Genomic DNA, 57,383 nt, shown 5'->3' with positions numbered 1-57,383 from the left:
GGGTCGCGTACCAGGCCAGTTCGTGATCCTCCGCGTCACCGAGGACGAACTCGGCGTCGGCGTCGCCGAGATCGGCGGCGTCCACGATCCCGACCGCTCGCTCGATCGCCGACTCCGCCTCCGCCAGGTCGACGTGCACCGACGCCACCGACGACAACGCGAGCGGCGCCCCCAACCTCACGACGGCGTCGTCCAGGTCCGACCGCACCTTCACCTCGTCGACGTCGGCGGCGATCACCGCGCGTCGAAAGCGCACCTGCGCGGTCGCGCCTGGCTCGACGTCGCCGACCTCGCCTGCGAGCAGACGCAGCGAGGCGCGCGCCGCCTCGCTCATCGCGACTTCGGCGAGTTCCTCGTCGTCGCCGGACGCATACGCCTCCCGCAACGCGGGAGTCACCGCGAACGCGGTCCGGCTCACCGGGTCCAACTCCTCCTCGGCGACCAGCCGCTGAAGCATCGCGATCGTCGCGGGCACGTAGACCCTCATGTACTCCCCTTACCGGCAGGCTTCCAACAACTCGTCGAGCGCTTCGTACAACAGACCGGTGATGACGTCGACATCGGACATCGCATCCCGGTCACCGTTCAAACCGTAGTAGACGTGACCGTCGTACGACGTCAGGCCGATGCTCAACGCCTGGTTCCGGATCAGCGGGGAGACCGGGTACGTCTCGAGCAGCTGCGCCGAGCCCAGGCACAACGGCGCCTGCGGCCCCGGAGCGTTCGTGATCATCACGTTGAACATCCGCTGCGAGAGCCCTGCCGCCAACCTCAGCCCGACGGCGTGCAGCGTCGGCGGAGCCGTCCCCGACACCTGCACCAGCGTCTGCGCCGTCATCGTGCGGTTCTGCCTGCTGTGCGCCTCCGTCGCGTGCGCGATGTGGGACAGCCGGACCACCGGATTCGGCTCGCCCACGGGAAGGTCGATCAGCAGCGACGACGCCCGCCGGTCGAAGTTCTGGGGCACCGAACCGGGATCCTCCACCGCGTCCACGTCCGCCCCCACATCCGCGTTCGACATGTGTACCGCGATCGGCACCATCGCCCGCACCGTCGAGAACGCGGTCACCGGCTCACCACGCGAGAGCAGCCAGTTGCGCAGCGCACCCGTCAACACCGTCAGAACCACATCGTTCACGGAGCAGTGGAATTTGGAACGCACGGTCCGATAGTCCTCGAGCGACGTCTTCGCGGTCGCGAACCGGCGGTTGCGGGAAATGGTGGCGTTCAACGGCGTCGAGGGGGCCGTCGTTGCCGCCGTCCGGACCAGTGCCGCGGCGTTGCCGAGCGCACTCGTCGCCGTCCCGACGACGTCCCCGACCAGATGCTTGATGGTGGCAACACCTTCCGCGGGCCTGGCGATCATCTCGGCCAGTGCACCCATCACCAACTCGGACTCCCGCGGTTCCCGGCCCGGCATCCACAACTCGTCCGGAACCTGACGCGGGTTGTCGCACTCGTCGAACAGCACCTGCCCGATCTCCAGTGCACGCAGGCCGTCGACCAGAGCCGAATGCGACTTGGTGAAGATCGCGACGCGATCGTCCGCCAACCCCTCGACCAGATACATCTCCCACAGCGGACGACTGCGGTCGAGCGGGCGCGACGTCAGGCGTGCGACGAGATCGTGCAGTTGCTCGTCCGAGCCCGGCTTCGGCAGGGCCGACCGCCGCACGTGATAGGTGATGTCGAAGTCGCGGTCGTCGACCCACACCGGCCGCGCCAATCCCAACACCACCTCGCGCACCCGCTGCCGATACCGCGGGACCAGCGAGAGCCTGCGCTCGACGTGCGTGAGCAGGTCCTCGTAGTCCAACCCACTGTCGGGGGCGCGCAGAATCGCGAGCGACCCGAGGTGCATCGGAGTGCTTCCCGCCTCCAGGAAGTAGAAGGACGCGTCCTGCGTCGTGAGCCTGCTGTCCACTGCCCGCCCCCGTCATTCCCCGTGCCCGCGTCGTGCGTTCCGGGTGGTCCCGGCGCTCCCGACGTCCTCGGCATCGAACAGTATCCGCAGTTCGCCGACGGTGGCGGTCACACCCACATGATGGACGCCAACCATCCCGACGGCGACCGCGCCACGCACATTCACACGAAGGTCGTCGACGAACACGCACTCCCCCGGCTCCACTCCGAGCAGGTGCGCGGAGTACCGGTAGACGCGGGGGTCCGGCTTGGCGAGGCCCACGTCGCCCGACAGGACGACCTCGTCCACCACCCGCCCACCACCGAGGTTCCGTAGCGATGCCGCGCCGGGACCACCCGGATCGTTGCTGAGCACGGCAGTCCGCACTCCCCGCGCCCGAAGTTCGGCGACGAGATCCGTCAGCGGCGCCGTGTCGGGCCCGTCGAGTACGCCACCGAAGTCGAGCAGGAGTCCGAGCACGATCCAACAGTACGGCGTCGCCGAGCCGTCGTCGGCGCGCAGCTCGGCGAACGCGGTCGCGAAGTCGATCATGCGAACGACATGCGAGCGAACGGAATTCGTGCGATCCTCGCTGCGGTCCCGGACTCTCCCCGGGCTCGACCGAATCCGCGTACCCGACGTTCGGGTACGACGGCACACCGCAGTCGCTGCGGACACATCCCGTCGAGCGCGCCATCGGCGCGAGGAGAGTCGAATGAAGCGTTACGTCACCGCCGCCCCGAACGGCGAGCCCCCGGTTTCTCCGGCTGCGACCCCCACACCGCCGCCCACCGAGACACCCCGGTGCAACGGCCGTCCCGACCTGCGGTCGGGACGACGACTGCCACACCGGACCCCGACACCACGGCACCACGCCGCCTCGTCGCATCCCGACCGCGAGACTGTCCCCACACACGCCACCGTCGACCCGGACTGCCGCCGCTTCACCGAATTCGTGCTCCGCTCGATCCTCGAGGTCCTCGATCGACGCAGGCACCCGTCGGGGCTGACCGGATTGCTCGCCCCGACTCCACTCAACCTCGTCTCCGCACTGACCCGCGCCGGCATGCCCGGCCGAAGCCTCGGCGCCGCCGGATTGCGCGGGGTCCACATCCGGCACACCGCGCCCGACAGCGCCGAGGTGTTCGGCACCTACGTCCGTGGTCCCCGGACGTTCGCGATCGCGGGCCGGGTCGAGCGGGCCAAGCCGGGTCCACGCTCGAACGCCGGGACGACCAGGACGACGACGACCACCCACCGGCGGAACACGGGTACGCCCGTCGCCGGATGGGTGGTCACGTCACTGCAGGTCGGCTGAGCGGAGCCACGCCGCTCTCGACGGCGGGTTCCGACCCGCCGATGGTCAGCGCTTCGGCCGCGACTTCCGGTTGTCGCGCTCGGCCTGCCTGCGCTCGCGGCGGGTCGGGCCGACGACACCGGTGCTGCCCGCCCCGTCACCGTTGCCGCCGGACGCCGAGGTTCGCGCCGCGACGGTTCCGTCCTCCGCGGGTCCGGAGTAGGTGAGCCGACCTTCCTCGCGCGACTCCAATCCCTTCGCGCGCAGGGCGGCAGGAGCTGCCGGCGCCGCGGGAGCAGCGGGCGCGGGCGGCTGGGCCTCGCGCGTCGCGTCGGCCGTGGCCTCCGGGGTCGCGGTGGGAGCAGTCGCCTGGGTGCGCGCGGCCGCGGCCGCATTCGTCCAGCCCGACTGGGTCTGCGCCGGAGCCGCCTCGACCTGCAGGTTGAACAGGAACCCGACCGACTCCTCCTTCAGGCCCTCGAGCATCGCGGTGAACATGTCGTAGCCCTCACGCTGGTACTCGACCAGCGGGTCGCGCTGCGCCATCGCCCGCAGGCCGATGCCCTCCTTGAGGTAGTCCATCTCGTAGAGGTGCTCGCGCCACTTCCGGTCGAGCACCGACAGCAGCACCCGCCGCTCGAGTTCGCGCATGCCGTTCTCGCCCGCGATCGCGTCGATCTCTGCCTCACGCCTCGCGTAGGCGGTTCGCACGTCGGCGAGCAGCGCCTCACGAAGATCGTCGCGGGACAGGTCGTCGCGGTCCCCGTCGGCGGTCTCGTGCGTGAGATCCCGGTGGTCGATCCCGACCGGGTACAGCGTCTTGAGTGCCGTCCACAGCTGGTCGAGATCCCAATCCTCGACGTACCCCTCAGCCGTCGCCCCGTCCACGTAGGCGGTGACGACGTCGGTGATCATCGTCTCGACCTGACCCTCCATGTCCTCGCCCGCGAGGATCTGACGGCGCTCGTCGTAGATGACCGTGCGCTGCTGGTTCATCACCTCGTCGTACTTGAGGACGTTCTTGCGGATCTCGTAGTTCTGCTGCTCGACCTGCGTCTGCGCGCTCTTGATTGCCTTCGAGACCATCTTCGCCTCGATCGGAACATCGTCGGGCAGGTTGAGCCGGGTCATGATCGACTCGAGCGCCGCGCCGTTGAATCGACGCATCAACTCGTCGCCGAGGGACAGGTAGAAGCGGGACTCGCCCGGATCGCCCTGGCGACCCGAACGGCCGCGCAGCTGGTTGTCGATACGGCGCGACTCGTGACGCTCGGTACCGAGGACGTACAGTCCGCCTGCCTCCCGCACCTGATCGGCATCCGCCTTGACCTGGGCCTGCACCTGTGCGAGCGCGTCGTCCCACGCCGCCTCGTACTCCTCCGGGGTCTCGACGGGGTCGAGACCCTGCTTGCGCAGCAGCACGTCGGCGATGATGTCGGGGTTGCCGCCGAGCACGACGTCGGTGCCACGACCGGCCATGTTCGTCGCCACGGTGACGGCGGCGGTCCGACCGGCTTCCGCGACGATCTGCGCTTCCTGCTCGTGGAACTTCGCGTTGAGCACGTTGTGCGCGATCCCGCGCTTGGTGAACTGCTTCGACAGGTACTCGGAACGTTCGACGCTGGTCGTACCGATGAGCACCGGCTGGCCATTGGCGTGCCGCTCGGCGACGTCGTCCACGACGGCGTCGAACTTGGCGGCCTCCGTCTTGTAGATCAGGTCGCCCTGGTCGACGCGGACCATCGGCCTGTTCGTCGGGATCGGGATGACACCGAGGTTGTAGGTCTGGTGCAGCTCGGCGGCCTCGGTCTCGGCGGTGCCGGTCATGCCGGAGAGCTTGTCGTAGAGCCGGAAGTAGTTCTGCAGCGTGATCGTCGCGAGGGTCTGGTTCTCGGCCTTGATCTCGACCTTCTCCTTGGCCTCGATCGCCTGGTGCATGCCCTCGTTGTAGCGGCGCCCGACCAGGATGCGGCCGGTGAACTCGTCGACGATGATGACCTCGCCGTCGCGGACGATGTAGTCCTTGTCCCGCTGGTACAGCTCCTTCGCCTTGATGGAGTTGTTGAGGTAGCTGACGAGCGGCGAGTTCGCGGCCTCGTACAGGTTCTCGATCCCGAGCTGGTCCTCGACGAACTCGACGCCCGCCTCGTGCACACCGACCGTGCGCTTCTTGATGTCGACCTCGTAGTGGACGTCCTTCTTCAGCAGCGGCGCGATGCGCGCGAACTCGCCGTACCACTTGCTGGACGCATCCGCCGGGCCCGAGATGATGAGCGGAGTACGCGCCTCGTCGATGAGGATCGAGTCGACCTCGTCGACGATCGCGAAGGAGTGTCCGCGCTGCACGAGATCGTCCAGCGTGTGCGTCATGTTGTCGCGCAGGTAGTCGAAGCCGAACTCGTTGTTGGTGCCGTAGGTGATGTCCGCGGCGTACGCGTCACGACGCTGGGCGGGGGTCATCCCCGACAGGATCACGCTGGTCTCGAGTCCGAGGAACCGGTGAACGCGGCCCATCCACTCCGAGTCACGCTTGGCGAGGTAGTCGTTGACGGTGACGACGTGGACGCCCTCGCCCGCGATGGCGTTGAGGTAGGCGGGCAACACGCAGGTCAGGGTCTTGCCCTCACCGGTCTTCATCTCGGCGACGTTGCCGAAGTGCAGGGCGGCACCGCCCATGATCTGCACGATGTAGTGCTTCTGCCCGAGCACTCGCGACGACGCTTCACGGGCGACCGCGAACGCCTCGGGGAGGATGTCGTCGAGAGTCTCGCCCTTCGCGTGACGGTCCTTGAACTCCGCTGTTTTGGCCCGAAGCTGCTGGTCGGACAGTGCCTCGTACGTGGGCGACAACGTATCGACGTGTTCGGCGATGTGCTTGAGCCGCTTGACCATGCGACCTTCACCAACACGGAGCAGCTTGGACAGTGACAACGACGGCACGGGTTTGAACGTCCTTGGGTCTCGGCGGGCAGGTCGGTACACGGTGGATCGGGCTGCCATCGCAGCGGGATCCGGTCGAGGGGTTTTCCCTCGACCGGATCCCATGTTAGGCGCTGCGGTCGCAGATCGAGTCGATCGACCGATCATTCTTGTCTGTTGCTCAGGTTCGTCGGCCTACTCCCCGGCTCGTTCGGGCGGTGTAGCCCGGGGTTCACCGAGAGCGCCCGGCGAACTCAGGCGAGCCGGATGAGCCCGTAGTCGAACGCGTGGCGGCGGTACACGACCGACGGCCGGTCCGTCTCCTTGTCGTGGAAGAGGAAGAAGTCGTGTCCGACGAGTTCCATCTCGTAGAGCGCGTCGTCGACCGCCATCGGCGCTGCGGAGTGCACCTTCGTCCGCACGACCCGGCCGGGACCTTCCGGCTGTTCGGAATCGAGGGAGATCTCGGGCGAGATACCGAGCGAGTCGTCCTCGGCGAGTGCGGCGGTTGCCTCGGCCACGGACACCGGCGTCTTGTCGCCGTAGTGGACGCGCCTGCGATCCTTCGTCCGACGCAGCCGCGACTCCAGTTTGGAGGTCACGCTCTCGAAGGCTGCATAGAAGCTGTCGGCGGCGGCTTCGGCGCGGACCACGGGGCCCTTGCCGCGCGCGGTGATCTCGACGCGCTGACAGTTCTTCGCCTGTCTGCGGTTGCGTTCGTGTTGGAGTTCGACGTCGAAGTGGTAGATCGTCGGGTCGAAGCGCTCGAGTCGAGCGAGCTTCTCGGATACGTAGACCCGGAAATGGTCCGGAATCTCGACACTGCGGCCCTTGACCACAATCTCGGAGCGTGGGGCTTCGGATTCCCCGGTGATTTCTGCAGCGTCCTGAACGAAAGCAGATGCTGTCGAAGGGGTCGTCACGCGTACCTCCCGAATACGGCCGAGTCAAATGTTTGACCTGCGGCGGAATGAGCTACGCCGGGAAGGGGACCGCCCGGCGTCAGGTTCGGAACTTTCACCTCCCACCCGTTTCGTCGGCTGTGTTGGCGACGCTAGTACGAGTTCGAGCCGAGTGCCAGCATTACCGGGGAACGAGTCATGCGGCGGTGATCACAACGACGCCGTCGACGCGGACACCGGCCCGAGAGAGCGCCCGCACCGACTCCGCGGCGGTCGCTCCGGTGGTGAGAACGTCGTCGACGAACAGCACGCATTCGGGCCGCCCGGTATCCCGCAGCGGCGGCACCCACACTCGCCCCGCCAGGTTCTCGACACGACTCCGCGCCGACAATCCCACCGAATCCCTCACCCCCGCAGCAAATTTCAGAACCGGTTCGACACGAACAGATTCCGGAGCCAACGCATGAGAGGCCGCGCCCGCCACCGCGAGCACCGGGTCGCCGCCGCGCGACCGTGCGGCCCGGGCCCGACTCGGGGCGGGCACGAGGACGAGATCGGCGAACTCCGGAGGGTCGATCTCTCCGTCCTCCCGCAACGCGCGAACCGCTGCCGCGACGGCGACTCCGAACGGAACCGCGAGGTCGCGTCTGCCCCTCTCCTTCGCCGCGACGACCGCCGACCGCAACGGGCCGTCGTGGGCGCCGAGAGCCCACACCGGAACCCTCGGATCCACTCGCGGTGTCACCGGCACGGGCCGCCCCGACAGCACGCCGGCACACCGCCTGCACCACAGGGCGCCCTGCGCGCCACACCCGCCGCACTCGCGCGGCAGAATCAGGTCCAGCAGTGCCCGCATAGGGGCAGTGTGCACCCCGGTACCGACACCTCGGCCGCAAGCGGTCAGCCGGGCAGCACCGGAATCGCCTTGACCCCGGTCAGGCCCGGCACCTCGCGCCAGTACCGGTCCCCGGCCGGATCGTTGCTGTTCAGTTGGAACACCGCCCGGGCGTCCGCGACGAACGTCATCGTCGCGGACGAGTCCACCGAGGTCACCGGCGGCGTCAGGTTCCGGCTGGGTAGCGCGTCCATGCGTGACCCGTCCATGGCGACCGTCACGACCGGGATGTCCGACGCGGCCCGCGACACCACCACGGCGTCGCCCGTCGACCAGTCGAGCGCGACCGCGGGACTGCCGAGGCCGACCGCGATCGGACTCGCCCCCGTCAGCTTGTAGGTCCCGTCGGGTTTCGGGACGAGCGTCACCACGTACACCTTGCCGTCGACGATCAACGCCGCTCGCACCCCGTCACGGGACAGGCGGAACTCGGTGATGGTCGAGCCGAGCCCGGCGATCTCGGCGGTGTCGACCGGTTGGGCGAGGGACTCCCCGGACGCCCCGCGAGACACCCGAACCACCTTCGACCCGTCGACGACCGTCCAGACCGCCGAATCCGCGTACGCCCACGACGGCCTCGTCAACGTCGCGCCCTCGATCACCGACGTGGCGAATCCGTCCACCTCACCGATCATCAGCGCTGCGGGCGGCTCCGAGGTTGGCCGGGTGGCGGCGTCGACCCCGGCCGCGACCAGACCGTCACGGGACAGCGCGATCGAACGCAGGCTGTTCCCGGTTCCGAAGTACCCCGGCAGCGCGTCGACGCCGCTGTCGGTGACGCGGACGAGCGCTCCGTCCCGCAACGCGTGCAGACCCACGGACGCGGAGTCGTTCGCGCCCGGATTCGACGACGACACGTCCGCCGTCGTCCACCCGTTGGGCATCCGGTCGTCGAGTGGCTTTCCGTCGCCCATCAGCACGTACGGGCCCGGGATCTCGGCGTTCGCCAGCGTCCACACCACCTGCGCGGCGAGCCGGTCCCGGCTGACGACATCCAGCGTCGAGGTGCCGTCGAACTCGATCCGCAGGCCGCCGAACCCGATGCCGACGCCTGCGCTGCGACCGTCGGTCTTGGTGATCGGCTCGCTCAGCGTCACCTCGTCGAGCTGATTGGTCACCGCGCCCTCGAGCGACGGCTGCGGTCCCGCGATCAGCATCTCGATCAGTCGGTCCGCCATCTCCTGCGGGCTGGTCGAGATCCATCGCAGGTCGGGAACCGTCGTCGATCCCGTCGGGTCGAGGAAGTACAGCGAGTTGCGCTGGTACGTCTTGAGGAACTGGGGCCGATCCAGGGTCACACCGGGTGGCAGTTCGTCGATCCGCCACTCACCGTCCGTCCGGGTCAGCCGGATGGTGGCCTCGTAGGTGCCCTCGACGGCTTCGTACACGCCTTCGGGATCGAGCTGGCCGACCTTGTTCGCACGGATCGTGTAGCTGGCGGTGTCCCCCGACCGCGACTCCGGCAGTACGTCGACCTTGTCGACGATCGAGATGCTCTCGGTGTCGTCCCATCCGTCGGATGCGGACTCGGTCATGAACTGACGCGCGGCAGCGTGCCCGTTGGTCGGGTCGGTACTGGCGCCGAAGAAATCTCGCAGCAACAGGTCGGGTTCGCGGCCCGGTGTCGGTGCGGGAACGGTCGGATTGACCGGTGCCCGGTCGATGGTGCCGATCGCCTGTGGAGTGGACGAATCGGGCAGGCTCGCGCACCCTGCGAGCACCGCCACCGCCGCCAGCAGGGCGGCGGCGAGTGCCGCGCGTCGCCGTGTCATGTCCGCCGCTCCCGCAACATCGGAACGCTCGCCGTTTCGTCGGGATCGAGCATCTCTCCACCCTCGACGTCGTCGCCGTCCGGCAGATGCGAGCCGTCCGGTTCCTTGCCCTGGACACGCTTGGTCGTGGGCGGGCGCAGCGGCAGCGGGCTGCTGGTCACCTTGTGACCGCGGACCAGTGGCAACGTCAACCGGAAGCACGCGCCGACGCCCGGCTCGCCCCAGGCCTCGAGCCTGCCGTCGTGGAGACGGGCGTCCTCGACGCTGATCGCCAACCCGAGACCGGTGCCGCCGGACCTGCGCACCCGCGACGGGTCGGACCGCCAGAACCGGTTGAACACCAATTTCTCCTCACCGGGACGCAGGCCGATGCCCTGGTCGCGGACGATGAATGCGGCAGCGTCGCTGTCGGCTCGCAGCCGCAACAACACGGGCTTGCCCTCGCCGTGGTCGATCGCGTTGGCCAGCAGGTTACGCAGGATCCGCTCGACCCGGCGCGGGTCGACGACCGCGAACACCGGCTCCTCCGGCAGATCGAGGACCAGCTCGGTGCTCGTCTCACGAGCGAGGTGACGAATCGTGGACACCGCGGCACGCGCACTCATCCGCAGGTCGAGCTTCTCGGCGGCGAGTTCGGCGACACCGGCGTCGTGCCTGCTGATCTCGAGGAGATCGTTCAGCAGGGACTCGAAACGGTCGAGCTCGGCGACCAGGAGTTCGGACGATCTCCGCAGCGCCGGATCGAGCTCGGCGCTCCCGTCGTGGATCAGGTCCGCCGCCATCCGCACCGTCGTCAGCGGTGTGCGCAGCTCGTGGCTGACGTCGGAGGTGAAGCGCTTCTGCAGGTTGCCGAACTCCTCGAGCTGGGCGATCTGTTTCGACAGCGACTCCGCCATGTCGTTGAACGACATGGCGAGGCGGGCCATGTCGTCCTCACCGCGAACGGGCATGCGTTCGCGCAGCTTCCCGTCCGCGAACCGTTCGGCGATGCGCGACGCGGAACGAATCGGCAGCACCACCTGACGCGCGACGATCAACGAGATCGCGGCGAGCAACACGAGCAGCACCGCACCGCCGATCAGCAGGGTGCTGCGCATCAGCGACAGGCTGCGGTCCTCCCCCGCGAGCGGGAACACGAGGTACAGCTCGAGGTTGGGAATGTCCGCGACCACGGGGCTGCCCACGAGCAGTGCCGGTCCGGAATACCCGTCCGGGTCGCTGACGGTGGAGAACTGGTAGCTGATCTGCCCGTTGTAGACGAAGTCGCGCAGGTTGCCCGGGATCTGATCGTCCGGGCCTGCGGACGGCTCACCGGCCGGATCCGGCGTCGCCGCGATCAACACCGTGTCGAAGGTCCCCGCCGCGCCCGACGCCGGACCCGAGTCCGAGTTGCGGTTCGTCAACGCGGCGCGAGCGCCCTCCAGCCGGGTGCTGATCGCGGCGGACTCGTCGGTTCCGGCCAGCTCGCTCTGCACCGTGCCGCGGGCACGATCCATCTCCTCGGTGGCCGCGGAGATCTTCGCCTCCAGCAGCCGGTCCGTGATCTGACTGGTCAGGACCACACCGAGGATGGTGATGACGATCAGCGACAGGCTGAGTGTCGAGACGACGACCCGCAGCTGCAGTGAACGTCGCCAGAGGTGCGCCAGAGCCCGGCTCGTGTTCCGGAATCTACGGAGCAGCGGCGTGAACGTGCCGTTGATCCGGCGCCTCATGCGATTTCGGGTCACGGCGGTCCGGCCTTGTAGCCGCCCCCCCTGACCGTGAGTACCACCTGCGGATTCTCCGGGTCACGTTCCACTTTCGCGCGCAGTCGCTGGACGTGCACGTTGACCAGGCGGGTGTCGGCGGCGTGCCGGTACCCCCACACCTGTTCGAGCAGGACTTCGCGGGTGAACACCTGGCGAGGCTTCCGTGCGAGCGCCACCAGCAGGTCGAACTCCAACGGGGTCAGGGCGATGAGCTGTCCGTCGCGTGTCACCTTGTGAGCGGGGACGTCGATGTCGATGTCCGCGATCGACAGCAGTTCCGCGGGCTCCTCCTCGGTGCGCCGCAGCCGCGCACGGACCCGCGCCACCAATTCCTTGGGTTTGAACGGCTTCATCACGTAGTCGTCGGCGCCGGATTCCAGGCCGAGCACCACGTCGACGGTGTCCGTCTTCGCGGTCAGCATCACGATCGGCACACCGGAGTCGGCGCGCAGCACGCGGCAGACGTCGATGCCGTTCATCCCCGGCAGCATCAGGTCGAGCAGGACCAGATCCGGACGGATCTCCCGCACCGCAGACAGGGCCTGCGTTCCATCGCCCACGACGTAGGGCTCGAAGCCCTCGCCGCGAAGGACGATGGTGAGCATCTCGGCGAGTGCCGTGTCGTCGTCGACAACCAGAATGCGTGGCTTCATGTCTCTATCGTGTCACTTCTGAGGGCCGTCGACGCTGATTGGTGACGTCGGCGGCGAGTTGTGCAGGGTCGACGTCGGGGCCGACCACCGTCCACGGCGAGATCCAGGCTCGTGCCGTCAGCCCGTCGTAGACCTCCCCGGTCCGGGTCTGGAGGTCGCCGTCGCGCTCGTAGGCGTCGCGTTGACGGTCCGCCTCGGTGCCCGCACGCCTGAGGGCCCGGTCCGCGGCCAGCGCGACCGGCACCTTCAGCAGAATCTGCAGGTCCGGCCGCGGCAGCCCGAAGCGACCGAACTCGAGGTCCTCGATCCACTCGACCTCCGGGCCCTGGGCGCTCTGGTGCTTGCGGGCGGCGGTGTAGGCGGCGTTCGAGGCGACGTAGCGGTCGAGCAGCACGATGTCGTGGGTGGCGATGAGTTCGCGGAGTTCGTCGGCGGCGTCCCGGCGGTCCAGTGCCCACAGCAACGCCATCGCGTTGACGCTCTCGGCGGTGTCCCCGTGGCTGCCGTGCAAGGCCTCGGCACCGAGGTCTGCGCAGGCGGAGACGCCGTATCGCGGGAAGGCCAGCGTGGCGACGGTCAGTCCGTCCGCCCGCCAGGCGGCGACGAGGGCGTTCGACAGCGTCCGCTTGCCGGCGCCGTCGAGTCCTTCCAGAGCGATCAGGGTTCCCACGGTCGCCCAGCCTAGCGGGCGGGCCGGAGCGACCGCGGGAACCACTCGATCAGTAGCGGTAGTGCTCGGGCTTGTACGGGCCCTCGACGTCGACGCCGATGTACTCGGCCTGGTCCTTGGTCAGCTTCGTGATCGAGCCGCCGAGCGCCTCGACGTGAATGCGCGCGACCTTCTCGTCCAGGTGCTTGGGCAGCCGGTACACCTCGTTGTCGTACTCGTCCGGCTTCGTCCACAGCTCGATCTGCGCGATGACCTGGTTGGCGAAGGAGTTCGACATCACGAACGACGGGTGCCCGGTGGCGTTGCCCAGGTTCAGCAGGCGACCCTCGGACAGCACGATGATCGAGTGGCCGTCGGCGAAGGTGAACTCGTCGACCTGCGGCTTGATGTTGACGCGGGTGACGTCCGCGGCCCGCTCGAGGCCGGCCATGTCGATCTCGTTGTCGAAGTGACCGATGTTGCCGAGGATCGCCTGGTGCTTCATCTGCTTCATGTGCTCGAAGGAGATGATGTCCTTGTTGCCGGTCGAGGTGATGACGATGTCGGCCTGACCGATGAACTCCTCGACGGTCTTGACGTCGAAGCCGTCCATCATCGCCTGCAGGGCGTTGATCGGGTCGATCTCGGTGACCGTGACACGAGCACCCTGGCCACGCAGCGCCTCGGCGCACCCCTTGCCGACGTCGCCGTAGCCGCAGACGAGGGCGGCCTTGCCACCGATGAGGACGTCGGTGCCGCGGTTGATGCCGTCGAGCAGGGAGTGCCGGGTGCCGTACTTGTTGTCGAACTTGCTCTTGGTGACCGAGTCGTTGACGTTGATCGCGGGGAACGTGAGCTCACCGGCAGCGGCGACCTGGTACAGGCGCAGGACGCCGGTGGTGGTCTCCTCGGTGACGCCCTGGACCGATCCGGCGACCGTGGTCCACTTCGACGCGTCTGCCTCGAGAGACTTGCGCAGCAGCGCCAGGAACACCTTGTACTCGTCCGAGTCGTGCTCGTCGTCCGTCGGCGGCACGACGCCCGCCTTCTCGAACTGTGCACCCTTGAGGACGAGCATGGTGGCGTCGCCGCCGTCGTCGAGGATCATGTTGGCGGGCTCGCCCGGCCAGGTGAGCATCTTCTCGGCAGCCCACCAGTACTCCTCGAGCGTCTCACCCTTCCAGGCGAAGACCGGGGTGCCCTTGGGCTCCTCGGGAGTGCCGTGCGGGCCGACGACGATTGCCGCGGCCGCATGGTCCTGCGTGGAGAAGATGTTGCACGACGCCCAGCGCACCTCGGCGCCGAGCGAGGTGAGGGTCTCGATCAGAACGGCGGTCTGGATCGTCATGTGCAGCGATCCGGAGATGCGGGCACCCTTGAGGGGCTGCACCTCGGCGTACTCGCGACGCAGCGCCATGAGTCCGGGCATCTCGTGCTCGGCGAGGCGGATCTCCTTGCGGCCGAACTCGGCGAGCGAAAGGTCCGCCACCTTGAAGTCGATCCCGTTGCGGGTCTCCGCGACGCACTTGTTCTCAGACACTGAGGTCGTCATCTGCCTCTCCTGGTAGCCGATATCTGCAGTAGAGGCTACCGGGAGCCGCACCCGACGAAATACCGGCTAATCGCCGGTCCCGGTGACCTCCTCGCCGAACGGGCCGATCAGCGCCGCCAGATCCTCGGCGACGTCGGCGTGCGCGGCGGGCGGCATCGAGATGTAGCTCAGGGCGAGGCGGACGATCCCCCGGCCGAGAATCCCGGCCTCGGCAGGTCCGGCCTGTATCCAACTGCGCCGAAACGTCTCCGACAGCTGTTCGGCGCCGCGCTCGAGGATCGGTGCGCTGTCCGTGGTGATCAGCCGCAGCAGGTCCGGCTTGGCCTCGCCGGTGAGCAGCGACTTCACCAGCGGATCGGCGGCGCTGAGGGTGAAGAAGTCGGTGAAGCCGTCGACGAGGGCTTTCCGTACCGAACCCGGATGCCGGTACACCGCGGCGCCCACGACCTCGACGAACCGGTCGACCAGCCGCAGCGCGTAGGCCTGGGCCAGCCCGGGGCGTGACTTGAACTCGTTGTAGACGGTCTGCCTGCTCACACCTGCCGCGGTGGCGACCTGCGACATGGTGACCTCGGACCAGTCCTTCTCGGTCACCAGGTCCCGCATCGCGTCGAGCACCGAATCCCGCAGGAGCGCACGTGAGGCCTGCGGATACGGGATTCGGGTCGAGGACGCCATGTCCGCGAGGGTGGCACCTGCCGGCCGGGCCGTCAACGACGACTCACCCCACCGTGACCGGGACCACGCTCAGTGCGGTGAGGTCGACGTCCGGGTCGTCGAGGACCGCCGGGTCGATCGTCGGCTGGTCGGCGATCAGGATCCGCGCCGCCCGAACGTCTTTCGGGCGGCCGATCGTGATCGCTCCGACCAGGCGGCCCGCCCTCCTGGTGAGGGCCGTGAAGTCGAGACCGTCGACGTCGCCGCGCACCACCAGTTCGTCGTCCGCCCGCGGCCACCCCGCCACCTGCAGGTTGACCCCGTACTGGGACGTCCAGCACCACGGCACCTCACGCCACACCTCGGCGACGCCCCCGGTGAGCTCGGCGAGCATCGCACGGGCCGCTGCCGCCCCCTGAGCCTGAGCGGTGTTCCAGTGTTCGGCGCGGAACCGTTCGCCGAGAACGGGATTGGGAGTGTTCGCGACGTCACCTGCGGCGAACACGCCCGGTTGGGAGGTCGCGAAGCGGTGGTCGACGACGACACCGTCGTCGACCACCAGTCCCATCCTTTCGGCGAGGGCGGTGTCGGGCGCGGAGCCGACCGCAACGAGGGCCGCGCCCGCCGACCAGTGCCTACCGTCCTCCGCGACGGCGCGAACGCCGCCTCGGCCGTCCGCAGCGAGCACGTCGAGCCGGACAGACGTGTGCAGTGCCACACCGTTGTCGCGGTGCAGCTTTTCGTAGCGCGCGCCGATCACGGGTGGGAGCATCCGGTGCAGTGGACGCTCCGCCGTCTCGAGCACCGTGACCTCGGCGCCGAGACCGCGGGCCGTGGACGCGACCTCGGACCCGATCAGCCCTGCCCCGACCACCAGAACCGTGTTGGTCCGCTCGATCGCCGCGCGAAGTACCGCCACGTCGCCCGCGGAGCGCAACGTGAACGCCGCATCCCCCGCGTCGTGCCCGATCGTGCGGGCACGACCCCCGGTCGCCAGCAGGAGGGCGTCGTAACCGAGCGTCTCCCCGGTGCCGAGTTCGACCACCCGACGGTCCGGGTCCACCGACTTCGCGGTAACCCCGGTGCGGACGTCGATCTCACGCTCGGCCCAGTAGCCGGCCGGGCGCAGCCAGGTCCGCTCCGCCGGAACGGACCCGGCGAGCAGTTCCTTCGACACAGCGGGGCGCCGGTACGGCACCGCCGGGTCGTCGCCGATCACCGTGACCGACCCCGTGAAGCCTTCGGTCCGCAGGGTCTCCGCGGCGGTGATGCCCGCGACACCGCTTCCGACGATCACCACCGCGCTCACGGTCGCGCGACCTCGACCATGTCGAAGTCCGCCTTGGCCGCGCCGCAGTCGGGGCAGCTCCAGCCGTCGGGGATGTCGTCCCAGCGGGTACCAGGGGCGATCCCGTCCTCGGGCCAGCCGAGTTCCTCGTCGTACTCGAATCCACACTGGGCGCAGCGGTAGAGCTTCATGACGCAATCTCCTCGAAGTCGATCTTCTCGCGGACCCCGCAGTCCGGGCAGCACCAGTCGTCGGGCACCGACCCCCATGCCGTGCCGGCCGGGAAGCCTTCGCGCGGAGCCCCTTTCGTCTCGTCGTAGACGTACTCACACACCGGGCATCGATACGCGGACATCACGCCACCCCGTACTTCGCATAGATGCGCTCGCGCTTGGCGGGCGCGACGTTGACCCGGGTGATGTCGCCGTCGTAGTGGTCGAGGACGCGGTGGTCCATGACGCGGCGCCAGACCGGCGGAAAGTACGCGAGCGAGATCATGCTGGCGTAGCCGCTCGGCAGGTTCGGCGCCCCGTCCATGCTGCGCAGGGTCTGATAACGCCGCGTCGGATTGGCGTGGTGGTCGCTGTGCCGCTGCAGGTGGTACAGGAAGATGTTGGTGCAGATGTGGTCGGAGTTCCAGCTGTGCACCGGGGCGCAGCGTTCGTAGCGGCCGCTCGCGGTCTTCTGGCGGAGCAGGCCGTAGTGCTCGAGGTAGTTGACGGTCTCCAGGAGCGAGAACCCGTACACCGCCTGAATCACCAGGAACGGCAACACCTCCCAGCCGAAGCCCGCGACGAGCGCCGCGTACAGCACGACCGACATGAGCCAGGCGTTGAGCACGTCGTTGTGGATGCTCCAGGTGCGCTTGCCGAGCCGCTCCATGCGGGTCTTCTCGAGTTCCCAGGACGAGATCAGGCTGCCCCAGACGCTGCGCGGCAGGAAGGTCCAGAAGTTCTCGCCGAACCGAGCGCTGGCCGGGTCCTCCGGGGTGGACACACGCACGTGGTGGCCGCGGTTGTGCTCGATGTAGAAGTGCCCGTAGAAGGTCTGGGCGAGGGTGATCTTCGACAGCCACCGCTCCAGGTCGTCCTTCTTGTGCCCCAGTTCGTGCGCGGTGTTGATGCCGATGCCGCCCATGACGCCGATGCTCAGCGCCAGCCCGATCTTCGAGACCAGGCTCAGGCCACCGTCGACTCCGAGCCACGCGAGGTTGTCGGCGGTCCAGAGGTAGCAGGCGAACACGAGGCTCGCGAGTTGGAACGGGATGTAGACGTACGTGCAGTACCGGTAGTAGCGGTCGTTCTCGAGCTGTTCCATCACCTCCTCCGGCGGGTTCTGCCCGTCCGGCCCGAAGAAGACGTCCAGGATCGGGAGCAGCACGTAGACGAGGATCGGGCCGATCCACCACAGCACCGGCGAGACCGCGCCCGCGCCCAGCTCGTTGAGTCCCCAGACCAGGCCCGTCGCCAGGAAGACCGCTGTCGGCGGGATCAGCCCGAGCAGCCACAGGTGCCTCTTCCTGTCCTGCCACTGCACGGCGGTCTGCCCGTCCGCCACTGCGTTGTACGTCTTCACCACTGGCCTCCCTACCCAAGAGTCGGTGTGAGTCACACCACTTGAGATTGGACAGTACGCCTATCAATGTCGTGTGTCTATACATATGACGTCATATGTAAACAGCGCTGGTGGGCGTGGGCACAGACGACGACGGCCCCCTGGCAGTGAGCCAGGGGGCCGTCGGTGACATCGAGGGTCGGGGACCGCCGGTGTCGCGGCGCTACTTGCCGCGATGTCTCGGTTCGTCGGGACCGCCGAGGTGATCGAGGGCTTCCGACGCGAGGCCCGGCTGCGGGCGCTGACGCTTCCCGACCAGTGAGTGCCTGCGGCCGTACGCGAAGTACACGACGACGCCGATCACCATCCACACCACGAACCGGATCCACGTCTCGACGGACAGGTTGAGCATCAGCCACAGGCACGCGAGGACGGCGAGGATCGGGATGAGCGGCACCCACGGCACCCGGAACCCGCGCTCGAGGTCGGGGCGGGTGCGGCGCAGCACGACCACGCCGACGCACACCAGCACGAACGCGAACAGGGTGCCGATGTTGACCATTTCCTCGAGGGTGCCCATCGGGAAGAACGCGGCGAGGGTTCCGGAGATGACACCGACGATCACGGTGATCCGGACCGGGGTGCCACGCTTGCCCGTGTGCGCCAACTGTCGCGGCAGCAGGCCGTCGCGCGACATCGCGAACGCGACACGGGTCTGGCCGAGCAGCATCACCATCACGACCGTCGTCAGGCCGGCGAGGGCACCGAAGTTGATCACCCACTGCGCCCAGGTGATGCCGTGGAACTCGAACGCGGTCGCCAGCGTCGCCCCCTCCCCGGAGAGCTCGGTGTAGTTCACCATTCCCGTCAGTACCAGCGTCACCGCCACGTACAGCACGGTCACGATCGCGAGCGACCCGAGGATGCCGCGGGGCAACGCCTTCTGCGGGTTCTTGGTCTCCTCCGCGGTTGTCGCGACGACGTCGAATCCGATGAACGCGAAGAACACCAGCGACGCCGCGGCGAGCAGGCCGTACCACCCGAACGTGCTGCCGCCCGCTCCGGTCAGGAACGAGAACAGCGACTGGTGGATGCCCTCCCCGGTATCACCCGGCTGGGACGGCGGAATGTACGGCGAGTAGTTCGATCCGGTGATGTAGAAGGCACCGACGACGATCACCAGCAGGACGACCGCGACCTTGATGCCCGTGATGACGGCGGACACCCGCGACGACAATTTCGTTCCGGTGGCGAGTACCACCGTCAGTGCAGCGATCAGCAGCACCGAACCCCAGTCGAAGTCGCGTCCGCCGATCTCCAGGACGGTCGACTCGACGCCGAGGACGTCCGCGAGGTAGAGCGACCATCCCTTCGCCACGACGGATGCTGCGAGCGCGAACTCGAGGATGAGGTCCCAGCCGATGATCCACGCGACGAACTCGCCGAACGTCGCATACGAGAACGTGTATGCGCTGCCCGCCACCGGCACCGTCGACGCGAACTCGGCGTAGCACAGCGCCGCGAGGCCGCAGGCGATGGCGGCGAGCACGAACGCCAGCGACACCGAAGGCCCGGCCACGTTGCCCGCGGTCCGGGCGGTGAGCGTGAAGATGCCCGCGCCGACGACGACCGCGACACCGAAGACGGTCAGATCCCACGCGGTCAGGTCCTTGCGGAGTTTGCTGTCCGGCTCGTCGGTGTCGGCGATCGACTGCTCGACCGACTTGACCCTCCACCGTCCGCTCCGATGCCCGGATGCTCCGCCCGGACCCTCGTGCTCTGCCATCGCAGTCCTCCTCGACTGGGGTTCCGGTCCGAGCCTATTGCCCGGTCGCGTTCCACCCACGAATTTCCTCAACCGGGCCAGGCGTCGATTCGGCAACGCCTCGCCCTACCGACCGGAAAGGGCCCGGCTCAGCCGACCGTCGCACTGAACACTTGCGCCTCGGATCGCGCGGTGACGGTCACCGGGGGATCCGAAGCCGCGATCCACGCCGACTCACCCCGCGCCAGTTCGAGGTACTCGTCGCCGCAGCGGAGGGTGACCGACCCGGCGGTGCACAGCAGGATGCGCGGCCCGGTGCGGCCGAGTACCGCGGTCGACGACTCCGGGGTCAGGTCGATGCGGGACAGCGCGAATTCGGGTGCGGGCGTGTCGTACACGTACACGGCCTGGTTGTCCGAGGACGGGGTCGCGACACGAGCGGGTCCGGTCAGGGGCTCGAAGTCGAGGACGCGCAGCAGCTCCGGCACGTCCACATGCTTGGGCGTCAGCCCACCGCGCAGCACGTTGTCGGAGTTGGCCATCACCTCGACGCCGAGACCGTGCAGGTACGCGTGCAGGTTTCCGGCAGCGAGGTAGAGCCCCTGACCCGGTTCGAGCGTGACACGGTTGAGCAGGATCGATGCGAGGACGCCCGCGTCACCGGGGTACGACTCGCCCAGCTCGAGCACGGTCCGTACCTCGGGCGCGAACTCGCGGGGCCCGGCAGACCCGGAGAGGTACCGGACGCACCCGTCGAGGATTCGCGGTAGCAGCGACGCCAGCGACGGCTGTGGCAGCGTGATCCACGTCGTGAACAATGCCCGCAGCCCGGACGAGTCGGGTTGGCCTTCGAGCAGCGAGATGAAGTGGTCGAGTTCGGGAACGTCCAGCGCGCGGAGCAGCGAGACGGTGCGATGCGGATCGCGGAACCCCGCGAGCGCCTCGAACCGTGTCAGTGCGACGACCAGCTCGGGCTTGTGGCTGTCGTCGCGGTAGTTCCGCACCGGCGCGTCCCGCGGTATCCCCGCGGCTTCCTCCCGCGAGTAGCCTTCCTTCGCCTGCGCAGCACTGGGGTGCGCCTGCAGGGACAGCGCTTCGTCCGCCGCGAGCAGTTTCAGCAGGAACGGAAGTCGGTCACCGAACCCTGCCCGTGCTCGCGGTCCGAGTTGACCCGCCGGATCGTCCGCGATGCGGTCGAGCAGAGACACCGTCCCGTCGCCGACCCGCAGGCGGGACGGGTTCGCCGGATGGGCACCGAGCCACAGCTCGGCCTCGGGATGGTCGGACGGGACCGGTCGACCGCACAGTTCGGCGATCGCGGTGCGCGAACCCCAGGCATACGTGCGGAGCGCGCCCTGCAGTGAATGCACCTACCGACCACCGATCAACCGCAGGTACGCGGCGGCCATCTCCAGTCGGACGGCAAGTACCGCCAACTGCTCCATCTCGGTGCGCTCCCCCTGAGCGGGACCGCTCACGGCCCGACCCGTCATCTCACTGTCCCCTGTTCCGAATCGGTCTACCGGTGCGAGTTCCTCGTCTGCCGCTGCCGTGACCAGCTCTGCGTCCGCAAGTGCTGCGAGCCGCCGCGATGTCGTGGTGCGCGACTGGGCCGTCGCGAGGACGAACACCCGCGCAGGCGTCACGGGGGCGGGACCGTCGAGCTCCTCGTCGTGGAAGATCGGGTCGTAGCCGGGCGACAGGTCCCCGGCCCCCGAGAGCAACGCCGCCGACGCCAGCACGTCCGACAGTCCCGCGGCGGCCGCCGACGTCCCCGCCCCGCACAACAGCATGTCGGTCGCGTGTCCGGCCAGCGCTGTCGTCGCCGCACTGTCCCCGGCGACCACCACACGCCGGTTCTGGAACCGAACCGCGAGGGACTTCGCCGGATTGTGGAACACCTCGGCGGACGGGTGGTTTCGCGTCGCCTCCCCGTCCAGGACGTCCGCGAGCCCCGCGAGATCGGGCAGGGCCTCGCCCCGGCCCGAGTCGAGGGATCCGAGCACCGCGAGTCCCGCCGCGAGGTAGCGCAGGAACCCGTTCCGGTCGGACGTGCGAACCCGCGGTGCGAGCACCGCGCCCCGTCCGGCTGCGGCCGCGCGCAGCGGGCCCTCGTCGGGTGCCACCACGACCAGTTCGGCACCGCGGCGAAGGGCGGAGTCCGCGGCCGCCAAGAGCCGCGGATCGCCTGCGTCGTCCCCGGCCACCACGACGACGTCGAGTGATCCCACCCACGGCGGCACCACAGGCGCGTGCACGATCGGAAGTCCGAAGTGCGGGCCGACCGACGCTTCGAGAACGGAGGCGGCACGGGCCGCGCGGCCACCCGAGGTCACGAGGACGACGCTGCGAGGACGCATGTCCCTGACGCGATCGATCAGGCCCTCGGCGACGGCCTCGGCGACCGACCTGACCTGTGCCCCACCGAGTGCTGCCGCACGCATCGCGCCCTCGGTGTCGGCGGCGGCGACGCTCACGGCGTCGTCGAGATCGAGAAGGGGTGATGGAGCCGTCATGGCAACCTGCCTTTCTCTCACTGACCGATGTCGAACCGTCCGGACACACAGTGCCCGATTCGACCATTCTCGCACCGCCGGGAGGGCGCGTGTGGTCGCCTCGTCACGCCCGTTCTTCGCGGTGCGTATCGATTGGGGTGTTCCGTACTCCGGCCACAGGCCTCGGGTCGGTCAGGCACGCACCACGGCGAGGATCTCGTCGACGAGCGCGTCGACCTGTCCGGGCGTCCGTGCTTCGACGTTGAGCCGCAGCAGGGGTTCGGTGTTCGACGCGCGGAGGTTGAACCAGGCACCGTCGCCCAGGTCCACCGTGACGCCGTCCAGACGATCGACGGACGCCGTGCGGTCGGCGAACGCGGTCAGCACCGCATCGGTCCGTTCCGTGGCATCCGCGACCGTCGAGTTGATCTCGCCCGACGCCGCGTACCGGTTGTAGCCGGCCATCATCTCGGACAGCGGCCGGTCCTGTTCGCCCAGTGCTGCGAGCACGTGCATCGCCGCGAGCATTCCGGAGTCGGCGCCCCAGAAGTCACGGAAGTAGTAGTGCGCGGAGTGTTCTCCGCCGAATACGGCACCGGTCTCCGCCATCTGCTGCTTGATGAACGAGTGCCCGACGCGCGTGCGGACGGGGGTGCCCCCGAGTTCGGTCACCAGTTCGGGCACGGCGTGCGAGGTGATCAGGTTGTGGATGACGGTGGCGCCCGGCTCCTTCGCCAACTCCCGTTCCGCGACGAGCGCCGTCACCGCGGAAGGCGAGACCGGGTTGCCCTTCTCGTCGACCACGAAGCAACGATCCGCGTCCCCGTCGAATGCCAGGCCGATGTCCGCGCCCGTCGTCCGAACGAAGTCCTGCAGATCGACCAGATTCTTCGGATCGAGCGGGTTCGCCTCGTGATTCGGGAAGGTGCCGTCGAGTTCGAAGTACAGCGGCTCGACCTTCAGCGGCAGGGGCCCGAACACCGCGGGCACGGTGTGCCCGCCCATGCCGTTGCCCGCGTCGACCGCGACGGTGAGCCCACGGATGCCGGAGAGGTCGACCAGTCCGGCGAGGAAGGTTGCGTAGTCGCCGAGGACGTCCTGCTCACTGACGGTTCCACGCGGTCCGTCGTGGCTCGGCACGCCGGAGATCACTTCCTGGGTGATGGTGCCGAGTCCGGTGTCCTGGCCGACCGGCTTGGCGCCGGCCCGGCAGAGCTTGATGCCGTTGTAGCGGGCCGGGTTGTGGCTGGCCGTGAACATGGCGCCGGGGCAGTCGAGCAGTCCCGACGCGAAGTACAACTGGTCCGTCGACGCCAGCCCGATCAGAACCACGTCCAGGCCCTGCGCGGTGACCCCGTCGGCGAAGGCGGCCGCGAGTTCCGGAGACGACGCCCGCATGTCGTGACCGATCACGATCCGCGATGCCTGCTGCGTGCCGTCCTGGCGCATGAGCCGGGCGAACGACCCGGCGACGTCCCGCACGAAGTCGCTGTCGAGTTGCTCACCGACGACGCCGCGGACGTCGTATGCCTTGATGACGGCATGGACGGATTCGGCGGTTCGTGCCACTACGGGTTCTCCTCGTTCGGTTGTGCAGTCGAGCGTCGCTGGTCGCCACCCGATTGCGGGCGTTCCGGGATCACCCTAGTGCCATCGGTGCGCGTCCCGCCCGTGCGTCGTTCGCGGGGGTAACCGACCCGGCGAGGTTCGCCGGGCGGCTCAGTTGCCGGGATCGGGCAGTACCCGCAGGTGACCACGTCGCCCGGTGCGGGTCGGGGTCGAGATCGGGGGCGTGATGCGATCCACCGTGGCCCCCTCGCCGCGTCCCGCCTCACGAACCGCTTCGGCGAGCGCCGTCAGGTCGTCCTCGTCCGGGGTGGAGCTGGAGAAGCCGCCCTCGTAGCGGACGAGCTCCCAGCCCTTCGGTGCCGTTATCCGGGAGGCGTGCACCTCGCACAGATCCCACGAATGCGGTTCGTCGACGGTGGCGAGCGGACCGACGACAGCCGTCGAGTCCGAGTAAACGTAGGTCAGCGTCGCAACGGCCGGGTTCTTACATCCGGGCCGGCAGCATCGACGCAGTCCTCTCACGAATGAGAGGGTAGCGCCCCGACCGGCCCCCGCCTACTCGGACACACCGGATCCGGACACCCGGCGCTCGGCGAGCACGCAACGAGTGCGCCGCGACGGGCGTCGGTAGCATCGCCACTCATGCACAGAGCCCGACACGGACGTCCACTGACCTCGCGTTCTGCGGCTCGTCGCGGTCGAGGGATCCGCGGGCCCGTCCTCCCACCCGGGGTACCGGCATGGCGGAGCAGAGCAGAACAGTTCGACATGCTCGTCCTCGAAGCGTTCGCGCCCATCGACACGCGCTGGCACGAACGGATCACGAAACTCGACATCGCGGTCGACGAGGTTCCCAAGATCAGGGCACTCGATCCCGATTCGGTGACCTGGCCGCCGGAAGTGGTTGCCGAGGGGCCGGTGCCCCTGTCCCGCCTGGTGCCCGCAGGGGTGGACCGGCGCGGCAACGCCACCCGTGCGCGGCTGGTGCTGTTCCGCCGGCCGCTCGAACTGCGCGCCAAGCATCCGGACGACCTCGTCGATCTCGTCCACGAGGTGTTGGTCCGGCAGGTGGCGACATACCTGGGCGTGGACCCCGAGACCATCGACCCCGACCTGTCAGACGAACAGGACGAGTGACGGGCCCGGAACCTTCAGTGTTCGACTGTCATTCGATCGACCGCCTGATACAGTGCCGGTCGATCGAATGACAGTCGGCCCGAAACACACACGCGCCGAACCTCTTCGAGATTCAGCGCGTCAGATGATGCCCCGCTTGAGACGGCGGCGCTCCCTTTCCGAGAGTCCACCCCAGATCCCGAATCGCTCGTCATTGGCGAGCGCATATTCGAGGCAATCGTCTCGAACCTCGCATCCGAGGCAGATCCTTTTCGCCTCTCGAGTCGACCCTCCCTTTTCGGGGAAGAACGCCTCGGGATCCGTCTGCGCACACAGCGCGCGGTCTTGCCACTGATCCTCAACGGCTTCGAACATTGCGTCGAAACCGCCTGTGATCAGGCTCAATACAGGGCGATCGCTGACGCTTTCACCCTCGGGCCTGCAGTCGCCCCCAACTGCTCCTGCCATGGAATCGGTCTGCGGTTCGTTGCCAAGCGCGCTCAATCGAATACTCGACTCTTCGTGCTGGATGGCCATCCGTTCCGCCTCCTCACCTTTGATAGCGCAGAACTACCTGACTTGTTGAAATTGCCTCCCCGACAATGTCATTCAGCGGCGCCCCAATAATTCCGCAAGGGAACACGTGTTCGAAAATGGCGGTACAGCATCCATTCTCGGATGGCGACCGCAAAATGACATACACGTGATTACACACGGACCACTGGGCAGGGTCAAGCCGGAAGAGCGAATATTTACCATCCCCGAATCCCATTTCGCCACTAGCACATGTTCCGGCCCGTCAACAGCGTGTCGCACGGCGCACTCCCCCCGACCGACACGACAGGGTGTGCCCGTCGCACCGGGCACCGCCTACCCTCTTGTCCTGTGAAGGTCACAGTTTTGGTCGGTGGTGTCGGTGGCGCGCGTTTCCTCCAGGGAGTGCGGAGCCTGCTCGCCCAGTCCGATTCGGCAGCGGAAGAGCACGAGATCACCGCGGTGGTCAACGTGGGCGACGACGTGTGGATGCACGGCCTGCGGATCTGCCCCGATCTCGACACGTGCATGTACACCCTCGGCGGCGGCATCGACCCCGAACGGGGATGGGGTCACGTCGGGGAAACCTGGAACGCCAAGGAGGAACTCGCCGCCTACGGTGCCAAACCGGATTGGTTCGGCCTCGGCGACCGGGACATCGCAACCCACCTCATCCGCACGCAGATGCTGCGCACCGGATACCCCCTGTCCGCCGTCACGGAAGCGTTGTGCAACCGGTGGCAACCGGGCGTTCGACTGCTCCCCGTCACTGATGACCGCAGCGAGACGCACGTCGTCGTGACCGACCCGGACGACGGCGAGCAGCGCGCCATCCACTTCCAGGAGTGGTGGGTGCGCCACCGCGCGCAGATCCCCACGCACAGCTTCGCCCACATCGGAGCGGACACGGCGAAGCCGGCGCCCGGAGTCGTCGAAGCGCTCGAGGAGGCCGACGTGGTCCTCCTCGCCCCGTCGAACCCGGTGGTGAGCATCGGCGCGATCCTCGCCGTCCCCGGCGTCCGCGGCGCACTGCGCACCGGCCGGGCGAAGGTGATCGGCCTCTCCCCCGTCATCGACGGAAAGCCATTGCGCGGCATGGCCGACGAATGCCTTGAGGTGATCGGTGTCGAGACGTCGGCCGAGGCCGTCGGCCGACACTACGGCGCGCGGTCGGCAACCGGGATCCTCGACGGCTGGCTCATTCACGACACGGACACCGCGGACGTGCCCGGCGTGACTGTGCGCGCCGTCCCACTGCTCATGACCGATCCGGACACCACCGCCGAAATGGCACGTGCAGCACTGGATCTCGCCGGAGTGACGCTGTGACCGAGGGCGCCGCACCGGAACACGCGGGCGACCACGGCGCGGGCGACGGAATCGAGATCCTGCCCGTTCCGGGGCTCCCCGAGTTCCGTCCCGGCGACGACCTCGCCGGAGCGCTCGCTTCCGCGGCACCGTGGCTTCGCAACGGCGACGTGCTGATCGTCACCAGCAAGATCGTCTCGAAGGTCGAGGGCCGAATCGTGCCCTCCCCCACCGACCCCGAAGCGAGGGACGCGGCACGCCGAGCGCTCGTCGACCAGGAGTCCGTCCGCGTGCTCGCACGCAAGGGCCGCACTCTCATCACCGAGAACCGGCTCGGGATCGTGCAGGCGGCCTCCGGCATCGACGGATCCAACGTGCATCCGGCCGAACTCGCCCTGCTCCCCGAGGATCCCGACGCGAGCGCGCGGAATCTGCGGGCACGGCTGCACGACCTGCTCGGGGTGACCGTCGCCGTGGTGGTGACGGACACGATGGGCCGGGCGTGGCGAAACGGACAGACCGACGCCGCGATCGGGTCCGCCGGCCTGCCGGTCCTCCACGGCTACGCCGGATCGGTCGACGCCCAGGGCAACGAACTGCTCGTGACGTCGGTCGCGGTCGCCGACGAACTCGCCGCCGCGGGCGATCTGGTCAAGGGCAAGACCGGCGGCATGCCGGTTGCCGTCGCACGGGGCGTCGCGCTCGCCGACGACGGCTCCAGCGCATCGGACCTGATCCGGCGAGGCGAGGAGGACCTGTTCTGGCTGGGCGCGAACGAGGCGATCGAGCGGGGACGCGGCGAAGCCCTGCTGCTCCGCCGGTCGATTCGCGCCTTTGCACCGGAACCCGTCGAGCCGCAGTCGATACGCGACTCGATCGCGGAGGCATTGACCGCCCCCGCACCGCACCACACCCGGCCGGTCCGGTTCGTGTGGGTGCGCACTCCCGAGGTGCGCAGCCGCCTGCTGACCGCGATGCGGGAGAAGTGGCGCGCCGACCTCACCGCCGACGGACTGGACGACGCCGCGATCACCGCACGCCTGGACCGCGGCAACATCCTGTTCGACGCACCGGAGGTGGTGATCCCGTTCTGCGTCCCCGACGGCGCACACACCTACCCGGACGCCGCGCGCACCTCGTCCGAGCAGACCATGTTCACCGTCGCCGCGGGAGCAGCGGTCCAGGGCCTGCTGGTCGCCCTGGCCACCAGGAGCGTCGGCAGCTGCTGGATCGGGTCGACGATCTTCGCACCGGACGTGGTGCGCGCCGAACTCGGCCGGGACGGCGACTGGCAGCCACTCGGAGCGGTGGCGATCGGCCATCCGACCGAGCCGCTGACGCCGCGTCCGCCGGTGACGCCCGGCGAACTGCTGGTGGAACTGTGACCGCACAGTCCCTGCACGCGTCCGCGCGGGTGGCGCTGACGGAGTGGCAGACGCCGAACGAGGCCGACGAGTCGTTGCGGCACACGATGCTCGCGTTCCTGGACGCGTCCCCGCTCGGGTGCCTGCGCGAGCACGAGCCGGGACACATCACCGCATCGTCGCTGGTGATCACCGAGGATGCCGGGCAGGTGCTGCTCACACTGCATCCCAAGGTGGGCAGGTGGATTCAGCTCGGCGGGCACTGCGAACCGTCCGACGACACCGTCGTCGACGCCGCACTGCGCGAAGCCACCGAGGAGTCGGGTATCGCCGGCCTGCGAATCGACCCGACATTGCTGTCCGCACACACCCACCCCATCACCTGTTCGCTGGGGAAGCCGACCCGCCATCTCGACCTGCGGTTCCTGGTGTGGGCGCCGGTCGGCGCCCAGCCCGTCCGCAGCGACGAGTCGGACGACCTGCGCTGGTGGCCCGTCGACGCCCTCCCCGACACCGCCGAGCGGGACACGATCGACCACCTGGTCGCCCTCGCTCGCCTGCGCTGAGGGCTCCGCCCCGGTTCCTGAATGGCCCATTCATTCAGTTGGACCGAATGAATGGGCCATTCAGGAAGAATCGAGGGCGGGCGGCCAGGTCAGCGTGGGGTCAGTCCGTGGCGGAGATCGGCGCGAGGACGGGCCTGCGTGCGGTGACGTCGTCGCCGGACGACCTGCCGGTCAGGCGTCGACCGAACCAGGGCAGCAGGAACTCGCGGCGCCACGTCGAGTTGATCTTCTTCTGTTCGGCGCGGCTGCGGATGGGCGCGGCGCCGAGGTCAGGCCCCGCGAGGTCGTGGGGCACCGTGAGCGCATCGAGTACCTCGACGGCCATCCGCTGGTGTCCGGCCGTGGACATGTGGAGGCGGTCCCAGTCCCACATCCGGTCGTCGTCGTAGCCGTCGAACCGCCAGAAGTCGACCAGGGTCGCGCCGTGGCGTTCGGCGACCTCACGGACCAGTTCGTTGTAGATGGCGGTGCGTCCCCGCAGGACCCTGAACACCGCGTCCCAGCCCGCGTCGTAGGCGGTCCAGATCGCGACGGTCGCGCCCGCGGCGGTGAGCTTTCCGACGGCGTCGTCGTAGCGGGCAACGAGCGCGTCGATGTCGACGGACGGGCGCATCAGGTCGTTGCCGCCCGCGTAGATCGTCACCAGGTCGGGCGACATCGCCAGCGCGGCGTCCAGCTGGTCGTCGAGGACCTGACCGAGCAGCTTCCCCCGAACCGCGAGGTTCGCGTACGCGAAAGCGTCGGTGCGAGTCGCGAGGTGCTCGGCGACGCGGTCGGCCCAGCCACGGAGCTGGTTCGGCCGCGACGGCGCCGGATCGCCCAGCCCTTCGGTGAACGAGTCGCCGAGGGCGACGTAGCGGTGAAAGACAGGGGCGATCGCACTCACGTCGATCGATCCTGCCAGCGTGCGCCCGGTCACAGCGGACCGGGCCACACTCCTACACGTCGGTGGAGAAGCGAACCCCACCGTCGGGCAACGTGACACCGGGCCACACGCGCGCCCCGCGCAGCAACTCGCAGCGGGCGCCGACATCCGCGCCGTCACCGATCACGGCGTCGCGCACCAGCGCACGCGGCCCGATCCTGGCGCCGAAACCGATGATCGAGCGTTCGACGGTGGCGCCTGCCTCGACGACCGCGCCGTCGAACACCACGGCACCGTCGAGCCGGGCACCGGCGCCGACCTCCGCGCCGCGTCCCACGACCGTCCCGCCGATGAGCACGGCGCCGGGCGCGACACCGGCGCCGGGGTGCACCAGCGACTCTCCGCGCTGCCCCTCGAGTGCGGGCGAGGGGGCGACGCCGCGCACCAGGTCGGAGGAGCCGCGCACGAAGTCCTCGGGCGTGCCCATGTCACGCCAGTAGGAGCTGTCGACGAACCCGAACACCCGCCGACCGTCCGCGAGGAGGCTGGGGAACACCTCGCGCTCCACCGACACCGGTCGACCTGTCGGGATCTTCTCGATGATCTCCCGCTTGAACACGTAGCACCCGGCGTTGATCTGGTCGGTCGGCGGATCCTGCGTCTTCTCCAGGAAGTCCAGGACGCGGCCGTCTTCGTCCGTGGTGACGCATCCGAACGCCCGCGGGTCGCTCACGCGAACGAGGTGCAGGGTGACATCGGCGGCGTGGGCGTCGTGGGAGGCGATGACGTCGCGGAGGTCGGTGCCGCCGAGGACGTCGCCGTTGAACACGATCACGTTGTCGGCGCGCAACTTCGGCAGCACGTTGCGGATGCCGCCACCGGTGCCGAGCGGCTCGGTCTCGGTGACGTATTCGATCTCGAGACCCATCTCGCTGCCGTCACCGAAGTGCTCCTCGAAGACCTCGGCCTTGAACGAGGTGCCGAGCACGACGTGGGTGATGCCCGCAGCCTTGATGCGCGCGAGCAGATGCGTCAGGAACGGCAGCCCCGCGGTCGGCAGCATCGGCTTGGGCGCCGAGAGGGTCAGCGGACGGAGCCGGGTTCCCTTGCCGCCCACCAGAATCACCGCATCAACCGGTTGGACATCCGGCGTCTGTGCGACGTCGTTCGTCACCGTCATGTCAGTTCCCTTCGTCGTTCGCTCGGCTTCGGGTTGCCGCCGCGACGGCCAGTTTCGATCGCACTGCGAGCCCGCCGCGCAACGCCCAACGCAGGGGTGCCTGCCACCAGTGCGGGTGCCGGTCGGCCTGGAACCGGTACGCGCTCGCGTGGTGCGCGGGGAGCATCAGTTCCGGGTGTCGTCCCGCCGCATGACCTTTCGCGTGGGTGACTTCCGATGTCGGAACGTAGACGTTGTGCCATCCGGCTCGCCCCAGCCGGTCGCCGAGGTCCACGTCCTCCATGTACATGAAGTAGCGGGAGTCGAATCCGTCGATCGAGTCGAACGCGGCGCGACGCACCAGCAAGCACGACCCCGACAGCCACCCGACGGAGCGCTCCGAGATCTGCTCGTCCTCCTGCCGGTACCGGGTGCTCCACGGATTCGACGGCCACACCGTGCCGAGCACGGCGTGCCCGGCGCCGGACACCAGCCCCGGCACGTGGCGCGCCGACGGGTAGACGGTGCCGTCCGGCTCACGCACCAGCGGACCGAGCGCACCCGCGCGCGGCCACCGCTGCGCCGCCTTCAGCAGTTCGTCGATCGATCCGGCTTCCCACCGGATGTCCGGGTTCGCGATGACGACGAACTCGGCGTCGGAATCGAGCTCCGCGACCGCGCGGTTGATGGCGCCGCCATAGCCGATGTTTCCGCCGGTGCGGAGCAGTCGGACGTTGTCGTTGGCGGCGGCCGCGGCCTCCGGCTCACCGTCTGTGGAACCGTTGTCCGCGAGGATGACCTGCGTCGACAGGTCGGTGGCGACCTCGAGGGTCTCGAGAAATTCCCGGAGATGTTTACCGGGCGAATACGTCACCGTCACCACGGCCAGCTGCGAACTCACTCGGCCAACCCTAGTCGGTCGTGGCGGGCGGCAGCGCCGCCAGGGCATCGGCGAGCGCGTCGGCCCACGGACGCAGCGGCGTCAGCCCGGCCCGCTCCCATGCCGCCGACGAGAGAACCGAGTAGGCGGGCCGCGGCGCCGGCCTCGGAAAGTCGGCCGTCGTGCACGGTCGGACCCGCTCCGGATCGGCACCGACGCCGGCGAACACCGCCCGCGCCAGTTCGAACCAGGTGGCCCGACCCGCGTTCGTGGCGTGCAGGACACCACGAACCTGCGGCCGCGTCGCGAGTTCGAGCAGTCCTGCCGCCAGGTCTCCGGCGAACGTCGGCGACCCGACCTGGTCGTCGACGACGGAGACGGTGTCACGCTCACGCTGCAGTCGCAGCATGGTCGCGACGAAATCGGAGCCGGTTCCGGTGTAGACCCAGGCGGTGCGCACCACGACGGCCGTCGGGTCGGCGGCGAGAACCGCACGCTCCCCCGCCAGTTTGGTGCGCCCGTACGCGGTGCGGGGTCCGGTCGCGTCGTCCACCTCGTAGGGCGTCGACGCGTCGCCCGGGAACACGTAGTCGGTGGATACGTGAACCAGTCGCGCGCCGACCCGTGCGGACGCCTCCGCGAGGATCCTCGGTCCGGTCGCGTTCACTGCCGCGGCGGCGTCCTCGTCCGTCTCGGCCGCGTCGACCGCCGTGTAGGCGGCGCAGTTCAGGACGACATCGCCCGGCCGTACCGCGTCCCGGACGGCGTCGGCGTCGGTGATGTCGAGGTCGGACGAGGTGAGCCCGCGAATCGACACGCCCGGGACGTCACGTCGCAGAAGATTGCCGCCGAGTTGCCCACCGGCACCCGTCACGAGGATGTTGGTCACAGCGAAAAGTCTGGCACGCCGGTTCGCGGTCCCCGGGACACCGGGTGTTCGTGAGTAGCCTTGACGGGTCGAGACACAGGACGGCCACGCGCGTCGGGGCCGGGACACAGCAGTCGATGAAGTGTGAGGGGCGAGGTTTGCCGGACAGCAGGCCACCGCGCAGACGCGCGGAGGGCGGGACGCGAGGCGCCGGATCGAGAGGATCCACGCCCGCCGGGTCGGCGCAGGTCGCCGCAGCCGGGTCGGCGCAAGTTGACGCCGCCGCCGGGACGTGGCGGACTCGCCCCGTCCAGATCGTGGTGGCCGCCGTCGCGGCGGTCGTCCTCATCGTGACGGGCATCGCCTGGCGAAGCGTCGACGCGCTCGAGTCGAACCTCGCGACCGCCCGGCTCGGGCTGGGCGGCATGAAGGACGGAGCCCTCGATCTGCTCCTCGTCGGTACCGACAGTCGCACCGACGCACACGGCAACCCGCTCAGTCAGCAGGAACTCGATTCGCTGCGGGCCGGTGAGGCCGAGGCCGACAACACCGACACCATCGTGCTGGTGCGCATCCCCAGCAACGGCGAATCCGCCACCGCTATCTCCATTCCCCGCGACTCCTACGTCGCGGTCCCCGGAATCGGGATGTCGAAGGTCAACGCGGCGTTCGGTGCGACGAAGCTCACCGAGAAGCAGAAACTGCTCGACGAGGGCGTCGACGACGCCACCGCGGACGAGGAGGCGACGCAGGCCGGCCGGGAGGCACTGATCTCGTCGGTCGCGAACCTGACCGGTGTCACCGTCGACCACTACGCGGAGATCGGGTTGCTCGGCTTCGTCCTGCTCACCGACGCGGTCGGCGGAGTCGACGTGTGCCTCAACGATGCCGTCGACGAGCCGCTGTCGGGAGCCAACTTCCCCGCAGGCGAGCAGACCCTGAGCGGCGCACAGGCCCTGTCGTTCGTGCGGCAACGGCACGGACTGCCGCGCGGCGACCTCGACCGGATCGTCCGTCAGCAGGTCTACATGGCCTCGCTCGTGCACGAGGTGCTCAGCGCCAAGACCCTCAGCAATCCGGGGAAGCTGGGACAGCTCAGTTCCGCGGTCCAGCGGTCGGTGGTGCTGGACGAGGACTGGGACGTCATCGGCTTCGCGAAGGAACTGCAGAATCTCGCCGGCGGGCAGGTCCAGTTCCAGACGATCCCGGTCGTCGACATCAACGCGATGACCGACTACGGCGAGTCCATCGTCCAGGTCGACCCCACCGCGGTGCGCTCCTTCGTGTCCGGCCTCGCAGGGAACGAACCCGAAGACTCCGAATCCGAATCCGAATCCGAGCCGACGGTGGATCCGTCGACGGTCACCGTCGACGTGGCGAACGACAGCGGTGTCGGTGGCCTCGCCAGCCGGGTGTCCGACGCGCTCGCCACGAAGGGGTACTCCCCCGGCACCGTCGGCAACAACACCGGCGACACGGTCTCGGTGAGCGAGGTCCACGCGGCCGATCCGAAGTCGGAGTCCGCGAAGTCGGTGGCCGCGGCGCTCGGCGACCTTCCGGTGGTGCAGGATTCCACCGTGGCCCGCGACACCGTGCTGGTGGTGCTGGCGGCCGGGTACGACGGTCCGGGAACGGACGCCGCGTCCGGCTACACGGAATCCGACATCCTCGACCTGGGGACCAGCCCGACGCCCGCCCCGGCGGGTCCGCCGATCGACGCGGGCCGCACCGGACCTCAGTGCGTCAACTGACTTTCGCCACGAAGGAGCACCGCAACACCATGGCAGCACCCAACCTCACGGTGGCCCTGCTCGACCCGATCATGAAGCGGGACCCGGCAGGCCCGCGCGTGACGTGGTACGACGACGCGTCGGGCGCCCGGATCGAACTGTCCGCGCTGACACTCGCGAACTGGGCGGCGAAGACCGCCAACCTCATCCGTGACGAGTTCGGACTGCTGCCGGGGTCGCGGGTGTCGGTGCTGCTGCCCGCACACTGGCAGACGGCAGCGGTTCTGCTCGGCTGCTGGTGGGCGGGGACGGAGGTGGTCCTCGAGCCGGACCCCGATGCCGATCTCGCACTCGTCACCGCCGACCGTCTGGACGAATCCGCCGATGCCCCGGAGGTGGCCGTCCTGTCCCTGGACGCGTTCGGGCGTCCGGTGGAGAACCTGCCGCTGGGCGTCACCGACTACGCGACCTCGGTGCGGGTACACGGGGACCAGTTCACTCCCGACGCCGCGCCCGCGGACTCGCCTGTCCTCGATGGTCGGACCGTCGCAGACGTCCTCGCCGCTGCGAGCGACTCGGCCGCACGCCAGGGCTTCACGGCGGAGGACCGTGTGCTGTCGACGACGGACTGGGCGACGACCGACGAACTGCTCGACGGACTGCTCGCGGTGCTGGTGGCGGGCTCGTCCCTGGTTCAGGTGACCAACCCGGACCAGGACGCGGACCGCACCGAGCGCCGGATCGCGTCGGAGAAGATCACCGCACACCGCTCCGCCTGAAGCTGTCGGCGCCGGCGTCGTCTGCCACGGTTGCCTCGCTGACGCCCGCAGCCGGCCCGCACTGCGTCGAGGGTCGCAGTGCGGGCCGGCTACGGGGAGCCCTCGAATGCACCGGCTCAGACGGCAAGCGCCTCCACCGGGGTCGCGCGGGCCGCGCTCCGGGCCGGCGCTGCCGCGGCGATGACTCCGGCCACGCCACCGACCAACACGATCAACGCCAACTGCAGCCATGGCACCGATCCCGGGTCGAGGCTGTCCAGCCCGAACACCGAGGCCGTCCCGGCGACGCCGAGGAACGACCCGAGCACCACCCCGAGTGCGGACGCGACGACCGCGACCAGCACCGCCTCACAGATGAGGACGGACCGCAGACCGGACCGGGTGACTCCGAGCGCCCGCAACAGACCCGATTCGCGTCTCCGTTCGATCACGGACAGCGCCATCGTGTTGCCGACGCCGATCAGCGCGATCAGCACCGCCACCGACAGCAGTCCGACCACCACCACGAGCAGGACGTCGAGAACGGAGTCGATCGCCGCACGCATCGACACCGCTCCACCCACCTCCGCGGTGGGAGCGAATTCCTCGGCCACCGAAGTGATCTCGCTCTGTGCCGCCACGAGATCGCGGTCCGACAGACCGTCGGCAAGCCGAATCCACAGCGACTGCGGAACTGCCGCGAGGGCGAGGGCGTCGACGCGGTCGACGAGCGCCGGCTGTCCCTCCTGACCCGTCACCACGGTCAGGGAGCGCCGAACACCCGCGTTCTCCACATCCAGCGTGTCCCCGGCCGCGGCGCCCAGCGCGTCCGCCTGTTCCGGCGACACCGAGATCTCTCCCGCCGCGGGCAGTGCCAACGGGATCCGCAGTGTCGCGGCGGTGTCGACCCGGTCGACGCCGAGGACGGCCAACCGGGTGCCGTCACCGGCGACCACGTCGGCGCCGAGCAGGGGCGCGGCCGCGGTCACGAGATCGATGTCCCGAATCCGCGGCTCGAGATTCGCGGGAAGTCCGCCTGCGGCATCGGCGTCGACGGAGACGTCGACGGGGAACTGCTCGTCCAGTGCTCGCGGAGCGGCCGCCCCCACGGTGGCGATGCCGACCACCATCGTCGCGGTCACCGTCACTCCCACCAGCAACGCCGTCGCGGTCGCGGTGGTTCGGCGTGGGTTGCGCAACGCATTGCCGACCGCCAACTCCCCCAGCGGCCCGACCAGACGCGCAGGCACCTTGCCCACTGCCGCCACCATCGGCGGCACGATGGTCCGGCCGAGGACGACGACACCCAGCGCCGTCACGATGCCACCGGCGCACGCGATCATCACCTGCTCGGCGTACACCCCGAAGCCCAGCACGCCTGCGCCCGCAACGAGTCCGGCGAGTCCTGCGATCAAACGCGCCCGCGACGTCGTCGCCGGTTCCGCGGCAGCCTCGACCGGCGCGAGCGCTGCCAGCGGTGACACGCGAGTGGCGGCGCGGGCGGGGGCCACCGCGGCCAGGTAGGTGACGACGATCCCGACCGTGAGGCCCGCCAGCACCGCTGTCGGAGTGACGGCGAGCGTGTCCAGCGGCACCGGAGCGTCGAATGCAGTCGCCGCCCTGGTCACCGCCCACGCCAGCCCGATTCCGGCGAGCACACCCGCGGCCGATGCCGCGACCCCGACGGCGACTGCCTCGATCCGGGTGCTGCGCCGAATCTGGCGGGCTGTCGCGCCGACGCAGCGCAGCAGCGCCAGTTCCCGTGTGCGCGCCGCGAGCAGAACCGCGAAGGTGTTCGCGATGACCAGACCCGCCACCACGACCGCGACGGCGGCGAAGGCCAGAAGCACGTTGCGGATGGTGTCGGTGTCGCCGAGGTACGACGCGGACGCCGCCTGGGCCTGTTCGGAACCGGTGCGCACGGCGACATCCGGTCCGAGCGCGGCGGCGACGCTGTCCCGCAGTTCGCGCGGATCGCCGTCGCCGGACGCCCGGATCTCGTGTGTCGCCACATCGCCGGACCACGCCTGGAGTTGGTCGGCGGTCGTGTACACCGCCACCCCACCGAGCCGCTGCGCGCTCCCGGCCAGGTCTATCTCGCCGACCACCGTCGCCGTACCGGTTCCCGCTTCCGTGCGCTCGTCTGCGCGAGCGCCGCGCACCGTCACCGCGACGGTGTCGCCCAGTGACAGTCCCGAATCCGACCCCACGGCGATCTCCCCCGACGCGGCCGGGAACCGGCCCTCGGCCAGCCGCTGCCACCGCAGGTCCGGCGCCTCCGCGAGCGAGGTGACGGTGCCGAAGAGCTTTCCGTGACCCGCCGCGGCGACCTTCACCGGAGCCTGCGCATCGACCGTCACGGCCCGTACGCCGGGGACCGCGGCAACGCGCTCCGCCGCCTCGGCGGCCTGCCCCGTGTCCGCGAGCCCGTCGACCACGACGGCGCTCGTCCGGTACTGCCCGGCGAGCGAATTCGTCACGCTCGCGGAGGTCGTCGACCCGAGTACCAGCGTCGCGACCACGAATGCCACCGCGATCAGGATGGCCGATGCGGAGGCGACATAGCGCGCTGCGTTGGCGCGGGCCTGCGCGAGCGTCAACCTCAGCATGCGCGCGCACCCAGGTCGCGCATCGTCTCGATCACGGAATCCGTTGTCGGCCGCTCGATCTCACCGGCGATCCTCCCGTCGGCGATCAGCACCACCCGGTCCGAATACGAGGCCGCCACCGGGTCGTGGGTGACCATCACCACCGTCTGTCCGTACTCCCGGACACTGGAACGGAGCAGCTCGAGAACCTCCGTACCCGAACGTGAATCGAGGTTTCCCGTCGGCTCGTCGGCGAAGATGACGTCGGGCCTGGGAAGCAGGGCCCGGGCGACCGCGACGCGCTGCTGCTGGCCGCCGGACAGCTCGTGCGGCAGGTGGCCGAGGCGTTCGGTGAGACCGAGTCGTCCGACGATCTCCGCCATCCACTCCGGATCCGGGTCCACTCCGCCCAGGCGCAACGGCAGCAGCATGTTCTCCTCCGCGGTGAGCACCGGCAGGAGATTGAAGGCCTGGAACACGAACCCGATTCGGCGCCGGCGCAATTCGGTCAGTTCCCGGTCGCTCAGCCCGGTCAGCTCGGTGTCCCCGAGGTACACCAGACCCGCCGTCGCCGTGTCGAGTCCGGCGAGGCAGTGCATCAGGGTGGACTTGCCCGACCCCGACGGGCCCATGATCGCGGTGAAGGCCGCGCCCATGAACTCGGTGTGCACACCGTCGAGGGCGCGCACGGCCGCCTCGCCCTCGCCGTAGCTCTTGCTCAGGCCGACGGCGCGGACCGCGGCGGTTCGTGTGATGGTGGGTGCATTCATGTCCTCGACGCTACGAACGACAACCCTCTCGGCGCGTCGCCGTGCGGACGGATCCTCGAGGCGTTCGCATCAGACCTGGGTAGGACGGGCACCTTTCCCTGGGTCTACCCGCCCAGCAGGTCCTCCGGCTGCACCAGCCCGGTCTGGTACGCGAACACCACCGCCTGCACCCGGTCCCTCGAGCCGGTCTTCGCCAGCACGCGGCCCACGTGGGTCTTCACGGTCGCCTCGGAGACGAAGAGCTTCTGCGCGATCTCGGTGTTGGACAATCCGTGCGCCATCGCCGCGAGCACCTCCACCTCACGTGGCGTCAGATCATCGGGCAGTTGCGGACGCTCGACCGTGGACGCGCCTGCCAGCATCGGACCCACGTGCTGGAGGAGCCGACGGGTCGACCTTGCGGCGATCACCGCATCCCCTCGGTACACGGTCCGCAGCGCGGCGAGCAGGTCCTCCGGCTGCGCGTCCTTGAGCAGGAAGCCACTGGCACCAGCGGAGATCGCGGCGACAACGTACTCGTCGTTGTCGAAGGTGGTGAGCACCACCACCTTCGGCGAGTGCTCCAGCGCGGTCAGTCGACGGGTGGCCTCGATGCCGTCCAGGTTCGGCATCTGCACGTCCATCAGGACCACGTCGACCGGCACCCTCGCCAGCTCACGCAGCGCCTGCTCGCCGTCCGAGGCCTCGACCTGGACGCTCATGTCGGGCTGGGAGTCGATCACCATCCTGAAGCCCGCTCGAACCAGCTGTTGATCGTCCACGATCGCGATCCGGATCGGACCCGTTGCGGCATCGGACATGTCATTCACCTCTCGAATATGGCAGCGCGGTGTGCACCCGGTAGCCGCCGCCCGGTGCGGGTCCGGCCTCGAAGCTGCCGCCGTACAGCTCGGCCCGTTCACGCATCCCGAGTACACCCTGCCCACCCGCGGAGGGCGCGACCAGGGCGCCGGACGCTCCCCTGCCGTCGTCGACGACCGTCAGTTCCAGCGCGGTGTCGGTCCAGCGCTCCGTGACCTCGACGCTGGCCGCGGGCCCCGCGTGCTTGAGCACGTTGGTCAGCGATTCCTGCACGATCCGGTACGCCGTCAGCTCGGCTCCCGTGGACAGCACGCGCCGCTCGCCGTCGGTGGTGAGCTGCACCCCGAGGCCCCCCTTGCGGACCTCCTCGATCAGGGTGTCGATATCGGAAACCCCTGGGGTCGAGGAATACTCGCGAGGCCGGTCCTCCCGCAGCACGGACAGCAGCGCACGCATGTCCGTCAGCGCCTGCCGCCCGGTCTGGGAGATGGTCTCCAGCGCCGTGACCGCCGCCGCGGGGTCGGCGGCCGCGCTGTAGCGACCACCGTCGGCCTGTGCGATCACGACGGTCAGCGAGTGCGCGACGATGTCGTGCATCTCCCGCGCGATCCGGGTGCGCTCGTTGATGGCGGCGATCTCCGCCTCCTGCGCGCGTTCGAGTTCGAGCAGCCGGGCCCGCTCGGTGAGTCCTTCAAGTTCTTGATTTCGCACCCGGCGAAGGTCACCGAACGCCCACACCGCGGTGATGTACACGATCAGGAACGCGATCAGGAACGCGTGCGCCTGCCATGTGGACTGCTCGCCGCCGAAGTACCGGAAGCCCGCCGCGGTCACGCCGAGGATGGCCGCAGCCAGGCCCCATCCGCTGGCCCACCGCGGTCCGTAGGCCGCGAGCGCGTACAGCGCGACCGGCACGCAGATGCCGGGCAGCACGAGATTGGTCTGGTCACTCGTGACGACCAGGTACGCCACCGAGAAGAGCGCGACCATCGCTGCGGAAGCGACCGGCCGGATGCGGCGCCAGGCCAGCGGCACCGTCAGTCCCAACGCGATCACCACGTCGACCCACCCGACGCCGACCGACGCCGCCACACCGACGAGCGCGAGGAACGCCGCAATGGTTCGGTCGATCCCGACGATGTGATCGGCGCTCCAGCGGTACCAGCGCTCGCTCAGTGGGAATCGGGGCATGGACCCAGCGTAAACACCTGTGGCCGGTGAGCTCGCTCACCGGCCACGAGGCGATTCACACGTCAGCTCACTTGAGCAGCGCGCGCGACATGACGACGCGCTGAATCTGGTTGGTGCCCTCGTAGATCTGGGTGATCTTGGCGTCGCGCATCATGCGCTCGACCGGGAAGTCGGTGGTGTAGCCGGCGCCGCCGAACAGCTGCACGGCGTCGGTGGTGACCTCCATCGCGACGTCCGAGGCGAAGCACTTGGCCGCAGCGGAGATGAAGCCGAGGTTCTTCTCGCCGCGCTCGGCGCGGGCGGCGGAGGTGTAGACCATCAGGCGAGCGGCCTCGACCTTCATCGCCATGTCGGCGAGCATGAACTGCACGGCCTGGAAGTCGGAGATCGACTTGCCGAACTGCTTGCGGTCCTTGGTGTAGGCCAGGGCCGCGTCGAGTGCACCCTGCGCGAGGCCGACGGCCTGGGCGCCGATGGTCGGGCGGGTGTGGTCGAGGGTCTGCAGCGCGGTCTTGAAGCCGGTGCCGGGCTCGCCGATGATGCGATCGCCGGGGATGCGGCAGTTCTCGAAGTACAGCTCGGCGGTGGGCGAACCCTTGATGCCGAGCTTCTTCTCCTTCGGGCCGACGACGAAGCCCTCGTCGTCCTTGTGGACCATGAAGGAGGAGATGCCGTTGGCGCCCTTGTCGGGGTCGGTGACGGCCATGACGGTGTACCAGCTGGACTTGCCGCCGTTGGTGATCCAGCACTTGGAGCCGTTGAGGATCCAGTCGTCACCGTCGGCCTTGGCCCGGGTGCGCATCGACGCGGCGTCGGAGCCCGCCTCACGCTCGGACAGCGCGTACGACGCCATCTCACCGTTCACGAGGTCCGGCAGGACCTTGGCCTTGAGCTCCTCGGAGCCGTTGAGGATCAGGCCCATCGTGCCGAGCTTGTTGACGGCGGGGATCAGCGAGGACGAGCCGCACACACGCGCCACTTCCTCGATCACGATGCAGGTGGCGACGGAGTCGGCGCCCTGGCCGTCGTAGGCCTCCGGGACGTGGATCGCGTTGAAGCCGGAGTTGACGAGGGCGTTGAGTGCCTCCTCGGGGAAGCGCGAGTTCTCGTCGACGTCCTTCGCGTACGGCGCGATCTCCTTCTCGGACAGCGCGCGGATTGCGGCCCGCAGTTCGTCGTGCTCCTCGGCGAGCTTGAACAGGTCGAAGTCCGGGTTTCCAGCCATCAGTCGCTCCTTGCGATGGGAAGTCGAGGGGCGCGCCGCGCCACCACTGTGCGGCACTCAGTGCCAATCTTCCGCAATCATAGCGCACCAAACCGCGCCACCTGAGGCTGGAAGTGTCACAGTACGGCACCGAGTGCCAAGAAGGTGGGTCAGTGTCCCCGCTCGAGACGGCGTTGCACCAGGTCCGCCACCCTGCTCGGAGCAGTACTCCGCGGAAAGACCGCGACAATGACATCGTCGTCGCGCGTGTCGTCCCGGAGTGACGGCGTCCCGCTCGGTCCGGACTCTGCGCCCCGTCGAATCTCGGCGAGCGCACTGCGCAGCTGCTGCGATGTGGTTTCGGCGCCGTCGCGCACCATCCTGCGAAGGAGGTAGTTGTGGGTGGCGATGACCGACGCGGCGAACTGCACCACGGCCAGGTCGGGGGCATCGGGGATGGCGCGTCGCAGGTACTCGACGAACAATCGTTCGTAGCGGTAGCTCATCACGATCTCGCGGTCCCGCAGCGCAGGGACTTCGTGGACCACCTCGTAACGCCGGGACGCCACGTCGTTCCACTCCGAGAATCGCTCGAAGACGATCATCGCCGCCTCGCAGACCGCGTTCCACGGGTCGGCGTGGTCATCGGAGAGGTGGCTCGACGCCTGCTCGAGCAGGATCTCGTGGTCGGCGAAGACCACGTCCTCCTTGGAACGGAACTGCCGGAAGAAGGTTCGCCGCGAAATACCCGCGGCCTCGGCGATCTCGTCCACGCTCGTCGCCAGGTAGCCCTGGGCAGAGAACAGCCGCAGCGCCTCGGACACCACGTGGAGCCGGAACCGGTCGGAATCGTCGAGCATGGAGATCAGGGTAGGCGCTGCGCGCCCGTGCGCGAGTTCGGTGGCTCCGGCCACCGAACTCGCGCAGGTGCCGTCTACGGCGCGACGGACGACCAGTCGGCGAAGCCGGTGGGGTCGTGACGGCCCATGCTGGCGTGCTCGAACAGACCTGCGCCGGGGATTCCGTTGCACGTCGCGGAAGCCGAGAAATCGCTGACGCCGAACGGAATTCGGCCCGCGATCGCGGGATCGGTGAGGTCGTAGACGGAGCGGTCCGACCAGTTGCGACCGCGCCACTGCCCGTGCGACCACTCGGGATCGCCGCCGTACCCGCCGCCGACGTGGAGTGCGATACCAGTGCGCGGAGTGACCTCGACTACGACGGGACTGCCGTCCGAGGCCGTCATGTTGATCGTCGCGGACAGCGTCTTCCTGGTACCGGACTCGTACTTGAATTCGACTCGCGGCCAACCGAGTTGTTCGATCCGGCCGTCGTCCCAGACACGGGTGGCGTCGTTGAGGGTGCGGAAACCGTCCGGGGTCTCCTGCATGATCACGATGATGGAGAACCCGTCGAACCGCAGCGGCACGTACAGCCACCAGAAGCCCTCCGACACCTGATCCACCAGTCGGCCGGCCGGGTCCGGGTCGCCGACGCCACGGATTCCCCACGATCGGTCGCGGCTGCCCATCCAGGTGTCGGGAGTGACGGCGATGTCGTCACCACCCAGGGACAGCACGCCCGACCAGGATCCGGTCTGCGCGAACCGCGACGCGTCGATCTGCGGCCGGAAGCCGTTCGTGAGCAGGTGCGGTTGTTCCTGGACCGCCGGGCAGGTGCCTTCCCAGGTGAGGTCGAAACCGAGGCCGTCCGCGTCGTCGCCTTCGCAGATCACCCGCAGCTTCTGCAGCGGTTCGATGACCTCGATCCGGTACCCGTCGCCCACCTTCAGGTCCATCGACCGTTCTTCCAGCGCGTCCGAGAAACGCACGGACCACTGCTTGTCGCCTCGGCGCGCGACGGCGAAGGCGTCGGTGACACCGAGGTTCGGGTAGACACCGAACCCGCTCACCAGGAAGACGCTGTCGTCGGAGTCGAGCGACCCCTGGTCCAATGCGTTGAAGTAGGACCGGTCGTAGAAGTTCTTGTCGCTGGTCACGACCCGCGACATCGAGAGGGGGGTCTGGTGAATCGGGTACTCGTCGAGCGGTGCGGGCATGGCGACACTCCAGGGCTGGTTCCGTTACAGGGTGATACGCAAACCTTCCTGCGAATCTAACCCCGTCCCCACCGCCGTCGCGGCCGAATCACCGCAAACGTCACGCCAACGAGTAAATGTCAGCCCATCAACGTGGCGCGCAGCGCCGCGTCCTTCTCGAGGACCATCGACTCGAGCCCGGCCTGGAAACGCTCCATCGCCTCGCGTATCGCCGGATCGGCCGATCCGATGATGCGCGCAGCGAGAAGACCGGCGTTGCGGGCACCGCCGATGGACACCGTCGCGACCGGCACACCCGCGGGCATCTGCACGATCGACAACAGCGAATCCATGCCGTCGAGGTACTTGAGCGGGACCGGAACACCGATCACGGGCAGCGGCGTCGCCGACGCGACCATGCCGGGAAGATGCGCGGCGCCGCCCGCACCCGCGATGATCACCTTGATTCCGCGACCTGCGGCATCCTTCGCGTAGTCCAGCATCCGCTGCGGAGTCCGATGCGCCGACACCACGCCGACCTCGAATCGGATACCGAACTCGGCGAGCGCCTCCGCGGCGGCCTCCATCGTCGGCCAGTCCGAGTCGCTGCCCATGATGAGGCCGACGAGGGGTCCCTGCTGCTGCGTCATCGCATCTCCTTCGAAGTGTTCACGGCGGACCGTCAGTTACCGGTGTGCGGATCCCAGCCGTCCGTCCACACCGCATGCGAGAGCCAGTGCGCCGCACGTTCCGCGCGCTCGCGGACCGCGGCGACGTACGCCGGGTCGTCGATGGACCCACCGACGGCGCCCATCACGTTCACGTGCCCGATCTTCCGGTCCTTGCGCTCACCCTTGCCGTACATGTGAACCTTCGCATCGGGCATCCGGGCGAAGAGGTGGTGCAGCCGCTCGTCCATGGTCATCGCAGGCGCCTCGGGCGCCCCGAGCACGTTCGCCATCACTGTGACGGGCGCGGTCGGGCTGGGATCACCCAGCGGATAGTCGAGCACCGCCCGCAGGTGCTGCTCGAACTGCGAGGTACGGGCACCGTCCTGCGTCCAGTGACCCGAGTTGTGGGGACGCATCGCCAGCTCGTTGACGACCAGGTCACCGTCGACGGTCTCGAACAGCTCGACGGCCATCGCACCCGTCGCACCGAGCGCCGACGAGATCCGCAGTGCCAACTCCTCGGCCTGCTCCGCGAGCGCGTCCGGCAGCTCCGGGGCAGGCGCGATCACCACCGCGCACTGACCGTCCCGCTGCACCGTCTCGACGACGGGCCACGTCGCTCCCTGCCCGAACGGCGACCGCGCGACCATCGCGGACAGCTCGCGTCGCATCGGGACCTTCTGCTCGACCATCAGCGCGACGCCCTTGTCGAGCTGTTCGGTGACGATCGCCTCGGCCTCGTCGGCATCCGACGGCATCCACACACCGCGGCCGTCGTAGCCGCCGCGGATCGCCTTGATCACGATGTTCCAGCCGTGCTCGCTCGCAAACTTCTCGACGTCACCCGCCCAGGTGACCTCGGCGAACGCGGGCACCGGAGCTCCGAGTTCGGTCAGCTTGCGACGCATCGCCAGCTTGTCCTGCGCGTAGACCAGCGCCTGCGGCGGCGGCTGCACGTTGACGCCCTCGGACACCAGCACGTCGAGGTGCTCGGTCGGGACGTGCTCGTGGTCGAAGGTCAGGGCAGCGGCGCCGACCGCGACCGCGCGCAAGGCGTCGAGGTCGGTGTGGCTGCCGAGGACGACGTTGGCGCTGACCTGCGCGGCCGGCTCGTCGGCACCACCCGAGAGCACCCGGAGGCACTGGCCGAGCTCGATCGCCGCCTGGTGCGTCATCCGCGCCAGCTGCCCACCGCCGATCATGGCGACCACAGGCAGGGCGGAACCGGCGTCTCGAGGACTCGTGGGGCGGGGCTGGGAACCGGAATCGACGCTCACGGATGTCCATGGTGTCACGACCCGCGACCAACCCGATGCGCAGGTGACCGGAGGGAACCCCGACGAGTGATGCCCGTCACCGAAATCCTGAGAGGAGTCTTCGTTCGGAGTGTCCGATAGTGGGTTCACGGGCCGGGGTTCGTAGAATCATCTTCCGTGTCATTCGTCGATCAGGCGCTCAACCGCGTGCCCACCCCGTTACGGGACGTCGTGCTGCGTCACCGCGAACTCGTCAAGTTCGCCATCGTCGGCGGCACAACCATGGTCTTCGACCTGGCCATCTTCTACAGCCTCAGCCTCACGATCCTCGAGGAGAAGCCGGTCATCGCGAAGGTGATCTCCGGCGTCATGGCGACGATCCTCAGCTACGTCCTGAACCGCGAGTGGTCGTTCAAGAACCGTGGCGGGCGCGAACGCCACCACGAGGCGATCCTGTTCTTCGTCATCAGCCTCATCGGCGTCGCCATCGCCGCCGCTCCCCTGTGGATCGCAAACAACATCTTCGACATCCGCACCGGCCGCGCGAGCGTGACCGCTGTCGTCATCATCGACTTCGTCCTCAACTACATCATCGGCAACCTGCTGCAGATGGCGTTCCGGTTCTGGGCGCTGCGCAGGTTCGCCTTCCCGGAGGAGATCACCCACGAGCAGGGTGCGGGGTTCGACCCGACCCCGGAGGAACTCGCCGGGCGCTGACCCCCAGTCGCCGACACCCGTGCTCAGCGCGGTTCGGTGACCGCGTCCGGATCTGCGCGGTACTCGGTCGGCAGGAAGACCGCGAACAGTGCCGGCCTGCGCCGTCGCAGGTCGAGCCTGCCACCGTCGGCCTCGACCAGGGCGCGCGCCAACGCCAGCCCGACACCGGTCGACCCGCCCGCCGAGAATCCCCGCTCGAAGATGTGCGGGGCGAGCTGATCGCTGACCCCGGCCCCCTCGTCGCCGACTTCGATGCACACGGTCGCCTCGCGGCGCGGACCGATTCCGGGCACGAGCCGCACCACGACGGAGCAGGTCCCCGCGCCGTGGATCAGGGCGTTGTCGATCAGAACCGCGACCGCTTCGCGCAGCCTCGACGGCGTCGCCGACGTCCGCACCGCGTCCTCCCCCCGCAGCACCAACCGGCGCCCCGCCTGCTCGTACTGGGGCTGCCAGTCCGCGACCACGGCGCCGAGTTCGGTCACCACGGACAGTGACCGTCGATCCCGTCCCTCGCTGCGGGAGGAGCGGACGAGTTCGTCGATGGCGACGGTGAGGCGGTCCACCTGCGCCATCGCCGCGGTGGCTTCGTCGACGACGGCGGGATCGGGATACACGGACAGTTCGTCGAGTCGCAGCCGAACCGCGGTGAGGCGGCTCCGCAGCTGGTGGGACACGTCCCCGACGAGGGCCCGCTCACGTTGCAGGCGACCCGAGATCTCGACGGTCGCGGAGTCGAGGACATCGGACACGCGGTCCAGTTCCGCAATGCCGTGCCTGCGGGCATCGGTTCGGAAATCGCCCTCGGCGAGGCGAGCGGCGCGGTCGGCGACGTCCTTCATCGGGTCCGCGAGCCTGCGCGCGGTCACCGACGCGACCGCGCTGCCCGCCGCCAGCGAGGCGAGCACGACCAGCGCGACCGCCCCGACGGCCTGCTGCTGCAGGGTCCGCATCGACGCCGACGGGGTCTCGAGCAGGAGCGACCCCGACCGTCCCATCGAGATCGCCTCGACGAGCGGGCGCTCGACCGTCTCGGCACCGATGTCGATGCGGGTGGTCGGGCTCTCCCTGGTCGGGTAGACGACTGACAGCCTCCCACCCTTGGGGACGGCGACCCGGAGCGAATCGACATTGAGTCCGTCCTCGATGACGCCGCTCTCCCCTTCCTGCGCGATGATCTCGGCGGACATGCGGTCCAAACGCGCCTGGAGGTCACTGCGGGTGAAGTCCTCGACCCACAGCCAGGCCGTGTAGGTGAGCGGCACACCGAGCAGAAGCCCGGTCAACAGGACGACTGCGATGATGGACAGCAGGATTCGGCGGCGCACGACTGTGTGGGATCAGGTGTTGAGTCGGAACCCGACGCCGCGGACCGTCACGATGCGCCGTTCCGCGATGGGGCCCTCGTCGCCGATCTTGCGACGCAACCAGGACATGTGCATGTCGAGTGTCTTGGAACCGCGCAGATCGACGTCGCCCCACACCTCCTGGAGGATCACGTCGCGGGACACCACCTCCCCTGCGTGGTCCATGAGCACCTTGAGCAGTTCGTACTCCTTGTTGGCGAGCGAGATCTCGGTGCCCCCGACCAGGACTCGGCGGGCGGCGGGTTCCAGCCGGATGTCGCCTGCCTCCACGGTGGAGTCCTCTCCGCCACCGCGACGACGCAGCAGCGCCCGCACGCGCGCCATCAGCTCGGCGAGCCGGAAGGGCTTGCCGACGTAGTCGTCGGCGCCTGCATCGAGACCGACGACGAAATCGACCTCGTCGGTGCGGGCGGTGAGCATCAGCACGGCGAGTTCGGACCCGTTGGCCCGCAGCTGCCTGCACACCTCGAGGCCGTCCATTCCGGGGAGCCCGAGGTCGAGGATCAGCAGGTCGAACGAGCCACCGAGCGCGAGTTCGAGGGTGGCGGGCCCCGCCTCCTCGACGGTCACGTCGTAGCCTTCGCGTCCCAGCGCGCGCGACAGCGGCGCAGCGATCGCGTCGTCGTCCTCGGCAAGCAGTACGGCAGTCACCAGTACACCCTACGGAGACACCTGAACAGATGCCGTGCAGGCCGCGCGATGCGCTGTCCGGACGCGACCGATCATCCCCGCCAGCCGCGCCGGGGCGACCCGGTGCCGTCGGTGTACCCGGGGCCTTCGCGGTGGTCGTCGTGATCGAGTTGCATGGCGTCGAACACCTGGTGGTAGAGAAGCGAATGCACGCGTTGTACGTCGGGGATGTCGTCGAACTCGAGCGGGTCGTCGGCGGCCGACGCGATGACGAGCGTCCCGGTCCGCATCATGCGGTCGATCAGGCCGTGCCGGAACTGCACGTTGCTGATCCGCCCGAGCGGGATGTCGATGCCGCTGTGGGTGACGACTCCCTGACGCACGAGGACGCGGCGGTCCGTGACGATGAAGTGGGTCGACTTCCAACTGACGAGTGGTGCGACGCAGCGCCATCCGACGACCGCGAGCCACGCGACGAGAACCACGACCAGAGCGACCACGCCGGCGGTGCCGTCGAGCCGGTCCTGTGCGAGTCCGCCGAGGAACCCGGCGACGGCGGTGGCAACGACGAAGGTGACGGTGGGCAGCACCAGCATCTTCCAGTGTGGATGCCGGTGCAGCAGCAGTTCCTCGTCAGCGGCGAGCGCGTCGTCCGGGTAGCCCATGCGAGGAGTGTGCCACCTACGGCGCCTCGTCGGAGTCGCCCACCTCGGCTTCGTCGCCACCGGCATCCGCAACCACATCACCGGCATCGTCGACCGCGACATCCGCGGCGATGCCCTCTTCCGCTTCGGCATGCAGCTCGGCCGCGCGCGCCGCGGCCGCCTGCTCCTCGGTCACCATCTCCTCCGCGGACGGCGGGGCCCCCGAGATCAATGCGTTCGCCCACCTCGTCGACGGATCGATGTCGAGCAGAAGGGCTTTGGCGAGCAGCGTCGCGGGAATCGCCAACAGCGCCCCCAGCGGACCGAGCACCCAGCCCCAGAACACCAGCGCGAGGAATGTCACCGTCACCGACAGACCGACCGCGTCACCGACGAACTTCGGCTGGATCACCGACTGGATCAGGACGTTGATCACGCTGTAGACCACGATCACCCACAGCATCAGCATCGGCCCGCCCTGCAGCAGCGCGATCAGCGCGGGCGGGATGACTCCGATGACGAATCCGATGTTCGGGATGTAGTTCGTGATGAACGACAGCAGGCCCCACAGGATCGGAAGCGGAATTCCCAACGCCCACAGTGCCCCCGCGTCGATGACGGCGACGATCAGACCGAACACCGTCGAGACGACCAGGTAGCTGCGGGTGCCCGAGGCGAACGAGGAGAACGCGTAGGCGATGTCGGCACGCGCGAACGCGACCGCCCGGAGCCGGTCGCCGAACGAACTCGCGTCCATCGCCATGAAGAGAACCAACGCGAGCAGGAAGAAGAGGTTGGAGAACACTCCGACCAACCCCATCAGGATGTCGTCGAGCAGTCCGACGAGCTTGCCGAAGTCGATGTTCGACAGCGCCTTGTCCACCTGGTCGGATCCGATGTCGAGACCGGCGAGCCACCCCTGCACATCCTTGACCAGCGCGTCCGCCTTGTCCGCGTACTGGGGAAGCAGGGTCGCCAGCTGCGCGACGGAAACGGCGAGCGCGGCGATCAGCCCGATCAGGATGGCGTAGACGGTGACCAGTGTCGCGACGACCGCAACCCATCGCGACGAACCCTTGCGCTGCAGCCAGTCCCCGAGTGGCTGCACCGCGACGACCAGCATCAACGCGAGGAAGACAGGCCCGATGATCCCGGAGAACGCCCGGACGCCCGCGATCGCGACGACCGCACCGGCCATGCCGAGCAGCACGATCAGGCCTCGGGGCCACGTCTGTTGTTCGGCGGCGGGCGGCGGCGCGACTGCCTTCTCTCGCGCTTCGACGGCCCGCTCGCCGGACTTTCCACCCTGACGCATCACATCCCGAGAGTCGCGTGCCCGTCACGATCGAACCTCACCCGCGACGGATGAGGTTTCGTCCGCCGCGACGGCACACACTGCAAGTGGACATTTGCGACCTCGTGTCCACGCAAGCCCACACCCACGAATGCCCATCTCGAGAGGAAGTGCCATGACCGACCAATCGGCGGCCAATCGGAGCGACGGAAGCGTCAAGCAGGGTTTCGCTGCCGGCACCTCCATCGCAGCCGCGATCCTTCTGCTCACCGTCGGCATCCTGGAGATCTTCCAGGGGATCTCGGCGCTCGCGAAGGACGACGTGCTGGTGTTCGGCCCGAACTACACCTACGAGTTCAGCGTCACCGCCTGGGGCTGGATCCACCTCGTCATCGGCATTCTCGTTGCGCTGACGGGGTTCTTCCTTCTCACCGGCGCGACCTGGGCGCGGATCACCGCGATCTTCCTGGCCGCACTGTCGATCATCGCCAACTTCCTGTGGCTGCCCTACTACCCGCTGTGGTCGATCCTGATCATCGCGCTGAACGTGGTGGTCATCTGGGCGGTCACCACCTGGGACACCGACCGGTACTGATCGCACCGCGCTGACCGAGCGAGGGGTGCGGGCCTGTGGGCCCGCACCCCTCGCTTCGTCAGGATTCCCGCTGGTTCAGGACGCGGGATGCGGACGCAGGTGCGTCACGTCGCCCGCCGACACCGACACCGCGTCCCCGCCGCCATCCGGCCGGACCACGATGCGTCCTTGCAGGTCGACGTCCGCCGCAGTCCCGATCAGTTCGGTGTCGCCGGGCAGTTCGACTCGTACCCGCTGCCCCAGGGTGCCGCAGCGGGTGCGGTAGTCGGCGGCGAGTCCGTCGACGCGCCACCCGTCCGCCTGCCACGCGGTGTACTGAACGGCGAGCGACCGCAGCAGCGCTCGGGCGAGCGTGTCGCGGTCGGTGGTCGCGGCACCGGCCAGTTGGAGCGACGTCGCGGTCGGCACGGGCAGTTCCGCCTCGGTCAGCGTGACGTTGAGTCCGACACCGATCACGACCGCGGGGGCCGGGGTCGTGGCCGCCACCTCCGCGAGGATCCCCGCGACCTTCTTCCCGCCGATCTGGATGTCGTTGGGCCACTTGAGCGTGGCATCCACCTCGGCGACGGTTCGCAGTGCGTCGACCACCGCGACACCCGTCATGAGCGGGAACCACCCCATCGACTCCAACGGCAGCCCCGGCATCCGCAGCAGCGCGGACACCGACACCGACGATCGCGGCGGCGCGACGAAGCTGCGGGAGTGCCTGCCGCGGCCGTGGTCCTGGTATTCGGCGATCAGGACGGCGCGGTCGAGTGAGCTGTCCACGGACCTGGCGAGCAGGTCCGCATTCGTCGAGCCGGTCTCGGCGACGACGTCGAGGGACGAGTAGAACGCCCGCGGATCGCCACCGCCGGTCACGAGCGCGGTGCGCAGCGCGTCGGCGTTCAGCGGGGGCCGGTTCAGGTCCGTGTACATGCGACGAGCGTAGGGCGTCGCGGATGCGCGAACCCCGACCACAGGAAATACCCGCCGGTAGCTTAGGTTGGACGATTCGGTGCAATCCGACCTACCGCGACCCCGCTCCCCGACCGGCCGATAAGCTCGGGTCCCATGACCAGCGTCCAGGAGTCCGCCGCCACCGCGGCGTCGAACGTCCCCGATATCCACACCACCGCGGGCAAGCTCGCGGATCTGCACCGCCGCCAGGCCGAGGCGCACTTCCCCTCCGGTGAAGCCGCTGTGGAGCGGGTGCACGCCAAGGGCAAGCTCACGGCCCGCGAACGCATCGAGGCGCTGCTCGACGAGGGATCGTTCGTCGAACTGGACGCGCTGGCGCGGCACCGGTCCACGAACTTCGGTCTCGGCGACAACCGCCCCGCCGGCGACGGTGTCGTCACCGGCTACGGCACCGTCGACGGCCGCGACGTGTGCGTGTTCTCCCAGGACGCCACCGTCTTCGGCGGCAGCCTCGGCGAGATCTACGGCGAGAAGATCGTCAAGGTCATGGACCTCGCCCTCAAGACCGGACGCCCGCTGATCGGGATCAACGAAGGCGCCGGCGCCCGCATCCAGGAAGGTGTCGTCTCCCTCGGCCTGTACGGGGAGATCTTCCACCGCAACGTCCAGGCGTCCGGGGTGATCCCGCAGATCTCGCTGATCATGGGCCCCGCCGCCGGCGGCCACGTCTACTCCCCGGCCCTGACGGACTTCGTGGTGATGGTCGATCAGACCTCCCAGATGTTCGTCACCGGCCCCGACGTCATCAAGACCGTCACCGGTGAAGACGTCACCATGGAAGACCTCGGCGGCGCGCACACCCACATGGCCCGCTCCGGTGTCGCCCACTACGTCGCCTCCGGCGAGCAGGACGCCCTGGACTACGTCAAGGACCTGCTCTCGTACCTGCCGTCGAACAACCAGGCCGCCGCACCCCGGCTGGCGCCGTCCGACCCGATCGCCGGATCCATCGAGGACTCGCTGACCGACGAGGACCTCGAACTCGACACGATCATCCCCGACTCGGCGAACCAGCCGTACGACATGCACGAGGTGATCCGTCGTCTCCTCGACGACGACGAGTTCCTCGAGGTCCAGGCCGGGCGCGCGGCGAACATCATCGTCGGGTTCGGCCGCATCGACGGCCGCAGCGTGGGGATCGTGGCGAACCAGCCGATGCAGTTCGCGGGATGCCTCGACATCGACGCCTCCGAGAAGGCCGCCCGGTTCGTGCGGACCTGCGACGCGTTCAACGTCCCGATCGTCACGCTGGTGGACGTGCCCGGGTTCCTGCCCGGCACCGACCAGGAATACAACGGCATCATCCGCCGGGGCGCGAAGCTGCTGTACGCGTACGGGGAGGCGACGGTCGGGAAGATCACCGTCATCACCCGCAAGGCGTACGGCGGCGCGTACGACGTGATGGGTTCCAAGCACATGGGTGCCGACGTGAACCTGGCGTGGCCGACCGCGCAGATCGCGGTGATGGGCGCGTCCGGTGCTGTCGGGTTCGTGTACCGCAAGCAGCTCAAGGATGCCGCCGCGAACGGTCAGGACGTCGACGCGCTGCGTCTGCAGTTGCAGAACGAGTACGAGGACACCCTGGTCAACCCGTACGTCGCCGCGGAGCGTGGTTACGTCGATGCGGTGATCCCGCCGTCGCACACCCGTGGTCAGATCGTGGCCGCGTTGCGTTTGCTCGAACGCAAGATGGTGACTCTGCCTCCGAAGAAGCACGGGAACATCCCGCTGTGACCGCCAGCGAATACATTGAAGCCGTGACAATCACGGACAACGCACTCGCGGAGGTCGAGGTGCTCACCGCAGCCGCCGAGACCGTTGACGCGGCCACCGCAACCGAAGGTGAGCAATTGCCGGTCATCAAGGTGCTCAAGGGCAATCCCTCCGACGTCGAGATCGCCGCGCTCGTCGCGGTCCTCGCGGCCGCCGGTTCGGGCGCGGCACCCGTCGACACCACTCCCCCGGATCACTGGGGCGAGCCGGTGAAGATGCACCGCGGACGCACGGCGTTCTCGCCCTACGCGTTCCAGAACCGGACGTGACGCGACTGGTCCTCGCCTCGGCCTCGCCTGCGCGCCGGACGGTGCTGCGCAAGGCGGGGATCGAGCCGTACGTGCACGTCTCCGGGGTGGACGAGGACGCGATCCAGGCCGCGCTGGGACCTCGAGCGACGCCGCAGCACGTGGTGACGGAGCTCGCCCGGGCGAAGGCCGCTGCGGTGCTGCCCGCACTCCCGGCCGACATCGTCGCGGATGCGGTGGTCGTCGGGTGCGACTCCATGTTGCTGATCGACGGCGAACTGCAGGGCAAGCCCCATCACGCCGACGTGGCGCGGGCACGCTGGAGGTCGATGGCGGGACGCAGCGGCACCCTGCTGACCGGGCACTGTGTGCTGCGGGTCCGCGACGGCGCCCAGGTCGCCGAGACAGCCGCGGACAGCGCGACGGTGGTGCATTTCGGCACCCCGTCGGGCGACGATCTCGAGGCGTACCTCGATTCCGGTGAGCCGATGCAGGTCGCGGGCGCCTTCACCCTCGACGGGCTCGGTGGCTGGTTCATCGACCGGATCGAGGGCGACCCGTCCAGCGTCATCGGCATCGGGCTACCACTGGTGCGGCGTCTCCTCGGCGAGGTCGGGGTGGGGATCGCCGAACTGTGGACGGCGTCACCGAACGTGATCTGACGGCCGCAACGCTCCACACGAGGACCGAACGTCCGCCAGGCGGCGGACGGTGCGCAACACCTAGACTTGCGCCTGTCCATCTCGTCGCCAGACCGTCAGGAGCCCGCTCGTGCCAGTTGCGCCCGATCCCAACCCGTCCTTCGCGGCCTACGCACACCCCGAACGGCTCGTCACGACGGAATGGTTGGGTGCGCACATCGGCGCCCCCGGAATCAAGATCGTCGAGTCGGACGAGGACGTGTTGCTCTACGACATCGGACACATCCCGGGTGCGGTGAAGATCGACTGGCACACCGATCTCAACGATCCGGTGACCCGCGACTACATCGACGGTGCGGCATTCGCGGACCTGATGAGCCGCAAGGGCATTCGCCGGGACGACACGGTCGTGATCTACGGGGACAAGAGCAACTGGTGGGCGGCGTACGCCCTCTGGGTGTTCACCCTGTTCGGGCACGAGGACGTGCGCCTGGTCGACGGTGGCCGGGACGCATGGATCGCGGAGAACCGCGACACCACGTTCGACGTCCCCGAGAACGCGGCAACGGACTACCCGATCGTCGAGCGGAACGACGCCCTGATCCGGGCCTTCAAGGATGACGTCGTCGGACATCTGGGGCAGGGACCGCTGATCGATGTCCGGTCGCCGCAGGAGTACACGGGCGAGCGGACCCACATGCCCGACTACCCGGAGGAGGGCGCGCTGCGCGGCGGCCACATTCCGACCGCGGTGTCGATTCCGTGGGCCAAGGCGGCAGCCCCGGACAGTCGGTTCCGGTCACGTACGGAACTCGACGAGGTGTACGCAGGGCTCGCTCCGACCGACGACGTCGTCGCGTATTGCCGGATCGGCGAACGGTCGAGCCACACCTGGTTCGTGCTCACCCATCTGCTCGGTTTCGAGAAGGTCCGCAACTACGACGGCTCATGGACGGAATGGGGCAACGCGGTGCGGGTGCCGATCGTCAGGGGCGAGGAGCCCGGCGAGCTTCCGGCGATCGCATGACGCTGCCTGACGCCCTCGCCGAGATCGTCGACGATTTCGCATCGGTCTCCGATCAGGAGAAGTTGCAGTTGCTCCTCGAGTTCAGCCGCGAGCTGCCGCCCCTGCCCGCGGAGTTGCGGGAAGCGGCGATGGAGCCGGTGCCGGAATGCCAGTCGCCGCTGTTCCTGTCCGTCGACGCCGCCGACCGCGAGAACGTCCGCCTGTACTTCAGTGCGCCGCCGGAGGCCCCGACGACACGCGGGTTCGCGTCGATCCTTCACCAGGGTTTGGACGGACAGAGCGCGCAAGCGATACTGGACGTGCCCGGAGACTTCTATTCCGCGCTGGGTCTGGCCGACGCCGTCAGCCCGCTGCGACTTCGAGGCATGTCAGCGATGCTCACACGCATCAAACGTCATCTGCGGGAGTGAATGCGATCCATTCGTCTGCGCAGATCTCGAGAGATGGGTCCTGCGTATGGAATTCACCGAACTTGTGGATTACCCCGTCACGCCGGGGACGTTGACGGAGTGGATTCCGACCGCTCCGTGTGACGGCACGAATCCATGGGTGACCGATGCCAGACCGACATCGTTCGTGCAGGAGTCGCGACTGCGCGAGGCGCACACCGTCGCGAAACACGAGTCGTGGCTGGGGACGGCGTTCGAGATCGCGGGGCGGCTGGACTCCGAGGCATTCGGCCGGGCGCTGAACACCTGGATCGACCGGCACGAGGGGTTGCGCAGTCACGCGGGCCTTCCGCCCGGTGCCGGTGAACTACGCCGCCGGACCGTGGTGCCGGGGCGCGTGCGGGTCGACTCCCAACGGCACGGCTACCGCACGTCCGGTGCCGAGAACTGCGATCGGCTGCAAGCGCTGTTCGACGGGTGCACGTCCCCGACATCGTGGCCTGCGTTCGCGTTCGCGACCGTCGAGCCTCCGGACCGCGACCGTGCGTTCACCGTGTACTTCGCGGCCGACCACGCGCTCGTCGACGGCTATTCGGTCGTCCTCGTCGCGCAGGAGATCGAGGCCCTCTATCGCGCCGAACTCGATGGTGTCGATCCGGCACTGTTTCCGGTGGGCAGCTATCTCGACTTCGGAGCCAGGGAGCGTGCCCGCGTCGGCGACCTTCCGTTCGACCATCCCGCGGTCGCGTTGTGGCGTGGGGTTCTCGATCGCGGCGCCGGGAAACTCCCCGAGTTTCCGCTCGACCTCGGTGAACTGCCCGACCACCCGGCCGCGCAGCGTGGCCTCTCCGCGTGGGTCCTCGACCGGGACGGTGCCGACGCGTTCGCGGTGCTGTGCCGCAAGATCGGGCACGGCTTCTTCGCGGGGACCCTGGCGTGTCTGGCGATCGCGGGCACGGAACTCGCGGGCGCGGACAGATTCGACGCCGTCACGCCGATGCACACACGTGACGAGCCGAGCTGGTCCGGCTCGATCGGCTGGTTCGTGGGGATCAGTCCGGTCAGCTTCGGGGTCCGCGGTGCCGGCTCGTTCGCCGACCTGGTGCGGCGGGCGTCCGTTCAGGTCGCCGCGGCGAAACCTGCGTCGCAGGTGCCCTTCGAATGGGTCGGTGCGGCGCTGGGCTCGGTTCCGCTTCCCCGGTTCGTGGTCTCGTACATGGACATGCGGTTCGTGCCTGCGGCGACGGAGTGGCCGGAGTGGAATGCGCGTGCACTGCGCAGCAAGCAGTACACGAACGACGTCTACATCTGGGTGAACCGAACCCCGCAGGGAGTGAACATCGCGGCGCGCTTTCCCGCGACGGACACCGCGACCGCGGCGGTCCATCGGTATGTCGCGCGGCTCCGCAGCCTGATGGAGGAAGCCGTCGGCACGGGGACCTGCACGCTTCCCGCTCCCGCCACCCGGTGACCTCACCCGGACGATCCGGGAAAACTACTGGTCAGTAGGGATTAGGGTGTTCACCGGTTCCGCAAGCAGTCGCCCCAGCCGATTACGTTCGCTTCTCGACCGGTGCATACACTTCGAGGACTGCCGACAACACACCAGCCGGGACTGATCCCCGGGAGGGACGCCCGCCTGTGGCGCCCCGCTGCGATCTACAGGAGGCTCCGTGCCCAGTCATGCCAGCGCGCACATCACGAAGGTGCTCGTCGCGAACCGCGGCGAGATCGCTGTGCGGGTCATCCGGGCCGCGAAGGACGCCGGGTACGGCAGCGTCGCGGTGTACGCGGAACCGGACGCCGACGC

Annotated in this window: 56 protein-coding genes (1 of these 56 running past the window's edge); 16 read left to right on the top strand and 40 right to left on the bottom strand. The window is 68.8% G+C overall.

The features are described from left to right. The 3 genes in view from FFS72_RS13390 to FFS72_RS13380 are tightly spaced (at most 12 nt apart) and all read right to left on the bottom strand, a layout consistent with a single transcriptional unit that may run on beyond the window. A protein-coding gene (locus FFS72_RS13390) for a DUF6912 family protein (protein ID WP_137874396.1) crosses the window boundary here: on the bottom strand, positions 1-487 show its 5' portion. It extends 32 nt beyond the left edge of the window; only the first 487 of its 519 coding nucleotides appear in the window; the start codon lies at positions 485-487; its stop codon lies beyond the left edge, outside the window. 9 nt (positions 488-496) lie between these two features. Then, positions 497-1,924 (bottom strand): WS/DGAT/MGAT family O-acyltransferase, encoded by a 1,428-nt coding sequence (locus FFS72_RS13385; RefSeq protein ID WP_137874395.1) that lies wholly within the window; start codon positions 1,922-1,924, stop codon positions 497-499. Positions 1,925-1,936: 12 nt separating this feature from the next. Further along, positions 1,937-2,383 (bottom strand): HAD-IA family hydrolase, encoded by a 447-nt coding sequence (locus FFS72_RS13380; protein WP_137874448.1) that lies wholly within the window; start codon positions 2,381-2,383, stop codon positions 1,937-1,939. 235 nt (positions 2,384-2,618) lie between these two features. Between FFS72_RS13380 and FFS72_RS13375 the strand changes: the two genes are divergently transcribed. Beyond that, positions 2,619-3,221, top strand: coding sequence for an Rv3235 family protein (locus tag FFS72_RS13375; RefSeq protein WP_137874394.1), 603 nt, complete (start codon positions 2,619-2,621; stop codon positions 3,219-3,221). A 45-nt stretch (positions 3,222-3,266) separates the two neighbouring features. On the opposite strand, the gene secA is transcribed toward FFS72_RS13375, so the two are convergent. The 18 genes from secA to FFS72_RS13285 all read right to left on the bottom strand — a co-directional run bounded on the left by secA (position 3,267) and on the right by FFS72_RS13285 (position 24,143). Then, on the bottom strand, positions 3,267-6,140 hold the full coding sequence (gene secA, locus FFS72_RS13370) for a preprotein translocase subunit SecA (protein ID WP_137874393.1): 2,874 nt from the start codon (positions 6,138-6,140) through the stop codon (positions 3,267-3,269). A 233-nt stretch (positions 6,141-6,373) separates the two neighbouring features. Then, positions 6,374-7,042, bottom strand: coding sequence for a ribosome hibernation-promoting factor, HPF/YfiA family (hpf, locus tag FFS72_RS13365; RefSeq protein WP_137874392.1), 669 nt, complete (start codon positions 7,040-7,042; stop codon positions 6,374-6,376). A gap of 175 nt (positions 7,043-7,217) precedes the next feature. Continuing rightward, positions 7,218-7,877 (bottom strand): ComF family protein, encoded by a 660-nt coding sequence (locus FFS72_RS13360; RefSeq protein ID WP_137874391.1) that lies wholly within the window; start codon positions 7,875-7,877, stop codon positions 7,218-7,220. Positions 7,878-7,921: 44 nt separating this feature from the next. Then, a complete protein-coding gene (gene lpqB / locus FFS72_RS13355; RefSeq protein WP_137874390.1) occupies positions 7,922-9,688 on the bottom strand; it encodes an MtrAB system accessory lipoprotein LpqB in 1,767 nt (588 codons plus the stop codon). Further along, a complete protein-coding gene (gene mtrB, locus FFS72_RS13350) occupies positions 9,685-11,403 on the bottom strand; it encodes an MtrAB system histidine kinase MtrB (RefSeq protein WP_050064691.1) in 1,719 nt (572 codons plus the stop codon). Before mtrB ends, lpqB begins: the two co-directional genes overlap by 4 nt. Positions 11,404-11,414: 11 nt before the next feature. Then, on the bottom strand, positions 11,415-12,092 hold the full coding sequence (mtrA, locus tag FFS72_RS13345) for an MtrAB system response regulator MtrA (protein WP_137874389.1): 678 nt from the start codon (positions 12,090-12,092) through the stop codon (positions 11,415-11,417). Positions 12,093-12,096: 4 nt separating this feature from the next. Beyond that, a complete protein-coding gene (locus FFS72_RS13340) occupies positions 12,097-12,762 on the bottom strand; it encodes a dTMP kinase (protein ID WP_137874388.1) in 666 nt (221 codons plus the stop codon). 49 nt (positions 12,763-12,811) lie between these two features. Beyond that, a complete protein-coding gene (gene ahcY, locus FFS72_RS13335) occupies positions 12,812-14,293 on the bottom strand; it encodes an adenosylhomocysteinase (protein WP_137874387.1) in 1,482 nt (493 codons plus the stop codon). A 66-nt stretch (positions 14,294-14,359) separates the two neighbouring features. Further along, positions 14,360-14,971, bottom strand: a complete 612-nt coding sequence (locus tag FFS72_RS13330; RefSeq protein ID WP_137874386.1) for a TetR/AcrR family transcriptional regulator — start codon at positions 14,969-14,971, stop codon at positions 14,360-14,362. 43 nt (positions 14,972-15,014) lie between these two features. After that, positions 15,015-16,259 carry an NAD(P)/FAD-dependent oxidoreductase gene (locus tag FFS72_RS13325; protein ID WP_249353285.1) on the bottom strand — a complete coding sequence of 415 codons (1,245 nt, stop codon included), beginning with the start codon at positions 16,257-16,259 and terminating at the stop codon, positions 15,015-15,017. Beyond that, on the bottom strand, positions 16,256-16,429 hold the full coding sequence (locus FFS72_RS13320; RefSeq protein WP_137874385.1) for a rubredoxin: 174 nt from the start codon (positions 16,427-16,429) through the stop codon (positions 16,256-16,258). The genes FFS72_RS13325 and FFS72_RS13320 overlap by 4 nt, the downstream gene beginning before the upstream one ends. Then, complete coding sequence (locus FFS72_RS13315) at positions 16,426-16,593, bottom strand: rubredoxin (RefSeq protein WP_050065204.1); 168 nt, start codon at positions 16,591-16,593, stop codon at positions 16,426-16,428. Before FFS72_RS13315 ends, FFS72_RS13320 begins: the two co-directional genes overlap by 4 nt. Continuing rightward, a complete protein-coding gene (locus tag FFS72_RS13310; protein ID WP_137874384.1) occupies positions 16,593-17,813 on the bottom strand; it encodes an alkane 1-monooxygenase in 1,221 nt (406 codons plus the stop codon). The genes FFS72_RS13315 and FFS72_RS13310 overlap by 1 nt, the downstream gene beginning before the upstream one ends. Positions 17,814-18,015: 202 nt before the next feature. After that, positions 18,016-19,578 (bottom strand): amino acid permease, encoded by a 1,563-nt coding sequence (locus tag FFS72_RS13305; RefSeq protein ID WP_137874383.1) that lies wholly within the window; start codon positions 19,576-19,578, stop codon positions 18,016-18,018. A gap of 128 nt (positions 19,579-19,706) precedes the next feature. Beyond that, positions 19,707-20,927 (bottom strand): mannose-6-phosphate isomerase, class I, encoded by a 1,221-nt coding sequence (gene manA / locus FFS72_RS13300; RefSeq protein ID WP_137874382.1) that lies wholly within the window; start codon positions 20,925-20,927, stop codon positions 19,707-19,709. After that, a complete protein-coding gene (locus tag FFS72_RS13295) occupies positions 20,928-22,073 on the bottom strand; it encodes a tobH protein (RefSeq protein ID WP_137874381.1) in 1,146 nt (381 codons plus the stop codon). It abuts the gene before it with no gap. 171 nt (positions 22,074-22,244) lie between these two features. Beyond that, on the bottom strand, positions 22,245-23,621 hold the full coding sequence (locus FFS72_RS13290; RefSeq protein WP_137874380.1) for a phosphomannomutase/phosphoglucomutase: 1,377 nt from the start codon (positions 23,619-23,621) through the stop codon (positions 22,245-22,247). 150 nt (positions 23,622-23,771) lie between these two features. Then, positions 23,772-24,143 carry a DUF3499 domain-containing protein gene (locus tag FFS72_RS13285; protein ID WP_050064681.1) on the bottom strand — a complete coding sequence of 124 codons (372 nt, stop codon included), beginning with the start codon at positions 24,141-24,143 and terminating at the stop codon, positions 23,772-23,774. Positions 24,144-24,263: 120 nt separating this feature from the next. Here FFS72_RS13285 and FFS72_RS13280 point away from each other — a divergent pair, with 120 nt between their 5' ends. Further along, entirely contained in the window at positions 24,264-24,758 is a 495-nt protein-coding gene (locus FFS72_RS13280; protein ID WP_050064680.1) for a metallopeptidase family protein, read from the top strand. A 120-nt stretch (positions 24,759-24,878) separates the two neighbouring features. Here FFS72_RS13280 and FFS72_RS26460 read toward each other — a convergent pair whose 3' ends face one another. Then, the gene (locus tag FFS72_RS26460) at positions 24,879-25,112 is read right to left on the bottom strand and encodes a WhiB family transcriptional regulator (RefSeq protein WP_171018669.1); all 234 of its coding nucleotides are present in this window, start codon (positions 25,110-25,112) and stop codon (positions 24,879-24,881) included. 510 nt (positions 25,113-25,622) lie between these two features. Between FFS72_RS26460 and cofD the strand changes: the two genes are divergently transcribed. From cofD to FFS72_RS13260, 3 genes are read left to right on the top strand one after another with little or no spacing between them, the layout of a single operon-like run. Then, complete coding sequence (cofD, locus tag FFS72_RS13270) at positions 25,623-26,600, top strand: 2-phospho-L-lactate transferase (protein ID WP_137874378.1); 978 nt, start codon at positions 25,623-25,625, stop codon at positions 26,598-26,600. After that, positions 26,597-27,964 carry a coenzyme F420-0:L-glutamate ligase gene (locus FFS72_RS13265; protein WP_137874377.1) on the top strand — a complete coding sequence of 456 codons (1,368 nt, stop codon included), beginning with the start codon at positions 26,597-26,599 and terminating at the stop codon, positions 27,962-27,964. The genes cofD and FFS72_RS13265 overlap by 4 nt, the downstream gene beginning before the upstream one ends. Beyond that, entirely contained in the window at positions 27,961-28,509 is a 549-nt protein-coding gene (locus FFS72_RS13260) for an NUDIX hydrolase (RefSeq protein ID WP_137874376.1), read from the top strand. The genes FFS72_RS13265 and FFS72_RS13260 overlap by 4 nt, the downstream gene beginning before the upstream one ends. 100 nt (positions 28,510-28,609) lie before the next feature. On the opposite strand, the gene FFS72_RS13255 is transcribed toward FFS72_RS13260, so the two are convergent. The 4 genes from FFS72_RS13255 to rfbD are packed head-to-tail and all read right to left on the bottom strand — an operon-like array spanning position 28,610 to position 32,302. Beyond that, a complete protein-coding gene (locus FFS72_RS13255; RefSeq protein WP_137874375.1) occupies positions 28,610-29,395 on the bottom strand; it encodes an SGNH/GDSL hydrolase family protein in 786 nt (261 codons plus the stop codon). Between the two features lie 52 nt (positions 29,396-29,447). Beyond that, the gene (gene manB / locus FFS72_RS13250) at positions 29,448-30,554 is read right to left on the bottom strand and encodes a mannose-1-phosphate guanylyltransferase (protein WP_137874374.1); all 1,107 of its coding nucleotides are present in this window, start codon (positions 30,552-30,554) and stop codon (positions 29,448-29,450) included. Between the two features lies 1 nt (position 30,555). Then, entirely contained in the window at positions 30,556-31,434 is an 879-nt protein-coding gene (locus FFS72_RS13245; protein WP_137874373.1) for a glycosyltransferase family 2 protein, read from the bottom strand. Between the two features lie 10 nt (positions 31,435-31,444). After that, positions 31,445-32,302 carry a dTDP-4-dehydrorhamnose reductase gene (rfbD, locus tag FFS72_RS13240; RefSeq protein ID WP_137874372.1) on the bottom strand — a complete coding sequence of 286 codons (858 nt, stop codon included), beginning with the start codon at positions 32,300-32,302 and terminating at the stop codon, positions 31,445-31,447. Positions 32,303-32,598: 296 nt separating this feature from the next. On the opposite strand from rfbD, the gene FFS72_RS13235 reads away from it, so the two are divergent. Then, entirely contained in the window at positions 32,599-34,032 is a 1,434-nt protein-coding gene (locus tag FFS72_RS13235; protein WP_502704115.1) for an LCP family protein, read from the top strand. Positions 34,033-34,061: 29 nt separating this feature from the next. Beyond that, positions 34,062-34,790 carry a TIGR03089 family protein gene (locus FFS72_RS13230; RefSeq protein WP_137874370.1) on the top strand — a complete coding sequence of 243 codons (729 nt, stop codon included), beginning with the start codon at positions 34,062-34,064 and terminating at the stop codon, positions 34,788-34,790. A gap of 116 nt (positions 34,791-34,906) precedes the next feature. Here the strand turns inward: FFS72_RS13230 and FFS72_RS13225 are convergent, their stop codons facing one another. The 9 genes from FFS72_RS13225 to FFS72_RS13185 form a co-directional block, all read right to left on the bottom strand. Then, a complete protein-coding gene (locus FFS72_RS13225) occupies positions 34,907-37,378 on the bottom strand; it encodes an FtsX-like permease family protein (protein WP_137874369.1) in 2,472 nt (823 codons plus the stop codon). After that, a complete protein-coding gene (locus tag FFS72_RS13220; RefSeq protein ID WP_137874368.1) occupies positions 37,372-38,127 on the bottom strand; it encodes an ABC transporter ATP-binding protein in 756 nt (251 codons plus the stop codon). The genes FFS72_RS13225 and FFS72_RS13220 overlap by 7 nt, the downstream gene beginning before the upstream one ends. Positions 38,128-38,231: 104 nt before the next feature. After that, positions 38,232-38,927, bottom strand: coding sequence for a response regulator (locus FFS72_RS13215; protein WP_137874367.1), 696 nt, complete (start codon positions 38,925-38,927; stop codon positions 38,232-38,234). A 1-nt stretch (position 38,928) separates the two neighbouring features. Further along, complete coding sequence (locus FFS72_RS13210) at positions 38,929-40,119, bottom strand: sensor histidine kinase (RefSeq protein WP_137874366.1); 1,191 nt, start codon at positions 40,117-40,119, stop codon at positions 38,929-38,931. Positions 40,120-40,186: 67 nt separating this feature from the next. Beyond that, the gene (locus FFS72_RS13205; RefSeq protein WP_137874365.1) at positions 40,187-41,344 is read right to left on the bottom strand and encodes an acyl-CoA dehydrogenase; all 1,158 of its coding nucleotides are present in this window, start codon (positions 41,342-41,344) and stop codon (positions 40,187-40,189) included. A gap of 149 nt (positions 41,345-41,493) precedes the next feature. Continuing rightward, the gene (locus FFS72_RS13200; protein WP_137874364.1) at positions 41,494-42,183 is read right to left on the bottom strand and encodes a TetR family transcriptional regulator; all 690 of its coding nucleotides are present in this window, start codon (positions 42,181-42,183) and stop codon (positions 41,494-41,496) included. A gap of 74 nt (positions 42,184-42,257) precedes the next feature. After that, the gene (locus FFS72_RS13195; RefSeq protein WP_137874363.1) at positions 42,258-43,382 is read right to left on the bottom strand and encodes an Rv3169 family protein; all 1,125 of its coding nucleotides are present in this window, start codon (positions 43,380-43,382) and stop codon (positions 42,258-42,260) included. Positions 43,383-43,501: 119 nt separating this feature from the next. Continuing rightward, positions 43,502-44,011 (bottom strand): 5-(carboxyamino)imidazole ribonucleotide mutase, encoded by a 510-nt coding sequence (gene purE, locus FFS72_RS13190; protein WP_137874362.1) that lies wholly within the window; start codon positions 44,009-44,011, stop codon positions 43,502-43,504. Positions 44,012-44,043: 32 nt separating this feature from the next. Further along, entirely contained in the window at positions 44,044-45,309 is a 1,266-nt protein-coding gene (locus tag FFS72_RS13185; RefSeq protein ID WP_137874361.1) for a 5-(carboxyamino)imidazole ribonucleotide synthase, read from the bottom strand. A 156-nt stretch (positions 45,310-45,465) separates the two neighbouring features. Between FFS72_RS13185 and FFS72_RS13180 the strand changes: the two genes are divergently transcribed. Then, positions 45,466-46,005, top strand: coding sequence for a GtrA family protein (locus FFS72_RS13180; protein WP_137874360.1), 540 nt, complete (start codon positions 45,466-45,468; stop codon positions 46,003-46,005). A gap of 23 nt (positions 46,006-46,028) precedes the next feature. Here FFS72_RS13180 and FFS72_RS13175 read toward each other — a convergent pair whose 3' ends face one another. From FFS72_RS13175 to FFS72_RS13160, 4 genes are all read right to left on the bottom strand, one after another. Then, positions 46,029-47,333 carry a sensor histidine kinase gene (locus FFS72_RS13175; RefSeq protein ID WP_137874359.1) on the bottom strand — a complete coding sequence of 435 codons (1,305 nt, stop codon included), beginning with the start codon at positions 47,331-47,333 and terminating at the stop codon, positions 46,029-46,031. Between the two features lie 12 nt (positions 47,334-47,345). Further along, the gene (locus tag FFS72_RS13170) at positions 47,346-48,023 is read right to left on the bottom strand and encodes a response regulator transcription factor (RefSeq protein WP_050064659.1); all 678 of its coding nucleotides are present in this window, start codon (positions 48,021-48,023) and stop codon (positions 47,346-47,348) included. Positions 48,024-48,094: 71 nt separating this feature from the next. Beyond that, positions 48,095-48,667 (bottom strand): PH domain-containing protein, encoded by a 573-nt coding sequence (locus tag FFS72_RS13165; protein ID WP_137874358.1) that lies wholly within the window; start codon positions 48,665-48,667, stop codon positions 48,095-48,097. Between the two features lie 16 nt (positions 48,668-48,683). Further along, positions 48,684-49,961, bottom strand: a complete 1,278-nt coding sequence (locus FFS72_RS13160; RefSeq protein ID WP_137874446.1) for an AI-2E family transporter — start codon at positions 49,959-49,961, stop codon at positions 48,684-48,686. Positions 49,962-50,115: 154 nt separating this feature from the next. Between FFS72_RS13160 and FFS72_RS13155 the strand changes: the two genes are divergently transcribed. Beyond that, entirely contained in the window at positions 50,116-50,535 is a 420-nt protein-coding gene (locus FFS72_RS13155; RefSeq protein WP_050064657.1) for a DUF7144 family membrane protein, read from the top strand. 75 nt (positions 50,536-50,610) lie between these two features. On the opposite strand, the gene FFS72_RS13150 is transcribed toward FFS72_RS13155, so the two are convergent. After that, on the bottom strand, positions 50,611-51,453 hold the full coding sequence (locus FFS72_RS13150; RefSeq protein WP_137874357.1) for a biotin--[acetyl-CoA-carboxylase] ligase: 843 nt from the start codon (positions 51,451-51,453) through the stop codon (positions 50,611-50,613). 135 nt (positions 51,454-51,588) lie between these two features. Here FFS72_RS13150 and FFS72_RS13145 point away from each other — a divergent pair, with 135 nt between their 5' ends. The 7 genes from FFS72_RS13145 to FFS72_RS13115 all read left to right on the top strand — a co-directional run. After that, a complete protein-coding gene (locus tag FFS72_RS13145) occupies positions 51,589-53,229 on the top strand; it encodes an acyl-CoA carboxylase subunit beta (protein ID WP_137874356.1) in 1,641 nt (546 codons plus the stop codon). Positions 53,230-53,252: 23 nt separating this feature from the next. Further along, the gene (locus FFS72_RS13140; RefSeq protein WP_249353284.1) at positions 53,253-53,537 is read left to right on the top strand and encodes an acyl-CoA carboxylase subunit epsilon; all 285 of its coding nucleotides are present in this window, start codon (positions 53,253-53,255) and stop codon (positions 53,535-53,537) included. After that, positions 53,534-54,178 carry a Maf family protein gene (locus FFS72_RS13135; RefSeq protein ID WP_137874355.1) on the top strand — a complete coding sequence of 215 codons (645 nt, stop codon included), beginning with the start codon at positions 53,534-53,536 and terminating at the stop codon, positions 54,176-54,178. Before FFS72_RS13140 ends, FFS72_RS13135 begins: the two co-directional genes overlap by 4 nt. Before the next feature lie 109 nt (positions 54,179-54,287). Next, positions 54,288-55,184: a sulfurtransferase gene (locus FFS72_RS13130; protein WP_137874354.1), complete on the top strand. Its 897-nt coding sequence runs from the start codon at positions 54,288-54,290 to the stop codon at positions 55,182-55,184. After that, entirely contained in the window at positions 55,181-55,594 is a 414-nt protein-coding gene (locus tag FFS72_RS13125) for a SufE family protein (RefSeq protein WP_137874353.1), read from the top strand. Before FFS72_RS13130 ends, FFS72_RS13125 begins: the two co-directional genes overlap by 4 nt. 46 nt (positions 55,595-55,640) lie before the next feature. Next, positions 55,641-57,044, top strand: coding sequence for a condensation domain-containing protein (locus FFS72_RS13120; RefSeq protein ID WP_137874352.1), 1,404 nt, complete (start codon positions 55,641-55,643; stop codon positions 57,042-57,044). 202 nt (positions 57,045-57,246) lie between these two features. Further along, a partial coding sequence (locus FFS72_RS13115) for a biotin carboxylase N-terminal domain-containing protein (protein ID WP_137874351.1) occupies positions 57,247-57,383 on the top strand: 137 nt, incomplete at its 3' end.

The sequence above is a fragment of the Rhodococcus sp. Q genome (assembly GCF_005503035.1).
Taxonomy (GTDB): Bacteria; Actinomycetota; Actinomycetes; order Mycobacteriales; family Mycobacteriaceae; genus Rhodococcus_G.
Note: the sequence above shows the minus strand (reverse complement) of the source record. Positions and strands in the feature narration are given on the sequence as shown.

Bases quoted from the DNA above. Each gene is read 5' to 3' on its own strand.
- FFS72_RS13375 (WP_137874394.1), top strand. From the start codon at position 2,619: ATGAAGCGTTACGTCACCGCCGCCCCGAACGGCGAGCCCCCGGTTTCT.
- FFS72_RS13360 (WP_137874391.1), bottom strand. From the start codon at position 7,877: ATGCGGGCACTGCTGGACCTGATTCTGCCGCGCGAGTGCGGCGGGTGT.
- lpqB (WP_137874390.1), bottom strand. From the start codon at position 9,688: ATGACACGGCGACGCGCGGCACTCGCCGCCGCCCTGCTGGCGGCGGTG.
- mtrB (WP_050064691.1), bottom strand. From the start codon at position 11,403: ATGAGGCGCCGGATCAACGGCACGTTCACGCCGCTGCTCCGTAGATTC.
- mtrA (WP_137874389.1), bottom strand. From the start codon at position 12,092: ATGAAGCCACGCATTCTGGTTGTCGACGACGACACGGCACTCGCCGAG.
- ahcY (WP_137874387.1), bottom strand. From the start codon at position 14,293: ATGACGACCTCAGTGTCTGAGAACAAGTGCGTCGCGGAGACCCGCAAC.
- FFS72_RS13330 (WP_137874386.1), bottom strand. From the start codon at position 14,971: ATGGCGTCCTCGACCCGAATCCCGTATCCGCAGGCCTCACGTGCGCTC.
- FFS72_RS13320 (WP_137874385.1), bottom strand. From the start codon at position 16,429: ATGAAGCTCTACCGCTGCGCCCAGTGTGGATTCGAGTACGACGAGGAA.
- FFS72_RS13315 (WP_050065204.1), bottom strand. From the start codon at position 16,593: ATGTCCGCGTATCGATGCCCGGTGTGTGAGTACGTCTACGACGAGACG.
- FFS72_RS13305 (WP_137874383.1), bottom strand. From the start codon at position 19,578: ATGGCAGAGCACGAGGGTCCGGGCGGAGCATCCGGGCATCGGAGCGGA.
- FFS72_RS13295 (WP_137874381.1), bottom strand. From the start codon at position 22,073: ATGACGGCTCCATCACCCCTTCTCGATCTCGACGACGCCGTGAGCGTC.
- FFS72_RS13280 (WP_050064680.1), top strand. From the start codon at position 24,264: ATGCACAGAGCCCGACACGGACGTCCACTGACCTCGCGTTCTGCGGCT.
- FFS72_RS26460 (WP_171018669.1), bottom strand. From the start codon at position 25,112: ATGTTCGAAGCCGTTGAGGATCAGTGGCAAGACCGCGCGCTGTGTGCG.
- manB (WP_137874374.1), bottom strand. From the start codon at position 30,554: ATGACGGTGACGAACGACGTCGCACAGACGCCGGATGTCCAACCGGTT.
- FFS72_RS13230 (WP_137874370.1), top strand. From the start codon at position 34,062: ATGGCAGCACCCAACCTCACGGTGGCCCTGCTCGACCCGATCATGAAG.
- FFS72_RS13225 (WP_137874369.1), bottom strand. From the start codon at position 37,378: ATGCTGAGGTTGACGCTCGCGCAGGCCCGCGCCAACGCAGCGCGCTAT.
- FFS72_RS13220 (WP_137874368.1), bottom strand. From the start codon at position 38,127: ATGAATGCACCCACCATCACACGAACCGCCGCGGTCCGCGCCGTCGGC.
- FFS72_RS13215 (WP_137874367.1), bottom strand. From the start codon at position 38,927: ATGTCCGATGCCGCAACGGGTCCGATCCGGATCGCGATCGTGGACGAT.
- FFS72_RS13210 (WP_137874366.1), bottom strand. From the start codon at position 40,119: ATGCCCCGATTCCCACTGAGCGAGCGCTGGTACCGCTGGAGCGCCGAT.
- FFS72_RS13205 (WP_137874365.1), bottom strand. From the start codon at position 41,344: ATGGCTGGAAACCCGGACTTCGACCTGTTCAAGCTCGCCGAGGAGCAC.
- FFS72_RS13200 (WP_137874364.1), bottom strand. From the start codon at position 42,183: ATGCTCGACGATTCCGACCGGTTCCGGCTCCACGTGGTGTCCGAGGCG.
- FFS72_RS13195 (WP_137874363.1), bottom strand. From the start codon at position 43,382: ATGCCCGCACCGCTCGACGAGTACCCGATTCACCAGACCCCCCTCTCG.
- purE (WP_137874362.1), bottom strand. From the start codon at position 44,011: ATGACGCAGCAGCAGGGACCCCTCGTCGGCCTCATCATGGGCAGCGAC.
- FFS72_RS13165 (WP_137874358.1), bottom strand. From the start codon at position 48,667: ATGGGCTACCCGGACGACGCGCTCGCCGCTGACGAGGAACTGCTGCTG.
- FFS72_RS13160 (WP_137874446.1), bottom strand. From the start codon at position 49,961: ATGCGTCAGGGTGGAAAGTCCGGCGAGCGGGCCGTCGAAGCGCGAGAG.
- FFS72_RS13155 (WP_050064657.1), top strand. From the start codon at position 50,116: ATGACCGACCAATCGGCGGCCAATCGGAGCGACGGAAGCGTCAAGCAG.
- FFS72_RS13150 (WP_137874357.1), bottom strand. From the start codon at position 51,453: ATGTACACGGACCTGAACCGGCCCCCGCTGAACGCCGACGCGCTGCGC.
- FFS72_RS13145 (WP_137874356.1), top strand. From the start codon at position 51,589: ATGACCAGCGTCCAGGAGTCCGCCGCCACCGCGGCGTCGAACGTCCCC.
- FFS72_RS13125 (WP_137874353.1), top strand. From the start codon at position 55,181: ATGACGCTGCCTGACGCCCTCGCCGAGATCGTCGACGATTTCGCATCG.
- FFS72_RS13120 (WP_137874352.1), top strand. From the start codon at position 55,641: ATGGAATTCACCGAACTTGTGGATTACCCCGTCACGCCGGGGACGTTG.